Annotated in this window: 39 protein-coding genes (1 of these 39 cut by a window edge); 24 read left to right on the top strand and 15 right to left on the bottom strand. The window is 71.9% G+C overall.

Going from position 1 to position 42,313, the window contains the following annotated elements; translation table 11 throughout:
• The first annotated feature begins 109 nt into the window (after positions 1-109).
• The 7 genes from A6A06_RS40585 to A6A06_RS40555 all read left to right on the top strand — a co-directional run bounded on the left by A6A06_RS40585 (position 110) and on the right by A6A06_RS40555 (position 6,162).
• Complete coding sequence (locus tag A6A06_RS40585) at positions 110-763, top strand: HAD family hydrolase (RefSeq protein ID WP_073769229.1); 654 nt, start codon at positions 110-112, stop codon at positions 761-763.
• Between the two features lie 154 nt (positions 764-917).
• Positions 918-2,099: an acetoin utilization protein AcuC gene (locus tag A6A06_RS40580; RefSeq protein WP_073769227.1), complete on the top strand. Its 1,182-nt coding sequence runs from the start codon at positions 918-920 to the stop codon at positions 2,097-2,099.
• Between the two features lie 199 nt (positions 2,100-2,298).
• A complete protein-coding gene (locus tag A6A06_RS40575) occupies positions 2,299-3,144 on the top strand; it encodes a phosphatase (RefSeq protein WP_073769225.1) in 846 nt (281 codons plus the stop codon).
• A gap of 128 nt (positions 3,145-3,272) precedes the next feature.
• Positions 3,273-3,482, top strand: a complete 210-nt coding sequence (locus A6A06_RS40570) for a helix-turn-helix domain-containing protein (protein WP_014144137.1) — start codon at positions 3,273-3,275, stop codon at positions 3,480-3,482.
• Between the two features lie 119 nt (positions 3,483-3,601).
• Positions 3,602-3,700: a 30S ribosomal protein bS22 gene (locus A6A06_RS40565; protein ID WP_003948845.1), complete on the top strand. Its 99-nt coding sequence runs from the start codon at positions 3,602-3,604 to the stop codon at positions 3,698-3,700.
• 393 nt (positions 3,701-4,093) lie between these two features.
• Complete coding sequence (locus A6A06_RS40560; protein ID WP_073769223.1) at positions 4,094-5,143, top strand: NAD-dependent epimerase/dehydratase family protein; 1,050 nt, start codon at positions 4,094-4,096, stop codon at positions 5,141-5,143.
• A gap of 14 nt (positions 5,144-5,157) precedes the next feature.
• Positions 5,158-6,162 carry a lysophospholipid acyltransferase family protein gene (locus A6A06_RS40555; RefSeq protein ID WP_073769221.1) on the top strand — a complete coding sequence of 335 codons (1,005 nt, stop codon included), beginning with the start codon at positions 5,158-5,160 and terminating at the stop codon, positions 6,160-6,162.
• A 107-nt stretch (positions 6,163-6,269) separates the two neighbouring features.
• On the opposite strand, the gene A6A06_RS40550 is transcribed toward A6A06_RS40555, so the two are convergent.
• The 4 genes from A6A06_RS40550 to A6A06_RS40535 all read right to left on the bottom strand — a co-directional run bounded on the left by A6A06_RS40550 (position 6,270) and on the right by A6A06_RS40535 (position 10,765).
• The gene (locus A6A06_RS40550) at positions 6,270-7,493 is read right to left on the bottom strand and encodes a DUF5667 domain-containing protein (protein ID WP_073769219.1); all 1,224 of its coding nucleotides are present in this window, start codon (positions 7,491-7,493) and stop codon (positions 6,270-6,272) included.
• Positions 7,494-7,979: 486 nt separating this feature from the next.
• Positions 7,980-8,762 (bottom strand): ECF subfamily RNA polymerase sigma factor, BldN family, encoded by a 783-nt coding sequence (locus A6A06_RS40545; protein WP_073769217.1) that lies wholly within the window; start codon positions 8,760-8,762, stop codon positions 7,980-7,982.
• 494 nt (positions 8,763-9,256) lie between these two features.
• A complete protein-coding gene (locus tag A6A06_RS40540; RefSeq protein ID WP_073769215.1) occupies positions 9,257-10,159 on the bottom strand; it encodes an HAD family hydrolase in 903 nt (300 codons plus the stop codon).
• Positions 10,160-10,486: 327 nt separating this feature from the next.
• Positions 10,487-10,765: a glutaredoxin family protein gene (locus A6A06_RS40535; protein WP_073769213.1), complete on the bottom strand. Its 279-nt coding sequence runs from the start codon at positions 10,763-10,765 to the stop codon at positions 10,487-10,489.
• Positions 10,766-11,110: 345 nt separating this feature from the next.
• Between A6A06_RS40535 and A6A06_RS40530 the strand changes: the two genes are divergently transcribed.
• The 10 genes from A6A06_RS40530 to A6A06_RS40485 all read left to right on the top strand — a co-directional run bounded on the left by A6A06_RS40530 (position 11,111) and on the right by A6A06_RS40485 (position 21,595).
• The gene (locus tag A6A06_RS40530; RefSeq protein WP_073769211.1) at positions 11,111-11,953 is read left to right on the top strand and encodes a redox-sensing transcriptional repressor Rex; all 843 of its coding nucleotides are present in this window, start codon (positions 11,111-11,113) and stop codon (positions 11,951-11,953) included.
• Positions 11,950-13,389 (top strand): glutamyl-tRNA reductase, encoded by a 1,440-nt coding sequence (locus tag A6A06_RS40525; protein WP_073769209.1) that lies wholly within the window; start codon positions 11,950-11,952, stop codon positions 13,387-13,389. Before A6A06_RS40530 ends, A6A06_RS40525 begins: the two co-directional genes overlap by 4 nt.
• Positions 13,386-14,363: a hydroxymethylbilane synthase gene (hemC, locus tag A6A06_RS40520; protein WP_073769207.1), complete on the top strand. Its 978-nt coding sequence runs from the start codon at positions 13,386-13,388 to the stop codon at positions 14,361-14,363. Before A6A06_RS40525 ends, hemC begins: the two co-directional genes overlap by 4 nt.
• Positions 14,360-16,009: a uroporphyrinogen-III synthase gene (locus A6A06_RS40515; RefSeq protein WP_073769205.1), complete on the top strand. Its 1,650-nt coding sequence runs from the start codon at positions 14,360-14,362 to the stop codon at positions 16,007-16,009. Before hemC ends, A6A06_RS40515 begins: the two co-directional genes overlap by 4 nt.
• Positions 16,006-17,001: a porphobilinogen synthase gene (gene hemB / locus A6A06_RS40510; RefSeq protein WP_073769203.1), complete on the top strand. Its 996-nt coding sequence runs from the start codon at positions 16,006-16,008 to the stop codon at positions 16,999-17,001. The genes A6A06_RS40515 and hemB overlap by 4 nt, the downstream gene beginning before the upstream one ends.
• 101 nt (positions 17,002-17,102) lie before the next feature.
• Positions 17,103-18,047 carry a hypothetical protein gene (locus A6A06_RS40505; RefSeq protein WP_199931444.1) on the top strand — a complete coding sequence of 315 codons (945 nt, stop codon included), beginning with the start codon at positions 17,103-17,105 and terminating at the stop codon, positions 18,045-18,047.
• Between the two features lie 262 nt (positions 18,048-18,309).
• Complete coding sequence (locus A6A06_RS40500) at positions 18,310-19,122, top strand: serine protease (RefSeq protein WP_073769201.1); 813 nt, start codon at positions 18,310-18,312, stop codon at positions 19,120-19,122.
• A gap of 289 nt (positions 19,123-19,411) precedes the next feature.
• Positions 19,412-20,227, top strand: coding sequence for a S1 family peptidase (locus A6A06_RS40495; protein WP_073769199.1), 816 nt, complete (start codon positions 19,412-19,414; stop codon positions 20,225-20,227).
• Between the two features lie 226 nt (positions 20,228-20,453).
• Positions 20,454-21,059, top strand: coding sequence for a helix-turn-helix domain-containing protein (locus A6A06_RS40490; protein WP_073769197.1), 606 nt, complete (start codon positions 20,454-20,456; stop codon positions 21,057-21,059).
• Positions 21,056-21,595 (top strand): GNAT family N-acetyltransferase, encoded by a 540-nt coding sequence (locus tag A6A06_RS40485; protein ID WP_079194683.1) that lies wholly within the window; start codon positions 21,056-21,058, stop codon positions 21,593-21,595. The genes A6A06_RS40490 and A6A06_RS40485 overlap by 4 nt, the downstream gene beginning before the upstream one ends.
• Before the next feature lie 25 nt (positions 21,596-21,620).
• On the opposite strand, the gene bla is transcribed toward A6A06_RS40485, so the two are convergent.
• Complete coding sequence (gene bla / locus A6A06_RS40480) at positions 21,621-22,628, bottom strand: class A beta-lactamase (protein WP_079194682.1); 1,008 nt, start codon at positions 22,626-22,628, stop codon at positions 21,621-21,623.
• 97 nt (positions 22,629-22,725) lie between these two features.
• Positions 22,726-23,475 carry a DUF4232 domain-containing protein gene (locus A6A06_RS40475; RefSeq protein ID WP_073769195.1) on the bottom strand — a complete coding sequence of 250 codons (750 nt, stop codon included), beginning with the start codon at positions 23,473-23,475 and terminating at the stop codon, positions 22,726-22,728.
• A 325-nt stretch (positions 23,476-23,800) separates the two neighbouring features.
• On the opposite strand from A6A06_RS40475, the gene A6A06_RS40470 reads away from it, so the two are divergent.
• Positions 23,801-25,228, top strand: coding sequence for a helix-turn-helix domain-containing protein (locus A6A06_RS40470; RefSeq protein WP_073769193.1), 1,428 nt, complete (start codon positions 23,801-23,803; stop codon positions 25,226-25,228).
• Between the two features lie 92 nt (positions 25,229-25,320).
• Here A6A06_RS40470 and argS read toward each other — a convergent pair whose 3' ends face one another.
• Positions 25,321-27,102, bottom strand: a complete 1,782-nt coding sequence (argS, locus tag A6A06_RS40465; protein WP_073769191.1) for an arginine--tRNA ligase — start codon at positions 27,100-27,102, stop codon at positions 25,321-25,323.
• A 155-nt stretch (positions 27,103-27,257) separates the two neighbouring features.
• Between argS and lysS the strand changes: the two genes are divergently transcribed.
• From lysS to A6A06_RS40445, 4 genes are all read left to right on the top strand, one after another.
• On the top strand, positions 27,258-28,982 hold the full coding sequence (gene lysS / locus A6A06_RS40460; protein WP_073769189.1) for a lysine--tRNA ligase: 1,725 nt from the start codon (positions 27,258-27,260) through the stop codon (positions 28,980-28,982).
• 184 nt (positions 28,983-29,166) lie between these two features.
• A complete protein-coding gene (locus A6A06_RS40455) occupies positions 29,167-29,379 on the top strand; it encodes a hypothetical protein (RefSeq protein WP_073769187.1) in 213 nt (70 codons plus the stop codon).
• 111 nt (positions 29,380-29,490) lie between these two features.
• The gene (locus tag A6A06_RS40450) at positions 29,491-30,252 is read left to right on the top strand and encodes an HAD family hydrolase (RefSeq protein WP_079194681.1); all 762 of its coding nucleotides are present in this window, start codon (positions 29,491-29,493) and stop codon (positions 30,250-30,252) included.
• Positions 30,249-32,597, top strand: a complete 2,349-nt coding sequence (locus A6A06_RS40445) for a glycoside hydrolase family 65 protein (RefSeq protein WP_073769185.1) — start codon at positions 30,249-30,251, stop codon at positions 32,595-32,597. Before A6A06_RS40450 ends, A6A06_RS40445 begins: the two co-directional genes overlap by 4 nt.
• 42 nt (positions 32,598-32,639) lie before the next feature.
• Here the strand turns inward: A6A06_RS40445 and A6A06_RS40440 are convergent, their stop codons facing one another.
• From A6A06_RS40440 to A6A06_RS40430, 3 genes are all read right to left on the bottom strand, one after another.
• The gene (locus A6A06_RS40440) at positions 32,640-34,103 is read right to left on the bottom strand and encodes a DUF2637 domain-containing protein (RefSeq protein ID WP_073769183.1); all 1,464 of its coding nucleotides are present in this window, start codon (positions 34,101-34,103) and stop codon (positions 32,640-32,642) included.
• A 108-nt stretch (positions 34,104-34,211) separates the two neighbouring features.
• On the bottom strand, positions 34,212-34,934 hold the full coding sequence (locus tag A6A06_RS40435) for a DUF3558 family protein (protein WP_073769181.1): 723 nt from the start codon (positions 34,932-34,934) through the stop codon (positions 34,212-34,214).
• 200 nt (positions 34,935-35,134) lie between these two features.
• Complete coding sequence (locus A6A06_RS40430; RefSeq protein ID WP_073769179.1) at positions 35,135-36,055, bottom strand: hypothetical protein; 921 nt, start codon at positions 36,053-36,055, stop codon at positions 35,135-35,137.
• Positions 36,056-36,216: 161 nt separating this feature from the next.
• Here A6A06_RS40430 and A6A06_RS40425 point away from each other — a divergent pair, with 161 nt between their 5' ends.
• A complete protein-coding gene (locus tag A6A06_RS40425) occupies positions 36,217-37,410 on the top strand; it encodes an RtcB family protein (RefSeq protein ID WP_073769177.1) in 1,194 nt (397 codons plus the stop codon).
• 71 nt (positions 37,411-37,481) lie between these two features.
• Here A6A06_RS40425 and A6A06_RS40420 read toward each other — a convergent pair whose 3' ends face one another.
• From A6A06_RS40420 to A6A06_RS40405, 4 genes are all read right to left on the bottom strand, one after another.
• The gene (locus A6A06_RS40420) at positions 37,482-37,898 is read right to left on the bottom strand and encodes an RNHCP domain-containing protein (RefSeq protein ID WP_073769175.1); all 417 of its coding nucleotides are present in this window, start codon (positions 37,896-37,898) and stop codon (positions 37,482-37,484) included.
• An 18-nt stretch (positions 37,899-37,916) separates the two neighbouring features.
• The gene (locus A6A06_RS40415) at positions 37,917-38,300 is read right to left on the bottom strand and encodes an RNHCP domain-containing protein (RefSeq protein ID WP_073769173.1); all 384 of its coding nucleotides are present in this window, start codon (positions 38,298-38,300) and stop codon (positions 37,917-37,919) included.
• Between the two features lie 371 nt (positions 38,301-38,671).
• Positions 38,672-39,454: an SDR family NAD(P)-dependent oxidoreductase gene (locus A6A06_RS40410; protein WP_073769171.1), complete on the bottom strand. Its 783-nt coding sequence runs from the start codon at positions 39,452-39,454 to the stop codon at positions 38,672-38,674.
• A gap of 61 nt (positions 39,455-39,515) precedes the next feature.
• Positions 39,516-39,851: a YnfA family protein gene (locus tag A6A06_RS40405; RefSeq protein WP_073769169.1), complete on the bottom strand. Its 336-nt coding sequence runs from the start codon at positions 39,849-39,851 to the stop codon at positions 39,516-39,518.
• Between the two features lie 136 nt (positions 39,852-39,987).
• Here A6A06_RS40405 and A6A06_RS40400 point away from each other — a divergent pair, with 136 nt between their 5' ends.
• Entirely contained in the window at positions 39,988-40,716 is a 729-nt protein-coding gene (locus tag A6A06_RS40400) for an AAA family ATPase (RefSeq protein WP_073769167.1), read from the top strand.
• A gap of 607 nt (positions 40,717-41,323) precedes the next feature.
• On the opposite strand, the gene A6A06_RS40395 is transcribed toward A6A06_RS40400, so the two are convergent.
• On the bottom strand, positions 41,324-42,313 hold the 3' portion of the coding sequence (locus A6A06_RS40395) for an FAD-dependent monooxygenase (protein ID WP_079194680.1). The gene runs 777 nt beyond the window's last position; only the last 990 of its 1,767 coding nucleotides appear in the window; the start codon falls outside the window, past its right edge — the gene reads right to left on this strand; it ends in the stop codon at positions 41,324-41,326.

The following is a 42,313-nucleotide window of genomic DNA, read 5'->3' as shown; positions in this document are numbered from 1 at the left end:
GGACCGGAGCTTTTTTGCGTTTCCTGGCACTTCTGATCCGAGAAAACCGCAAGTATCGGCGCGCGACGCGTTTTTCGGTCCTACCGGGCATGGCGTTTACGCTCGAAGGATGCGTTATGACCTCATCATCTTCGACAACGACGGTGTGCTCGTCGACAGCGAGCCGATTTCCAACACCATCCTTGCCGGTTATCTCACCGAACTCGGCCATCCCACCTCGTACGAGGAATCCCTGCGCGACTACATGGGTGCCGCGGTGCACCGGGTGCACGACCTCGTGAAGGAGCGGACCGGGCAGCTTCTCCCCGAGGACTTCGAGAGCACGCTGCACGCGCGCGTCTTCGAAGCCTTCGAGCGGGAGCTGGAGCCGGTCGCCGGCGTGGACGAGGTGCTGGGAAAGCTGACGGCGGACGGCACTCCGTACTGCGTGGCCTCCTCCGGCAGCCATGAGCGGATCCGCGTCGGACACCGCAGGACCGGCCTCGACGAGTGGTTCGAGGAAGAGTGGATCTTCAGCTCGCAGGACGTCGGCCAGGGCAAGCCGGCCCCTGACCTGTTCCTGCACGCGGCCCGCGAGATGGGCGTGGCGCCCGAGCGCTGCGCGGTGATCGAGGACAGCCCCCTCGGCGTCCAGGCCGCGGCCGCCGCCGGCATGGACGTGTACGGCTTCACCGCCATGACCCCCGCGGAGAAGCTGACCGCGGCCGCCGAGGTCACCGGCCTCTTCGCACGCATGCAGGACCTCCCGACGCTGCTGGCGTAGCTCCGAGGCCGCCGGCATGGCCCCGACGCCTCCGGCACGGCTCCGACGCAGCTCGCGTGGTTGCGTGGCTCCGGCACGCACAGCCGCTGCCCAGGCCGTATCCCGGCCGTACGCCCCACTCTTAGCCCTGGGCCCGACCGATACGGTGACGGGCATGAGCGGCCGTGCACAGCTGATGTGGGACGAGGCAGTTACGGGCTACGACTTCGGGCCCGGCCATCCGATGGACCCGGTCCGGCTCGCGCTGACCATGCGGTTGGTGGAGGCGTACGGACTCGACCGGGGGCCCGATGCGGTGGAAGTGGTGGCCGCGAAGGCCGCCGGTGTCTCCACGCTGCGTCTCGTGCACCGCGAGGACTACATCGACGCCGTACGGAAGGCATCGGCCGACCCGAAGGCGGCCGACACCGCCTACGGGATCGGCACCGAGGACGACCCCGCGTTCGCCGGGATGCACGAGGCGTCGGCGCTGATCGCGGGCCAGTCGGTGGGCGCCGCCGAGTCGGTGTGGCGCGGCCGGGCGCTGCACGCGGTGAACTTCACGGGCGGCCTCCACCATGCGATGCCGGGCGGCGCGGCCGGTTTCTGCATCTACAACGACGCGGCGCTGGCCGTTGCGCGGCTGCTGGAGCTGGGGGCCGAGCGGGTCGCGTACGTGGATGTGGACGTCCACCACGGCGACGGCGTGCAGGCCGCCTTCTGGGACGACCCGCGGGTCCTGACGATCTCCCTGCACGAGCACCCCCGGACGCTCTTCCCGCGGTCCGGATGGCCGGAGGAGACCGGCGGGCACGGTGCCGAGGGCAGCGCGGTGAACGTGGCGCTGCCGGCCGGCACCGGCGACGAGGGGTGGCTGCGGGCCTTCCACGCGGTGGTGCCGGAGCTGCTGGCCGCGTTCCGGCCCGACGTCCTGGTCACGCAGCACGGGGCCGACACCCACTTCGAGGACCCGCTCGCGCACCTGGCGGTGAGCCTGGACGCACAGCGGGCGGTGGCGGCGGCCTGCCACGACCTGGCCCACGAGACGGCCGACGGCCGGTGGGTCGCGCTGGGAGGCGGCGGCTACGCGGTGGTGGATGTCGTACCGCGCACCTGGACCCACCTGGTGGCCATCGCGGCGGGGCGCCCGATCGAGCCCACGTCCCCGGTGCCGGAGGAGTGGCGGCACGAGGTGTACAGCCGTACGCGGCAGGGCGGGCCGCACCGGATGACGGACGGGCGCGGGACGGGCTGGCGCGACTTCGTCGGCGACGGGTACGACCCGGCGGACCGCCTGGACCAGGCGGTGCTGGCGACGCGGCGGGCGGTGTTCCCCGCACACGGCCTGCTGCCGTAAGGCCCAAGGCCTGGCCGCGTACCGGACACATCCCGGAACTCCCGACCCCGTCCCTCCGAACCCCCGCCCCCGCCCCCGTCCCTCGGAACCCCCGCCCCCCTTACCACCGCACTGGCGCCACTTCGGGTCAATACGCCCGGATGTGTGACTACCGGGTGGTTCGGGCACAGGACGAGGGTCCGGGCGCCAGCATGGGCCTGTGTGGGGCACCGGGGCGGGTACGGACGCGGCGACGGACGCCGAGGCGCTGAGGGCGTATGTGGTCAGGGCCCGGCTCGCGGGGACGATCGCGACCTCCAGGGAGAAGAGCCTGACGCGCTACCGGCTCTTCGCGGCCGGTGACCCGCGCGTACTGATCGGTCTTGAGCCCGAACGTGACTGGTCTGTGAGTGAAGTGCTTCGGGTGATGGCTGAGCAGTGTGGAGTTTCGGCCGATCCCGGGCACACTTCCGGCCCAGATGTGATTGATCCCGACCGTACGCTCAGGGGGCTCAACGCTTTCGCGGACCGGCTCGGCGCGGCGGCCGCCCGGCACGCTCCGGTACTGATCGGAACGGGGCATCCGCACCGGCTGCTCGGCTTCTACGGCGGCCTGGCAGACGCCCTGTCGGCGGCGGGGTGCCCCCTTCTCACCCCGGCGTATGGCCGCTGTGTCGACATAGCGACCCGATTCGGGGTACGCACGTACAACCTTGACTACGTACGGGGAGTCGCGCTGATGCGCGAACCGGGCGTGCGGCGCACCGCCGGTGAGCCGGGCGTGCACACCCACTCCCCCCTCCCGGTTCGTACCGCCCTCGACGCCGCGGCAGACGCCGGCGGACCGCTTCCCGAGCTGGTGATCGGTGACCACGGATGGGTCTGCGGAGCAGGTCAGCTGGGCTTTGAGGCCATCGGACTGGCGGATACGGACGATCCCGCGCTGTTCGTCGGGCAGGCGGAGGGGCGGGTGTCCGCCGTAGTTCCGCTTGATGACGCTGTGCGGTCTGATTACTACCGACCGCTTACTCGCTATGTACTCAATCGAGCGTGTCTGTCACAGTAGGCGGCCGATCGCTGCTCCTCTTCCCCACTCGCATCACCCGCCCCTAACCTGGGGAGTGAGCGCACAGCGACGGGGAGTCACCGGAGGGGAAGCCGGTGCCCGTCATGTGCGGAAGGTTCAGGTGTGTCATGGCTGCAGACCAAAGGCCTCTCAATGAGGTCGTGTTCCTGACCGTGGCGGAAGTCGCCACGGTGATGCGAGTGTCGAAGATGACCGTGTACCGCTTGGTGCACAGCGGTCATCTGCCCGCGATCCGAGTGGGGAGGTCGTTCCGGGTCCCGGAGCAAGCGGTTCACGACTACCTCCGTGAGTCCTATGTGGGGGTGGAATCGGCCTGAGGGGCTCAAGGTGACCCTCGGATTACGCCGTAGGCTCGACGCCGGGTAGGCTGGCCCGATGTAGGTAGTGTGGGCTCGGACGCCCCGCACCGAGTGATACGAAGTGAGCGAGGGTAGTCGTGGGCTCTGTTATCAAGAAGCGGCGCAAGCGGATGGCCAAGAAGAAGCACCGCAAGCTGCTCAAGCGCACCCGTGTTCAGCGTCGCAACAAGAAGTAAGCAACGCTGATCGCGATTCCGCAGCCTCTCACCGCAGTACGCGGTGGGGGGCTGCGGTGCGTTTCGGGACGGCTTCTTCCGCGGCGGTCCCGGATTACCGGGCGGCGCACGTCGGCGGCCGCTCCGTGGATACCCGGATGCGGATACCCGGATGGCGTCATCGGGCGGGACGGTGTTCCGGCCCCGGCAAAGTTCCCGGAAAGCGCGGGCCGCGCGAGTGCCCAGGCTCCGGGGGCCGCGGAAAAGTCGGCCGACGGCGCAGGCAAAGCTCGGGCCAAGGCTTGAAATGTAGCTCAGAGCATCCCGCGGTCATCACAGCGCAACAACGACCCGATAGCGTGGCCGCACAGCTCGGCTCACGCGAGGACAAAGGGCGGGAAGGAAGGGCTGATCTTGGGAAAGGTCGTGCTCGTCACTGGAGTCGCACGGCAACTGGGGGGCCGGTTCGTACGACGCATTCAGCGCGACCCCGACGTCGGCCGGGTGATCGGAGTCGATGCCGTAGCGCCCGAGCACCAATTGGGCGGGGCCGATTTCCTCAAGGCCGACATCAGACATCCGGCCATTGCCAAAGTGCTGGCCGAGACCCGTGTGGACACTGTGGTTCACATGGACATCAACGGCACGCCGCTGGGCGGCCGCGGCAGCCGGGCGGCGGTCAAGGAGACCAATGTCATCGGCACCATGCAGCTGCTCGGTGCCTGCCAGAAGGCGCCGAACGTCAAACGGCTGGTGGTGAAGTCGAGCACCAGTGTGTACGGATCCGCGCCCCGCGACCCGGCCGTCTTCACCGAGACCACACCGCCGAAGTCGCTGCCCAGCGGAGGCTTCGCCAAGGACGCGGTCGAGGTCGAGGGGTACGTACGCGGCTTCGCCCGGCGTCGGCCCGACGTGGCGGTGTGCGTGCTGCGCTTCGCCAACATCCTCGGCGCGTGCGCCGACTCGCCGCTCGCCGAGTACTTCTCGATGCCGGTACTGCCGACGGTCCTGGGCTATGACCCCCGGCTGCAGTTCGTCCACGAGGACGACGCGATCGAGGCGCTGTGCCTGGCCGCCGGAAAGCCGCGGCGCGGCACGCTCAACAGCGGCACGTTCAACATCGCGGGGGACGGCGCGCTGCTGCTCTCCCAGTGCTCCCGGCGGCTGGGCCGGCCCACGCTGCCGCTGTTCCTGCCGACCGTCACCTGGGCCGGGTCCGCGCTGCGCTCGCTCGGCATCACCGACTTCTCGCCGGAGCAGATCCGGATGCTCACGCACGGCCGGGTCGTCCAGACGGCGCAGATGCGCGAGACACTGGGGTTTCACCCGAAATACACGACGGCGGAGTCCTTCGCGGAGTTCGCCCGCAGCCGTGGCCCCGGGCTGCTGCCGCCCGCGGTCCTCGCCCGTACCGTCGACCGGCTCGCCGCCGTGCTGCCCGCACGCAGCGGCCCGACCCAGTGAGGAGTTCACCCACGATGGCGGACGCCAAGGTCATTCCCTTCGGCGAGGAGCCCCGGTCGCGCAGAAAGGCCAAGCGGCCGGGCCGCGGAGGCCGCCGTACGTCGCTGGCGCCCGTACCGGAGCCGCGGGGGGAGGCCGGGCAGGAGCAGGCGGCGGGAGCGCTGCAGGGGGCGCCGGGGGCCTCCCTGGAGCAGCGGGTCGCCGGGGGCCTGCGTTTTCTCCGCCGACGGCTGACCGGTGAGTACGAGGTCGACGACTTCGGCTACGACGAGGAGCTGACCGACCAGGTCCTGATGTCGCTGCTGCGGCCCTTCTACGAGAAGTACTTCCGGGTCGAGGTCAAGGGCATCGAGAACATCCCGGCCGACGGCGGCGCGCTGATCGTCGCCAACCACTCCGGGACGCTGCCCCTGGACGGGCTGATGCTCCAGGTCGCGGTGCACGACCACCATCCCGCCGGGCGGCATCTGCGGCTGCTCGCGGCCGACCTGGTCTTCGTGCTGCCGGTGATCAACGAGCTGGCGCGCAAGGCCGGGCACACGCTCGCCTGCGCCGAGGACGCGCAGCGGCTGCTGGAGCGCGGCGAGGTCGTCGGGGTGATGCCGGAGGGCTTCAAGGGCATCGGCAAGCCCTTCTCGGACCGCTACAAGCTCCAGCGGTTCGGGCGCGGCGGGTTCGTCTCCACCGCGCTGCGGGCCGGGGCGCCGATCGTGCCGTGCTCGATCGTGGGCGCCGAGGAGATCTATCCGAAGATCGGGGACGCCAAGACCCTGGCGCGGCTGCTGGGCTTCCCGTACTTCCCGCTGACGCCGACCTTCCCGTGGTTCGGGCCGCTGGGCCTGGTGCCGCTGCCGACGAAGTGGACGATCCAGTTCGGGGAGCCGATCCCGACGGACGGCTACCCGGCGGAGGCGGCGGACGACCCGATGCTGATGTTCAACCTGACGGACCAGGTGCGGGAGACGATCCAGCACACTCTGTACAAGCTGCTGGTGCAGCGGCGTTCCGTGTTCTTCTGAGGGGCCCGGTGAGCTGCTGAGGCCGACCGGGCGGGCCGGTGACGGCCGGTGTGGGCACGCGCGACGCCCCGGCGCCGCGTGGGCGGCACCGGGGCGTCGGGGGCGGGTCAGCCCAGCGGGTTCTTGCCGTCGAGGCCGATGTCGGGCAGCAGGCCGGGGAGCAGGGGCGGGATCGTGACGTCCGGCTCGTGCGGTGTCTCCTTGCCCGGTCCCTTGCCGTCCGGAGCCGGGGTGCTGGTGTCGGCGGGCGGGTCGAGCAGGCCGCCCGTGCTGCCGCCGAGCAGGCCCTCGTCCTCGTGGGACGGGGACGAGGCCGGCGGATGGTGCTGCGGAGCGTGCGAGCCGTCGGCCTCACCGGACGCGGAAGCGCTCTTCCCGGACGGTGCCGGGTGGTCCGTACGGCCCTGGGTGGAGCCCGGTGCGGGCGCTTCGGGGGCGCTCTCGCGGTGGTTGCCGCCGCTCGGGTTCCTGGGCAGCAGGGAGCGCAGCGGGCCGACCTCTTCGTCTATGGCGTCGAAGACCGAGCTGACCTCGTCGCGGACGTCCGTCAGCTGGGCCGGCAGGCGGTCGCGCAGCCGGGTCCAGCTGTCGCGGTGCGACTTGGTGAACGAGTTGAGCGTCTGGATGGGGCCGAGGGAGCCGTCGCGCTCGTACTCCTCGTGGAGGAGGCGGTGGCCTTCTCCGGCGTCCTGCTTGACGCCGGAGAGCGCCTTGCGGATCTCGTTGAGCGACTCGTGGTCGAGGGCGCCGGAACGGCCGCGCTCCATGAGGCGGTGGGCTTCGAACATGCGTGTGGACGCCTGGTCGAGGAAGAGGCGGCCGCGATCGGACTCGCCGTCCGCCATGCCCAGCTTCAGATCCTCCATGCCGCGCTTGAGGCCGTACAGCGAGTCGCCGGGCAGGGCGTCGGAGCTGGCGGCGGCGACGCCGCTGAAGGCCCCGGCCGCGACGCCCACCGTCAGGCCGCCCGCCGCGAGTCCCTTGGACAGCCGCGACCTGGGGCGCAGCCGTCCCAGCGACTTCGTGGCGCGGTGCGCGCCGCGGGTCCCGCGCTGCTGGGGCACCCGCGAGTCGCCGGTCGCGCCGCCTTCGGCGAAGGCCGCCTCCATCGCCGCGATGAGCTGGGCCCGGTGGACGGTCCTGACCTCGGGGTCCAACTCCGGCTTGGGGAGTTCTCCGAGGCTGTCGGCGACCGCCAACAGCCTTGTTTCTCCGCACGCTTGCGCCGGTGTCCCGACCTCGTCCTCGGCCGCCGCGCCCGGAAGGACCTGATCCTCCAGGGCCTGGGCGAAGGCGTTGGCCCGCCGGTGCACCGATACGTTCGCGATCACGGGCGGCACCTCCTCTCGTCATCCCGCTCGACTCCCCGGACTGGCTTGACTATCCAGACGGGCCGGAAGGTTGCACGCCCTGCTCGCATCCACTCGATCGAGTGAGAGGGTGCGGGCATGGCGTGACCGCAGGGAGCCTGCGTTTTGCTCAACGAGCGCCGCGGCACTTGGGTTACGCACTCACGATGATCTGACCGAACGGTCACGAACGATCACTCGCAGTCAGAAGGAGTGGTGACCGGCGCCGGGCGTGTCAGCGGCCGCGGGGCGCCGTACGGGGTGGCGTACGGCGACGGCGTGAGCGTCAACATCGGCCCGGGAGATTCAGGCGATCGGGGCGGTGGTCCAAGCGTTAGTCCTGGCGGTGGGCCGGAACGGGCGGTCCGGGGCGTGGAGGCAGGCAGAAGCGCAGTGGGCACGGGGACGCGGGCGGGGAACGGGGCGCGGCAGGCGGCACGGACCGCGGTCCGTGCCCCGTGGCGGCGGTCAGCGGGCGTCGTCCGGGAGCAGCCGCGCCAGGGTGCGGACGGCCCGGTACTGGAGCGTCTTGATCGCGCCCTCGTTCTTCCCCATGACGCGCGCGGTCTCCGCGACCGACAGGCCCTGGAGGAAGCGCAGCGTCACACACTCCTGCTGCTGCGGGTTGAGCTTGCGGACCGCTTCCAGCAGCGCCGCGTTGGACAGGGACTCCAGGACGGAGTCCTCGGGGCTGCGTTCGACCTCGTTGGCGTCGAGCATCTCACCGGTGGTGACCTCCAGGCGGAAGCGCGACGACTTGAAGTGGTCGGCGACCAGGTTGCGGGCGATCGTGACCAGCCAGGCGCCGAAGTCGCGGCCCTGCCAGGTGAAGGTGCCGATCCGGCGCAGGGCGCGCAGGAAGGTCTCGCTGGTCAGGTCCTCGGCCGTGGCCCGGCCGCCCACCCGGTAGTAGATGTAGCGGTAGACCGTGTCGGCGTACTGGTCGTAGAGCCGGCCGAACGCGTCCGCCTCGCCTGCCTGGGCGCGCTCGACGAGGTCCATCATGCGGCGGCTGTCGCTGTCGGCGGGGCGCCGGGCGGCGGGCGTGCCCGCGCCGCGGCGGGTTCTGCCGCCGGTCTTGCCGACTGTGGTGGTGCTTCCGTCGGCCAGGGCGTAGCAGGGACCGGCGGGGGTGGCTGTGGCGAATGCGGGGACGGCGATCGCGGTGGGGACAAAACTGCGCAGGTGGTCGACGAGCGTCGTACGCAGCGTAGCCAGGCCCGAGGCGTCAACCCCGACGTGTGGGTACACGGGACTCCCAGAGGCAGAGCTTCCATCACGTGCAGTGCGGAACCGTTCACCCGTCGTAGGGACGCGTGGGTACCGGTTTGCGTCTGAGGAGAATAACGCTTCGTACAGGCAGCGCTACACCCAGTTGCTCAAATCATCGATTACTTCTGGTCCGTTACGGGTTCATGCCCGATCAAGTATCGATTCCTGAGCAGATATTGATCAGAAAGGAACGTGATCTGCCTGGTTGCGGGCCGTGTTGTGGCGGACCCCCGGCAACGGGACTGCGGGGGGAAGGGCGGGGGTATGCCACAGGGATTGGCCGGGCCGGTATCCGGAGAAGCGACGGACACCGGCTGTGAGTGACCGCCGGGCGTGGCGGCGGCCGGCCGGGCCGGGTGCACGCCAAGCGACATCACTCCGCCACGACGACGGGACAGCTGCCCACCGCCGGACAGGCGGCGCAGGGCGCCCGCCCTCACCAGGCCGACGCCTCCGTCGCTAGAAGAACCGCTTCAGCGCCGCCGCCGCTGAAGCGCCACGGCCGCCGCCGCACCCCCCGCGAGAGCCCCCACCCCGGCCGCCGCCGGGATGCCGATCTTGACCGCCTTGCGGCCGGTCCGGTAATCGCGCAGCCGCCACCCCTGCTCACGGGCGTGCTTGCGCAGCCGCCCGTCGGGGTTGACCGCATACGGGTGCCCGACCAGCGACAACATCGGAATGTCGTTGGCGGAGTCGCTGTAGGCGGCGCAGCGCTCCAGGTCCAGGCCCTCCGCGGCGGCCAGGGCCCGTACCGCCTCGGCCTTGGCGGGGCCGTGCAGCGGCTCGCCGACCAGCTTGCCCGTGTAGACGCCGCCGACGGACTCGGCGACGGTGCCGAGCGCGCCGGTCAGGCCGAGCCGCCGGGCGATGATCGTCGCGGTCTCGACGGGAGCGGCGGTGACCAGCCAGACCTTCTGGCCCGCGTCCAGGTGGGCCTGGGCGAGGGCGCGGGTGCCGGGCCAGATCCGCTCGGCCATGTACTCGTCGTAGATCTCCTCGCCGATGGTCATCAGCTCGGAGACGCGGTGGCCCTGGACGATGGACAGCGCGCTGTTGCGGGCGTCCGCCATGTGCTCGGGGTTCTCCGAGCCGATGAAACGGAAGTAGATCTGCTGCCAGACGAAGCGGGCCAGGTCGCGCTTGTGGAAGAAGCGCCGCTTGTACAGGCCGCGTCCGAAGTGGAAGAGGGACGCGCCCTGCATGACGGTGTTGTCGAGGTCGAAGAACGCGGCGGCGTACGTGTCGCCGACGACCGGGAAGTCCGGCTCCTCGGCGCCCTCGTCCTGGGCGGCCGCTTCCTGCGCCTCGGCTTCCTGGGCCTCGGCCTCCAGTGAGGACTTGCGCGCGGCCTCGGCCGCCGCCTCGCCGGCGAGCACGCTGCGCGCGGTGGCGTGGCGCCTACGGCGGCTGAACCACCCCGTGGGGAGGAGCGCGCCGTAGGAGTTCCTACGGGGATGGCGGGCGGACGACGGGTGGGCCATGTAGCTAGCGTAGCCAGGTTGTTCGGTGCAGCCGGTTACGGGCGGATGTCCGACGGCCGCGGACCGGCCGACGGTTGCGTTACGGCCATCCCGGTGACGGCGCCGGACCGCCGCGGCGCGTGCCGCGGCGGGGGCGTACGCCGGGCGGTTCCGGTGCCGTACGGGACGGGGCGCGCGGTGCGTAGCCGGGCTCGTACCGTTGCGGGGCCGGGGATCGTACGGTCAGGCGCCCAGTGCCTTGCGCAGCCGCTGGGGGTCGACCCGCCAGAAATCGTGCTGCGCGCCGTCCACGAGGACGACCGGAATCTGTTCCCAGTACTTGCGGTAGAGCTCCTGGTCCTGGGTGATGTCCCGCTTCTCCCAGGAGGCGCCGGTCTCGGCGCACACTCTTTCGATCACTTCCTGTGCGACATCGCACAGATGGCAGCCGGGCTTGCCGATGAGTGTGACCGTGCTGTCGGCGGGGTTCTTGCGGGTGCTGCGGCTGAAGAGGGGGGCCATGCCGCAATTGTGCCCCTCGGCCGGGCGCTCGCCGCGTGGGGCGGAAAGTCGCCTGAGTCGACTACCATCGGTGGGCGATTTGTAGGTTTCCGGGGGGATAGCGGTAAGGAGTGAGCGCAGGTGCTGCCGTCGGCGCTCCCGTGTTACCGGTGCGAAACGTGTGAACGGTGTGCCGTGGGAGTTGGTTCCGCGAAGGGGCGTAAAAGCCGCGTGACCCCGGTCACTTTGGCCGGACAAAGCGGACACCATCTTTGTGCACGCGTTCACAAAGACATAGCCTGCTGTCGACGGGGCGGTCGGGAAATCTACGGCCGTCCACAGCCCCGCTCTACCCGCAGGAGCACCGTGGCAACTGGCCGAACTCACCGACCGGCGACCCGAAGCCGAGGGATTCCCGAGGCCACCGTCGCCCGGCTTCCGCTGTATCTGCGCGCGTTGACCGCGCTCTCCGAGCGCTCGGTCCCCACGGTCTCCTCCGAGGAACTCGCCGCCGCGGCGGGGGTCAATTCCGCCAAGCTGCGCAAGGACTTCTCCTACCTCGGTTCGTACGGCACCCGCGGGGTCGGCTACGACGTGGAGTACCTCGTCTACCAGATCTCCCGTGAGCTGGGCCTCACGCAGGACTGGCCCGTCGTGATCGTCGGTATCGGCAACCTCGGCGCCGCCCTGGCCAACTACGGCGGCTTCGCCTCCCGCGGGTTCCGCGTCGCCGCGCTCATAGACGCCGACCCGGCGATGGCCGGCAAGCCGGTGGCGGGCATCGCCGTCCAGCACACCGACGAGCTGGAAAAGATCATCAAGGACAACGGCGTCTCGATCGGCGTGATCGCGACCCCCGCGGGCGCCGCCCAGCAGGTCTGCGACCGCCTGGTGGCCGCCGGTGTCACCTCCATCCTGAACTTCGCGCCCACCGTGCTGACCGTCCCGGACGGCGTGGACGTGCGCAAGGTCGACCTGTCGATAGAGCTGCAGATCCTGGCCTTCCACGAGCAGCGCAAGGCGGGCGAGGACGCCGGGCAGGACGACGAGTCCGGTGACGCCCGTGCCGTCGCCGCGCGCGAGGCCCGCCGGGCCGTGCGCGAGGTGCGCGAGGCCGCGGGCAAGACCGGCCCGGACGCGGACGCCCCCGCCGGGCCGTCCGACCGCAAGGGACCCGACGGGGACGTACCCGCCGTGATGCCGGCATGAGCCTTTTGGTCGTCGGGCTCAGTCACCGCAGTGCCCCCGTGAGCGTCCTGGAGCACGCCGCCATCGCCCCCGAGGCGCGCGGCAAGCTGCTCCAGGACACGGTGTCGGCCGAGCCGGCCGTCGAGGCCGCGGTGCTCTCCACCTGCAACCGCATAGAGCTGTACGCGGACGTGGACAAGTTCCACGCCGGTGTCGCCGAGCTGTCCACGCTGCTGGCCCGGCACGGCGGCGCGGGCCTGGACGAGCTGACCCCTTACCTGTACGTGCACTACGAGGACCGGGCCGTCCACCACCTCTTCTCGGTGGCCTGCGGCCTCGACTCGATGGTCGTGGGCGAGGGCCAGATCCTCGGCCAGATCAAGGACGCGCTCGCGGTCGCGCAGGAGCAGCACACCGCGGGCCGTCTGCTGAACGACCTCTTCCAGCAGGCGCTGCGGGTCGGCAAGCGCGCCCACAGCGAGACCGGCATCGACAAGGCGGGCCAGTCGCTGGTCACCTTCGGCCTGGAGCAGCTGTCCGGCGGCACGGACGTCGCCGCGTGGGCCCGGGGCAAGCGCGCCCTGGTCATCGGCGCCGGTTCGATGTCGTCGCTGGCCGCCACCACGCTGGTACGGGCCGGGGTCGGCGAACTGGTCGTCGCGAACCGGACGGTGGAGCGCGCCGAGCGGCTGACGCAGATCCTGACCGAGCCGGGCTCGGCGGGCGCGCTGAACGGGCTGACCGCCCGCGCCGTCGCGATGCCCGCCGTGGAGTCCGAGCTGGCCCTCGCCGACGTCGTCGTCTCGTGTACGGGGGCGACCGGCCTGGTCCTGACGGGCGAGGCGGTCGCCGCCGCGGCCGAGACGCGCGGCGCCCGGACGGCGGCCGCCGACGGCCACACCGGCACCGCGGGCGGCACCGGCAGCGCCGTCGCCCCGGCGCCCGAGCTGGCGCTGCTCGACCTCGCCATGCCGCGGGACATCGACGCCGCCGCCCACCGGGCCGAGGGCGTGCGCCTCGTCGACATCGAGTCCCTCGCCGACGCGTCCGCGGACGCTCCGATGGCGGCCGACGTGGACCGGGTGCGCGGCATCGTCGCCGACGAGGTGGCCGCGTTCGGCGCGGCGCAGCGGGCGGCGCACATCACGCCGACGGTGGTCGCGCTGCGCACCATGGCCGCGGACGTCGTCGCGGGCGAGATCGCCCGGCTCGACGGCCGCCTCCCCGACCTTGACGACAAGCAGCGCGCGGAGATCACGCAGACCGTGCGCCGGGTCGTCGACAAACTCCTGCACGCGCCCACCGTGCGGGTCAAGCAGCTGGCCAGCGAACCCGGCGGCGCCGGTTACGCGGACGCGCTGCGCGAACTCTTCGACCTCGACCCCCAGACGGTTGCCGCCGTCAGCCGGGCCGACACGCGGGCCGACGGCTCGCACACAGCACGGGAGCGGGCATGACTGACAGCAATCCACGGGTCCTGCGGCTGGGGACGCGGCGCAGCAAGCTCGCCATGGCCCAGTCCGGGATGGTCGCCGAGGCGGTGCGCGAGCTGACGGGCCGACCCGTCGAGCTGGTGGAGATCACCACGTACGGCGACACCTCGCGCGAGCACCTGGCGCAGATAGGCGGCACCGGCGTGTTCGTCTCCGCGCTGCGCGACGCGCTGCTCGACGGGACGATCGACTTCGCCGTGCACTCGCTCAAGGACCTGCCGACCGCGCAGCCCGCCGAGCTGGCGCTGGCCGCCGTACCGGTGCGCGAGGACCCGCGCGACGTGCTGGTGGCCCGCGACGGCCTCCGGTTCGAGGAGCTGCCGGACGGTGCCCGCGTGGGTACGGGATCGCCGCGCCGCATGGCACAGCTGAACGCCTGGGCGCGTTCGCTGGGCCGGCGGGTGGAGGCCGTACCGATCCGCGGGAACATCGACACCCGTATCGGTTACGTCGAGAAGGGCGAACTGGACGCGGTCGTGCTGGCCGCGGCCGGACTGTCCCGGCTCGGCCGGATCGAGGAGGCGACGGAACACCTGTCGCCCGACATGATTTTGCCCGCCCCCGGTCAGGGGGCCCTGGCGGTGGAGTGCGCCGCGCACAACGCGCAGCTCGCCGCTCAGCTCGCCGAGCTCGACGACCCGTTCACCCGGGCCGCCGTGACCGCCGAGCGTTCCCTGCTCGCCGCCCTGGAGGCCGGCTGCTCCGCACCTGTGGGTGCGCTGGCCGACCTGCAGGCCGACGGGCAGGCTGTCACCGAAATGCGCCTGCGTGGCGTCGTCGGCACGACCGACGGCTCGATGCTGGTGCAGCTGTCCACCACCGGACACGTACCCGCCTCTCTCGGCGACGCGGCGACCCCCCTGAACATGGGGCGCGAACTCGCCGCCGAGATGCTCGCGAAGGGTGCGGCCGGTCTTATGGGGGAGCGAGCACTTTGAACCCCAACGCCCCGAATCACCCTGCCGCCGGTCAGGTCACCTTCATCGGTGCCGGTCCCGGAGACCCGGGCCTGCTGACGCTGCGTGCCGTCGAGGCACTGGCACGCGCCGACGTGCTGATCGCCGACCCGCAGGTGCTCGACGTCGTCCGCGGGCACGCGCGGCCGCATGTGGACACCCCGCAGCAGCCCACGGCTGACGAAGCGTCAACCACCGCTGGAGTACCCGCGCTTAGGGACACCACCAATCTTGTCATGTCGGCTGTGCGCACCGGCAAGCGGGTGGTGCGTGCGGTGTCCGGCGATCCCGGACTGGACGCGCACGTCGCCGAGGAGATGCTGGCGTGCGCCTCCGAGGGCGTCGTCTTCGAGGTCGTGCCGGGCATCGCCGCCGCGGTCGGCGTGCCCGCGTACGCCGGTGTGCCGCTGCGCGACGCGGACGGTACGGACGTGCGTTTCATCGACGCGCGGACCGCCGACGAGCGCTGCTGGACGGAGGTGGGCACCAGCGACGCGACCGCCGTCGTGTCCACGTCGCTGGACTCGGTGGCCGCCGCGGCCGGCGAGCTGGTCTCCGCGGGCCGCAAGCCCGATACGCCGATGACGGTCACCGTCGCCGGTACGACGACGCGCCAGCGCACCTGGAACGCGACGCTCGGCTCGGTCGCCCAGGTGCTGAAGGCCGCGAAGGTGCTGCCGTCGGCGGACGGCGGGCAGCCGGTCATAGCCGTGGTCGGTGAGCGCGGTGCCGCGGCCCGGCGCGACCAGCTCTCGTGGTTCGAGAACAAGCCGCTGTTCGGCTGGCGTGTCCTCGTGCCGCGGACCAAGGAGCAGGCCGCCTCGCTCTCCGACCAGCTCGTCGAGTACGGCGCGGTGCCGCACGAGGTGCCGACCATCGCCGTGGAGCCGCCGCGTACCCCGCAGCAGATGGAGCGCGCGGTCAAGGGCCTGGTCACCGGGCGCTACGAGTGGATCGCCTTCACCTCGGTCAACGCCGTCAAGGCGGTGCGGGAGAAGTTCGAGGAGTACGGGCTGGACGCCCGCGCGTTCGCCGGGATCAAGGTGGCCGCGGTGGGCGAGCAGACCGCCAAGGCGCTGATCGCCTTCGGTGTGAAGCCCGACCTCGTGCCGTCCGGCGAGCAGTCCGCCGCCGGGCTGCTGGAGGACTGGCCGCCGTACGACCCGGTCTTCGACCCGATCGACCGCGTCTTCCTGCCGCGCGCCGACATCGCCACCGAGACGCTGGTGGCGGGCCTGATCGAGCTGGGCTGGGAGGTCGACGACGTCACGGCCTACCGGACCGTACGGGCTTCGCCGCCGCCGCAGGAGACCCGCGAGGCGATCAAGGGCGGCGGTTTCGACGCCGTGCTGTTCACCTCGTCCTCCACGGTGCGCAACCTGGTCGGCATCGCCGGCAAGCCGCACAACGTGACCGTGATCGCCTGTATCGGCCCGGCCACTGCCAAGACCGCCGAGGAGCACGGGCTGCGCGTGGACGTCATGTCGCCCGAGCCCTCGGTGCACAAGCTGGCCGAAGCGCTCGCGGACTTCGGCGCGGCGCGGCGCGATGCCGCGCTGGAGGCCGGAGACCCGGTCACGCGCCCCAGCGAGCGCCGGCCCGGATCGCGTAGGAGGGCTCGCAGTTGAGCAGCAGTACGTACGGCAACTTCCCCGGCGCCCGGCCGCGTCGGCTGCGCACCACGCCGGCCATGCGCCGGATGGTCGCCGAACACCGCCTGCACCCGGCGGATCTGATCCTGCCCGCGTTCGTGCGGGAGGGGATCTCGGAGCCGGTGGCGATCGGCGCGATGCCGGGCGTCGTGCAGCACACCCGTGACACGCTGCGGAAGGCCGCCGTCGAGGCGGTCGAGGCGGGCGTCGCCGGGATCATGCTGTTCGGTGTGCCGGAGGACGCGAAGAAGGACGCGGCCGGCACGGCCGGTACGGATCCGGACGGCATCCTCCAGCAGGGCATCCGTGATGTGCGGGCCGAGGTCGGCGACGACCTGGTGATCATGTCGGACCTGTGCCTGGACGAGTACACCGACCACGGCCACTGCGGTGTCCTGGACGGCGAGGGCCGGGTGGACAACGACGCGACGCTGGAGCGGTACGCCGAGATGGCGCAGGTCCAGGCCGACGCGGGCGTCCACGTGGTGGGTCCGAGCGGCATGATGGACGGCCAGGTCGGCGTCATCCGTGACGCGCTGGACCAGACCGGCCACGAGGACGTGTCGATCCTGGCCTACACCGCGAAGTACGCCTCGGCCTTCTTCGGCCCGTTCCGCGAGGCGGTCGGCTCGTCGCTCAAGGGCGACCGGAAGACCTACCAGCAGGACTACGGAAACTCCCGCGAGTCGCTGCGCGAGCTGGCGCTCGACCTCCAGGAGGGCGCCGACATGGTGATGGTCAAGCCGGGCATGCCGTACCTGGACGTGCTGGCGAAGATCGCGCAGTCGGTGGACGTGCCGGTCGCCGCGTACCAGATCTCCGGTGAGTACGCGATGGTCGAGGCCGCCGCCGAGAAGGGCTGGATCGACCGCGACGCGGCGATCCTGGAGGCCCTGACCGGCTTCAAGCGCGCGGGCGCCGACATGATCCTGACCTACTGGGCCACGGAGGTCGCGCGCAAGCTCTAGTTCCCCATACGTACCTCTGCTGTTGCCACGTCGCACGGGTGTACCCAACTCCCACCAGGGGGAAGGAAAAAGCGACGTCACCACAGGGAGGGGAACAGACCATGCGCAAGCGCATACAGAGATGGCGGCGCTCCGTCGGGAGCGCCGCCGTCGTGCTGTGTACGGCGGCCGGGTTCGGCGGAGCGCTGGCCACGCCGGCCACGGCGGCGGGCGGACCGGCGCCCGTCACCTCGTACACGTACACGAGCGTGGCGGGGGACTACATCGGCCAGGGGCATGCCGGTACGTACCGGGAGCCGGCCGCGAAGCTCACCTTGAGCGGTGACGCCGGGCAGGTCCGTGTGCGGGTCACCACCGGCGACGAGTGGTGGGACGTCGAGATCGCCGCTCCCAAGGGCGAGCAGCTGCGCCCCGGTGTCTACCGCGGCGCCGAACGGGCCTCGTTCCGCACCGGCCGTTCGCCGGGGCTCGACGTCGGCGGCAACGGCCGCGGCTGCAACGAGTTGTACGGGCAGTTCACGGTCAACCAGATCGCCACGGACGCGGCCGGCAAGGTCACGCTCTTCGACGCCGCGTACACGCAGAAGTGCGAGTCGGAGACGGCCCAGCCGCTCAAGGGGACGGTCAAGTACCGCGCGCTGCCGCTGTCGTACGCGTACAAGAGCGAGGCGGGCGACTACGTCGGCCAGGGGAAGTCGGTGACGCACACCGGCGCCACCAGCCTCTTCCGTCTGACGGACAGCTACGCGGGCGGCGTCACGTTCGGGGTCGAGGGCAAGCGCGAGTACTGGACGGCGGAGTTCCGGCCGCCCGTGGGCGAGCGGCTGACCGCCGGGCGTACGTACCAGGTCACCGGCGCGAAGGGCGGCGCCACCCTGGAGGTCTACGGGAACGGGCGCTCCTGCGGGAATGCCACCGGTGAATTCACCGTGGACCGGCTGTACTTCACCGACGAGGGCAAGGTGACCGGCCTCGCCCTCCGCTACCGGCAGGTGTGCGGCGGCGGTACGGCCGGCATGTCGGGCACCGTGCACTACGCGGCCTGACCGGCCGGTGCGGGCCGCGTCCTCCCGGGGGTGCGGCCCGCGCTGCGGGCCCTCGCGTCCCACAGGTGGCGATTGGCCGGTTCTGTGGCTTGTGCCCCCTTCGTAGCGTCCACATAATCACAACGCTCTGCCGCGTCGTGGTGCCCCGTCCCCCACGCACTTCCCGTTCCGGCGGGCGCCCCCGATGTGTACTTGGCATGAACCGGTCAGCGCTGACCGGCGGTGACCGAAGGAGCACGACTCCCCCTGGAGAGGACGTCCGTTGATCCGTCACGCGAACTTCCTGAAGAGATCCGTAGCCCTCGGAGCAGTGGCTCTGGCGGCCCTGTCGCTCCAGCCCGGCGCGGCGAGCGCGGCCGGCGAGCCCACGCCGTCGAGCGGCACGCCCGGCACGAAGATCGTCGGCGGCGTGCCCGCCGCGCAGGGCGAATTCCCGTTCATGGTCCGGCTGTCCATGGGCTGCGGCGGCGCGCTCTACCGCCAGGACATCGTGCTCACCGCCGCGCACTGCGTGGACGGCAGCGGCAACAACACCTCCATCACCGCCACGGCCGGTGTCGTGGATCTCCAGAGCTCCAGTGCGGTCAAGGTCAAGTCCACCAAGGTGCTCCAGGCCCCCGGCTACAACGGCTCGGGCAAGGACTGGGCACTGATCAAACTCGCGGCGCCGATCAACCAGCCCACCCTGCGCACCACCACGGACGGCCGCTACGACCAGGGCGACTTCGTCGTGGCGGGCTGGGGCGCCACCAGGGAGGGCGGCGGCCAGCAGCGCTATCTGCGCAAGGCGACGGTGCCGTTCGTCGACACGGCGACCTGCCGGCAGGCGTACGGGAACGCGCACATCCCCGCCGAGGAGATCTGCGCCGGGATCATGCGGACCGGCGGGGTCGACACCTGCCAGGGCGACTCCGGCGGCCCGATGTTCCGCAAGGACGACGCCGGTGCGTGGATCCAGGTCGGCATCACCAGCTGGGGCGAGGGCTGCGCGCGGCCGGGCAAGCCGGGCGTCTACACGCGGGTGAGCGCCTTCTCGCAGGCCATCGCCAAGGCGGCGGACCAGCTGCGCCGCTGACGCGGGACGGGCGGGTGCCCGTGGCGTACCGGCCCGAACCGGTCCCTTCGCCGCCCACCCGCCCGTACCGAACCCCAATTGGTCCGAACCACCCAGATGCCGATACATCGCCGTACTCGGGAAGTGGCCGGTTTCAGAACCTTGTGCATCTTTGGGGCGCGTCCACATAATCACAACGCTCCAGTTTCACCACGCACTTCCGGCGCAGTACTTCGCGCCCGGTCGTGCCGTGGTGTGCCGCGCGGCAACGGCTGGAGACCGATGTGCCTCCGACGCGAGAGGAAAGTCCTTGAAGCGCTCCGCGAGATGTATCAAGAGATCCGTAGCCCTCGGTGCCGCCGTGGCGGCGGCGTTCGCCCTCCAGTCGGCAGGCGGCGCCAGCGCCGCCCCGGCCCCGACGCCGCCCCCCGGCCAGCAGATCATCGGCGGACCGCCCGCCGCGCAGGGCGAGTTCCCGTTCATGGTGCGGCTGTCCATGGGCTGCGGCGGCTCCCTCATCCGGGAGGACGTCGTCCTCACCGCCGCGCACTGCGTGGACGCCAGCGGACCCGACACGTCCATCACCGTCACCGCGGGCGCCGTGGACCTCCAGAACCCCAAGGCGGTCAAGGTGAAGTCCGCCGAGGTCGCCCAGGCCCCCGGCTACAACGGCAAGGGCAAGGACTGGGCGCTGATCAAGCTGGCCACGCCGATCAAGAACCAGGAGACGCTGCATCTCGCCGAGGACGACACGTTCGACCGCGGCACCTTCACGATCGCCGGGTGGGGCGCCAGCCGGGAGGGCGGCGCGCAGCAGCGCTACCTGCGCAAGGCCAAGGTCCCGTTCGTGAACATGACCGCCTGCAAGCAGGCGTACGGGGACCTGCTGACGCCGGGCGAGGAGCTCTGCGCCGGGTTCGTGGCGGAGGGCGGCGTCGACACCTGCCAGGGTGACTCCGGCGGCCCGATGTTCCGCCGTGACGGGGACGGCGACTGGGTCCAGGTCGGCATCACCAGCTGGGGCGAGGGCTGCGCGCGGCCCGGCAAGCCCGGCGTCTACACGAAGGTGAGCGCCTTCTCCGCGCAGATCGAGAAGGCCGCGGGCAAGCTGACGGCGTCGAGCTGAGCGCAGCGGTCCGCTCGCAGCGGTCAGCTCGCGGCGAGCCGACCCCGGCGATCCGCCGACGACCGGCTGACCGCGACGAGTTGAGCACCGGGACCTGATCGCGACGAGTCGAGCGCAGCGATCTTCCGGGTTGAACGGACGCGCCCCGGGCCACACCACCGGCCCGGGGCGCCGCCGTGCGTCTGCCTCTTCCGCTGCGTCCCATATCCGGGATATCTTCCCGGATATGGGAACCGAGAAGCCGGCCGGCCGCGGCCCGGATGACGTATGCGTCGATCCGATGGAGACCCGACTCGCCGCCCGGCTGGCGGAGTTGCGTACGGGGCAGGGCTGGTCACTCGACGACCTGGCCCGGCGTACGGACGTGAGCCGCTCGACCCTCTCCCGCCTGGAACGGGCCGAGATCAGCCCCACCGCGGCGCTGCTGTCGCGGCTGTGCGCGGCGTACGAGCGGCCCATGTCCCGGCTGCTGGCCGAGGTGGAGTCGCAACCTCCCCGACTCGTCCGCTCCGACGAGCAGTCCGTCTGGCGCGACGACGCCTCCGGCTTCACCCGCCGCTCGGTCTCCCCTCCCCACCCCGGCCTCCAGGGCGAAGTGGTCGAAGGCACCCTGCAACCCGGTGCCGACATCACCTACGACAGCCCGCCGCCCGTACCCGGCCTGGAACAGCACATCTGGCTGCTCGACGGCCGGTTGCACATCACCACGAGCGGCACGGCGTACTCCCTCGCCCCGGGGGACTGCCTGCGCTTCCGCCTCTGGGGCCCCACCCGCTTCCACTGCCCCGGCCCTGCCGCCGCCCGCTACGCCCTCCTGGTGGTCCTGCCATGAGCTGTGCCACCACCTTCACCATCACCCGCCTCTTCGCCGCCGCCTTCGACGGCAGCGTCCCGGGCCTGGCCGCGCTCCTCGCCGACACCGTCGCCGACGGTTCCTCCCTCGGCTTCGTCGCGCCCTTCGATCAGGAAGCCGCGGCGGCGTGGTGGCGCACTCAGCGCCCCGCGGTGGCCGACGGCTCCCTCGGCATCTGGGTGGCCGAGGGCCCCGGAGGCATCACCGGCACCATCAGCCTCGCCCACTCGCAGAAATCGAACGGCCGCCACCGCGCGGAGATCGTGAAACTCCTCGTCCACCGGTCCACCCGCGGCCAGGGCCTCGGCCGCGCCCTCCTCACCACGGCCGAACAGTCCGCCGCCCGCTCCGGCTTCCGCCTCCTGCTCCTCGACACGGAAACCGCCAGCCCGGCGGAGCGCCTGTACCGCCGCAGCGGCTGGACGCCGTACGGCACGGTTCCGGCCTATGCGACGGATCCGGAAGGGACGCTGAGGGACTGCACGTTCTTCTACAAGGAGGTGGGAGGCGCGTAGGTCCGGGCCGACGCGGAGGGGCGGCTCAGGCCGGGCCGCCGACTGCTTCGGCCATGAGGGTGGCGGTTTTGATGATCAGTGGGATGTCGCCAGGGGCGCCGGGGAGTGCCGGCTTGTGGGTGAAGGCGGCGAGGGCGATCGGGGTGCCGTCGGGCGTCCAGGCGACGGCCACGTCGTTGCTCGTCCCGTACGCGCTGCCGCTGCCGGACTTGTCCGCCACCGTCCAGTCCTTCGGCAGCCCCGCGCGGAAACGTTCCACGCTGGTGGTGCTGCGCACCAGCCAGTCGGTCAGAAGGGCGCGGTCCGGGCCGTTCAGGGCGTCGCCGAGGACCAGCCGGCGGTAGGTGCGGGCGATGGCGTACGGGGAGGTGGTGTCCGTACGGCGGCCGGGCTCGGCCGAGTTCAGCTCCGGCTCCCAGCGGTCCAGGCGGGTCACCGGGTCGCCGAGGGAACGGCAGAAACGGGTGACGGCGGGCGGGCCGCCCAGCTCGCGCAGGAGGAGGTTGGTGGCGCAGTTGTCGCTGTAGCGGATCGAGGCGTCGCACAGGGCCCGTACGGTCATGCCGTCGGCGACGTGCTGCGACGTGACGGGCGTGTGGCCGGACTTCCGCACGTCGGCCTCGGTGTAGTGGATGACGCGGGACAACTGGGTGCCGTCGTGGTCGAGGTCGCGCAGGACGGCCCCGACGGCGAGCGTCTTGAAGACCGAGCAGATCGGGAACAGCTCGTGGGCGCGGTGGAGCAGGGACGCGCCGGTGGCGAGGTTGAGGGCGAAGACGCCGATCCTGGCCCGGTGTTCCCGCTCCAGCTCGTGGAGGCGGCGGGTGGCCGCGGAGGGCGCGGAGTGGCCTGCGGAAGGGGCGGCGGTGCCGGCCGTGGCCGCGCTCGCCGTCGTGGAGCCGAGGGCGAGCGCGGCGCCGAGGCCGAGACCGGCGCCGAGCAGGGACCGCCGGGTGAGCGGGGACTGCTGATGGAGCAGGTTCCGCTGGTGGAGGAGGGGCTGTTGGTCGAGCTGTGGCGTGGGCTTGCGCATGGTGTGTCCTTTCCCCAGTCCCCCGGTTGGATGTTGCTGGTGGGGACGTTGGGGTCAGGGGGAGTGGTTGCGCAAGCGCGCGGGAGGGGGAGGAGCCCTAGAGGGCGTCGTCCAGTTCGCTCTGCCAGTACGTGACCTGGGCGGAGTCGTCGATGTACGTGCCCTTCGGCAGCGCGGGCCGGGCCGGGCGTTCGGCGTAGCTGCCGTCGCGGTTCGCGAAGTACAGCTCCAGGCTGCGCACCGTCCTGCCCCCACTGGCCTCCCCGGTGGCGTCCGACGTGCGTACGGCCGCGTACGCGGACTGGCCCGGCTCGACGGACACCACGGACTGCGGCTTGCTGCTCTCCATGACCGGGGTGGCGGCCTGGGCATCGCCGAAGTTGAGCGCCGGGTAGTGGTAGGCGTCGCAGCGGGTCGAGCCGGTGTTGGTGACGGTGAGGAGCAGGTGGTTGATGGGGCGGCTGAGCTTGGAGACGGTCACCTTGGTGTTGGCCGCGGTGCAGGTGGTGGACTTCCCGCCCGGCGCGCTGCCGTGCTTGCCGCCGGAGCCGGTCCTGGCCGGGGCCGCGTGCGAGCCCTGGCCGCCGCCCTGCGAGCCCCCGCCCTGCGAGCCCCCGCCCGCAGGGGACTTCGCCGACGGGCCCGTACCGCCCGAGTCGCCGGGGGCTTCCGCCGGAGCGGAACCGGCCGTGGTCTCCGGACCGGCCGAGGCCGCGGGCCGGTCGGTACCGGCCGCCTTCTTGCCGTCCGCGCCGTCGCCGCACGCGGTCAGCGAGAAGGCGGCGGCGACGGCCGCGGCGGAGGCGGCGATACGGGCGGTACGAGTGGTGAAGAGACGCGAACGCATGGGTGGCACTTCCCGTGAGGTCGTGGAAGGAACGGTTGGTCAGATGCTGTGCAGTACCGCGGCGATGACGGCGACACAGACGGCGAGTACGCCCAGTGCCGCGAGATCGGCCGGGTCGAGAGGACAGCGGAATCGGGTCCGCACGGCTGCTCCCCGGTAAGGCCCCGGTCGGGGCGTCGTCGGTGGTCACAGCCTGTGCGACGGTCCGTCCCGGCCACAACGGCCGCCTGTACATCCGGGACGGTGGAACGATTGCGCGTACCCTGACCTGGGGGAATGGGGGTTCCCTGGAACGCGGTTCTGGGACGGGGCACGAGGGGGAACGGTGAGCACGGCTTCCGGCACGGATGGTTTCGCGGCACTGCTGCGTACGGTGAAGACCAGGTCAGGGCTGAGTTACGGCGCCTTGGCCAAACGCCTGCACATGAGTACGTCCACGCTGCACCGCTACTGCAACGGCGACGCGGTGCCCACCGAATACGCACCCGTGGAGCGGCTGGCGCGGGTATGCGGAGCGAAGCCTGAGGAACTGGTCGAGCTGCACCGCCGGTGGATCCTGGCGGACGCGGCGCGGGGACGGCGGGGGACGGAGCGGGAAACCAAGCCGGAGGGGGAAGCCAAGCCGGAAGGGGACGCCGGGCCGGAGGGGGACGTCGAGCCGGAGGCAGCGGCCCAGCGGGAAGGCGACGCCCAGTTGGAGGCAGACGCCAAGCCGGACGAAGCCACGCCGCCCCCCGCCCCTGCCCCCGAAGCCGTACCGGCCCCGGCATCGGTACCAGCCCCGTCCCCGGCGTCCCGCCCCGCCCGCGCGAAGCTCCGGCTCGCCATCGCGGGCGCTGTCGTGCTCGCGCTGGGCGTGCCCATCGGCGTCGTCACCGCCATGACGTCCTCGGACGCGGACCGGACGAACTCCGCGGATGCACGGGGCTCCGGCCGGTCCGCCGATGCCGGGCGCGGCCCGGTCCCGGACGGCGCGGCCTCCGGTACGCCCTCGCCTTCCGCTTCCGCCACCCCCGAAGCGACCGGCAAGCCGAAGCGGGGCGGCGCGTCGGCCACCGCGAGCCCGGCCGGCGGTGCCGCGGCGTCCAACGAGGGAAAGGGTGAGGCGGGCGGCAGCAGCGGACAGAGCAGCGGCACCCCGCTGACCGTCGATGTTCGTACGAACAACTGGGACGACCCGTGCGACCGCTGGTACATGCTCGACAAGCCGCCCACCGAGGTCCCGCCGCCGCCCCCCGGACCGGACGCGCGTGGCTGGGCGAACGCGCTGGGCGGGGTGCCCGGCGGGCATCTCAGGGTGTCGCTGGCGGTGCAGGGGACCGGTGACACGGCTGTCGTCCTGCACTCGCTGACCGTACGGACCGCCACGCGCACGGCGTCGGTGACGGGTTCGGCGTACTCCATGGGGAACGGCTGCGGTGGCGGGCTGACCCCGGCCTCGTTCGATGTCGGGCTGGACGCGGCGCAGCCGCTGATGCGGCCGGTGGCCGGCGAGCAGGGCGACCGGAAGATCCCGGCGACCGACTTCCCGTTCAAGGTCTCGGCGTCCGACCCGCAGGCGCTGTACGTGGACGCGCACGCGGAGGCGAACGACGTCAGCTGGTACCTGGAACTGGAGTGGAGCAGCGGCGGACGGCGTGGCACGCTGCGCCTCGACGACCACGGTAAGCCGTTCCGTACCAGTGCGATGAAGGGCCGCCCGGCGTACGGCTACCGGTACGACCTGAACACCTGGCAGCCCACCGAAGACTGAACGCGCGGGCAACGGGACGCGCGGGCAACGCCAAGGCCCCGCCGGCGCGGTGAGCTCCGGCGGGGCCTTCCCGCGTAGGTGTCAGCCGGGCGTCAGAGCCGCTCGGGCGTCCGGATGCCCAGCAGCGCCATGCCGCGGTGCAGCGTGCGCGCCGTCAGGTCGCACAGGAACAGGCGGTTCTCGACCTGCTGGGCGCCGCCCTCGGCCTTCAGGACCGGGCACTGGTCGTAGAAAGTCGTGTAGAGGGAGGCGAGCTGGTACAGGTACGCGGCCAGCTTGTGGGGCTCGTAGCCGGCCGCGGCCTCTTCCAGGACCTCGGCGAACTGGTCCAGGTGCAGGCCCAGCGCGCGCTCGGCGGGAGCCAGCGCCAGCTCCGGGTGGGCCGTGGGCGCGGCGGAGTCACCGGCCTTGCGCAGGATGGACTGGATACGGGCGTACGCGTACTGGAGGTAGACGCTGGTGTCGCCGTTGAGCGAGACCATCTGGTCCAGGTCGAACTTGTAGTCGCGGGACGCCGAGGTGGACAGGTCCGCGTACTTCACGGCGCCGATGCCGACCTGGGTGCCGTTCTCGACGATCTCCGCCTCGGTCAGGCCGATCTTCTCGCTCTTCTCGCGGACCACGGCGGTCGCCCGCTCCACCGCCTCGTCGAGCAGGTCCACCAGCCGCACCGTCTCGCCCTCACGGGTCTTGAACGGCTTGCCGTCCTTGCCGAGGACGGTGCCGAAGGCGAGCTGTACGGGCTCGACGTCGTCGCCGAGCCAGCCGGCCCGGCGGGCGGTCTCGAAGACCATCTTGAAGTGCAGCGACTGGCGGGCGTCGACCACGTACAGCAGGGTCGAGGCGCCGAGGTTGCCGACCCGGTCGCGGATGGCGGACAGGTCGGTGGCCGCGTAGCCGTAGCCGCCGTTGGACTTCTTGACGATCAGCGGGGTCGGGTTGCCGTCGGGGCCCTTGACGTCGTCGAAGAAGACGCAGAGCGCGCCGTCGGAGCGGACCGCGACGCCGGACTCCTCCAGCAGCCGGCAGGTCTCCTCCAGCATGGCGTTGTAGCCGGACTCGCCGACCACGTCCGCGTCCCGGATCTCCATGTCCAGCTTGGTGAAGACCGAGTAGAAGTAGACCTTCGACTCGTCGACGAAGCGCTGCCACAGGGCGAGCGTCTCCTCGTCGCCGGCCTGGAGGTCGACGACGCGGCGCCGGGCGCGCTCCTTGAACTCCTCGTCGGAGTCGAAGAGCGCGCGGGACGCCTTGTAGAGGCGGTTCAGGTTCGACATGGCCTCTTCGCCGGAGATCTCGGCGGAGGCGTCGTCGCTCCGGTGGTCCAGCTCGTGCGGGTGCTCGATCAGGTACTGGATGAGCATGCCGAACTGGGTGCCCCAGTCGCCGATGTGGTGGCGGCGGACCACCTTCTCGCCGGTGAACTCCAGGATCTCGACCATCGCGGCGCCGATCACGGCGGAGCGCAGGTGGCCGACGTGCATCTCCTTGGCGACGTTCGGCTGCGCGTAGTCGATGACGGTGGTGCCGGGGTTCTCGGCGTACGGGACGCCCAGGCGGTCGTCGGCGGCGCGGGCGGCCAGCGTACGGACGATCGCCTCGTCGCTGACCGTGATGTTCAGGAAGCCGGGTCCGGAGACCTCGATCTCCTTGATCACGTCACCGGCGGCGAGCTGCCCGACGACCTGGGAGGCCAGCTCGCGGGGGTTGCCCTTGAGCTTCTTGGCGAGCGCCAGCATGCCGTTGGCCTGGAAGTCGGCCCGGTCGCTTCGTCGCAGCAGCGGGTCCGCGGCGCCGGCCTCCGGCAGGGCTGCCGAGAGGGCGTCCGCGACGCGCTGGTTGACCGTAGCTGCGAGGGAAGGGACCGAGGTCATGGAGTGAAGGCCGTTCCGTTGGTGTGGAAAGGGTTTGCCGACGAGTATCCCATGGCGCTTCCATCGGTTTTCCACAGGGAAAAATCCGCCGCGGCCGCGTCTGGGAGAATGGGGCCGTCAGGCTTGTCGAGTGGTGAGAAGAGGAAGGGCCGATCGTGGCTCAGCAGAGCACCGAGACCGACTGGGTCTCCAGGTTCGCGGACGAGGTCGTTGCCGAGGCGGAGCGCCGCGCCCCCGGCAAACCGATCGTCTGCGCCTCGGGCCTCAGCCCTTCCGGCCCGATCCACCTCGGCAATCTCCGTGAGGTCATGACGCCGCACCTGGTCGCGGACGAGATCCGCCGCCGGGGCCACGAGGTCCGCCACCTGATCTCCTGGGACGACTACGACCGGTACCGCAAGGTCCCGGCCGGTGTCGCGGGCGTCGACGAGTCGTGGGCCGAGCACATCGGCAAGCCGCTGACCTCCGTCCCGGCCCCGGCCGGCTCCGCCTACCCGAACTGGGCCGAGCACTTCAAGGCCGCCATGGTCGAGGCGCTCGCCGAGCTGGGCGTGGAGTACGACGGCATCAGCCAGACCGAGCAGTACACCACCGGTGTCTACCGCGAGCAGATCCTGCACGCGATGAAGCACCGCGCGCAGATCGACGCGATTCTTGGCCAGTACCGCACCAAGAAGGCCCCCGCGAAGAAGTCGCAGAAGCCCGTCGACGAGGCCGAGCTGGAGGCCGCCGAGGGCTCCGGTGCGGCCGCCGAGGACGACGGCAGCAGCGGCTCGGCGGGCTATTTCCCGTACAAGCCGTACTGCGGGCAGTGCGAGAAGGACCTGACGACCGTCTCTTCCTACGTGGAGGAGACGACCGAGCTGACGTACACCTGCTCGGCCTGCGGTTTCGGCGAGACGGTCCGGCTCGGCGAGTTCAACCGGGGCAAGCTGGTCTGGAAGGTCGACTGGCCGATGCGCTGGGCGTACGAGGGCGTGATCTTCGAGCCGTCGGGTGTGGACCACTCCTCGCCGGGCTCGTCGTTCGTCGTCGGCGGCCAGATCGTGCGCGAGATCTTCGACGGCGCGCAGCCCATCGGTCCGATGTACGCCTTCGTCGGCATCAGCGGCATGGCCAAGATGTCGTCCTCCAAGGGCGGCGTGCCGACTCCGGGCGACGCGCTGAAGATCATGGAGGCGCCGCTGCTGCGCTGGCTGTACGCGCGCCGCAAGCCCAACCAGGCCTTCAAGATCGCCTTCGACCAGGAGATCCAGCGGCTCTACGACGAGTGGGACAAGCTGGAGTCCAAGGTCGCCGACGGCTCGGTGCTGCCCGCCGACGCCGCCGCGCACTCCCGCGCGGTGCGCACCGCCGCCGAGGAGCTGCCCCGTACCCCGCGCCCGCTGCCGTACCGCACGCTGGCCTCGGTCGTGGACATCACCGGCGGGCACGACGAGCAGACGCTGCGCATCCTCGGCGAGCTGGACCCGGCCGCCCCGGTCACGGACCTCGACGAGACCCGGCCCCGGCTGGACAAGGCCGAGTACTGGATCAACACCCAGGTCCCGGCCGAGCAGCGCACCATCGTGCGCGACGAGCCGGACACCGCGCTGCTCGGCTCGCTCGACGAGCAGGGCCGCGAGTCGCTGCGGCTGCTGCTGGACGGGCTGGACGACCACTGGTCGCTGGACGGGCTGACCACGCTCGTCTACGGCGTACCGAAGATCCAGGCCGGGCTGACGCCGGACGCCAAGCCGACGCCGGAGCTGAAGGTGGCGCAGCGCTCGTTCTTCGCGCTGCTCTACAACCTGCTCGTCGGCCGTGACACCGGGCCGCGCCTGCCCACGCTGCTGCTCGCGGTCGGCGCCGACCGGGTGCGCAAGCTGCTCGGTGCGTGAGGACCGGCGCGGACCGGTGCGTGAGGGACCGGCGCGGACCGGTGTGTGAGTGACCGGCGCGTGAGGACCGGCGCGGTGCGCGTGCGGGGATGAGGCCCCGACCGCGCCACTGCGACTTTCGAACGACGACGGGTTCGGCCCCGGGGACGACGATCCCCGGGGCCGCTCGCATGAAGGTGGACCCATGCGAGGAATCATCGGAATCATCGTCCTGATCCAGGGAGCCCTGGGCGCCCTCGGCCGGACCTTCACCGAAGGTACGGGCTGGGGCATCCTGCCGCACTGGTACGACCTGCCGACGCTCGCGTACGTCGGTATGGCCGCGGCCGGTCTGCTCCTCGTCGTGTGGGAGGAGGCCGACAAGAAGCGCAAGAAGCGCGTGACCCCGGGCGCCTGACCGCCCGCCGCACCCCGCCGCCCCCTCCCGCACCTGCCCGCCCGGCGGCGTTCCGGGCGGGAAATGACCGGAACAGACATACGTCGAACACCGGGCGGGGACTCGTCTCCCATGACGGATTCGCTGACCTCCCTCGGCCTGCCGGACCGGGTCCGGGCCTGCCTGTTCGACCTCGACGGGGTCCTGACCAAGACGGCCGTCGTGCACACGGCCGCCTGGAAGGAGACCTTCGACGACTTCCTGCGCCACCGGGACGGCCCGGGGTTCACCCCCTTCGACCCGGTCACCGACTACGACGAGTACGTGGACGGCCGCCCGCGCGCCGACGGCGTCCGCACCTTCCTCGCCTCGCGCGGCATCGACCTGCCGGAGGGCGGCCCCGACGACCCGCCCGGCCGCGAGACCGTGCACGGGCTGGGCAACCGCAAGAACGGCCTGCTGCTGAAGAAGCTCCGCGAGCGGGGCGCCGAGGCGTACGAGGGCTCCCGCCGCTATGTGCAGGCCGTACGCGACCGGGGCCTGGCCACCGCCGTCGTCTCCTCCAGCGCCAACTGCCGCGAGGTGCTGGAGTCCGTGGACATGGCGGGCCTCTTCGACGTACGGATCGACGGGAACGTGGCCGCCGAGCGGAAACTGCCGGGCAAACCACACCCCGACACCTTCCTGGAAGCCGCCAGGGAACTGGACGTCACCGCCGCGCAGGCGGCCGTCTACGAGGACGCCCTCGCCGGTATGGACGCCGGGCGGGCCGGCGATTTCGGGTACGTCGTCGGCGTCGACCGGGTCGGCCAGGCCGACGCGCTGCGGCGGCACGGCGCCGACGTCGTCGTCACGGACCTCGCCGAGCTGCTGAAGGAGGACGGCCAGGCATGATCACCCACTCCTCGTACGCCTGCGACCCCTGGGTGCTGCGCGAGACCGACCTCAACCTGGACGTGCTGCCGCAGAGCGAGTCGGTCTTCGCGCTGTCCAACGGGCACATCGGCTGGCGCGGCAACCTCGACGAGGGCGAGCCGCACGGCCTGCCCGGCACCTACCTCAACGGCGTCCACGAACTGCGCCCGCTGCCGTACGCCGAGGCCGGCTACGGCTATCCGGAGTCCGGCCAGACCGTCATCAACGTCACCAACGGCAAGCTCATCCGGCTGCTCGTCAACGACGAACCGTTCGACCTGCGCTACGGGCGGCTGCGCTGCCACGAACGGGTGCTGGACCTGCGCGCCGGGCTGCTGCGCCGTACCTGCGAGTGGACCTCGCCGGCCGGCTGCACCGTACGGGTGACCTCCACCCGCCTGGTCTCCTTCTCCCAGCGGGCCGTCGCCGCCGTCTCCTACGAGGTCGAGCCCCTGGACTCCGAGGTCCGCGTCGTGGTGCAGTCCGAACTCGTCACCAACGAGCAGCTGCCCGAGTCCGGCGGCGACCCGCGGGTCTCCGCGGCGCTGCACAACCCGCTGGAGCCGGAGGAGCACTTCGCCTCCGACGCGCGGCTGCGGCTCATCCACCGCACGCGCCGCAGCGGACTGCGGGTGGCCGCCGCAGCCGACCACATCGTCGACGGCCCCGAAGGCGCCACCCGTACCGACAGCGAGAGCGGCGACGACGTCGCCCGCTTCACCGTCACCTCGCTGCTGGAGCAGGGGCAGCGGCTGCGCCTGGAGAAGACGGTGTCGTACGGCTGGTCCAGCGCGCGTTCGCTGCCCGCCCTGCGCGATCAGGTGGACGCGGCGCTCGCCGGGGCCCGCAGCACCGGCTGGCAGGGGCTCGTCGACCAGCAGCGCGCGTACCTCGATGACTTCTGGGACCGCGCGGACGTCGAGGTCGACGGCGACGCGGAGATCCAGCAGGCCGTCCGCTTCGCCCTCTTCCACGTGCTCCAGGCGGGGGCCCGCGCCGAGCAGCGCGCGATCCCCGCCAAGGGCCTGACCGGCTCCGGCTACGACGGACACACCTTCTGGGACAGCGAGACCTTCGTCCTGCCCATGCTCACGTACACCTCGCCCGACGCCGTCGCCGAAGCCCTGCGCTGGCGGCAGAAGACGATGGGCGCCGCCTGCGAGCGGGCGGCCCAGCTCGGCTTCCGCGGGGCGGCGTTCCCGTGGCGGACCATCGAAGGGTCGGAGTGCTCGGCGTACTGGCCGGCCGGCACCGCCGCCTTCCACGTCAACGCCGACATCGCCGACGCGGTCGTCCGCTACGTGTGCGCCACCGGCGACGAGGAGTTCGAGCGGGAGACGGCCGTACCGATCCTGGTGGAGACCGCCCGGCTGTGGCACTCGCTGGGCCAGCACGACCACCACGGTACGTTCCACATCGACGGCGTCACCGGCCCCGACGAGTACAGCGCCGTCGCGGACGACAACGTCTACACCAACCTCATGGCCCAGGCGAACCTGCGGGCCGCCGCCGACGTGGCCGAACGCCACCCGCGGGAGGCCGAGGCGCTCGGCGTCGACGACGAGGAGAGCGCGTCCTGGCGGGACGCGGCGGAGGCGGTGGCCGTACCGTACAACCGCACCCTGCGGGTCCACGAGCAGTCCGCGGGCTTCACCAGCCACCAGACCTGGGACTTCTCCGGCACGCGCACCGACCAGTACCCGCTGATGCTGCACTTCCCCTACTTCGACCTGTACCGCAAACAGGTCGTCAAGCAGGCCGACCTGGTCCTCGCCCTGTACAAGCGCGGCGACTGCTTCGACGCGGACCACAAGGCGCGCAACTTCGCCTACTACGAGCCGCTGACCGTACGCGACTCCTCCCTCTCCGCCTGCGTCCAGGCCGTCGTGGCCGCCGAGGTCGGCCATCTGCGGCTCGCCTACGACTACTTGGGCGAAGCGGCGCTGATGGACCTCCAGGACCTGGAGAACAACACCCGCGACGGCCTGCACACCGCCTCACTCGCCGGCACGTGGATCGCCCTCGTCGCCGGGTTCGGCGGCATGCGCCATTCGGGACAGGGCCTGACGTTCGCACCGCGCCTCCCCGAGAAGATCAGCCGCCTGGCGTTCTCGGTCCAGGTGCTGGGACGGCGGCTGCGGGTGGAGATCACCGCCAGGACGGCGACGTACAGCATGGTCGAAGGGTCCCCGCTCGAAATACAGCACTACGACGAACCCCTCACCGTCTCCGGCAAGAGCCCCCAGGAGCGCCCCATCCCCGAACTGGCCACCCGCCCGGAACCCACCCAGCCACCGGGACGGCGCCCACTGAGGAGGCACTGAGCACGGGCCCGGCCACGGCTATGGCTACAGCTATGGCCACGGCTACGGGATGTGCTCGGCGGTCTCCATCTCCTCCCGCAGCCGGTGCCGGAAATCGCGTACGAACGCCCGCAGATAGCCCTCGCTGAGGGGGCCGCCCTCACGGCCGGTGACGCCGTACACGTCCAGCAGGTAGCGGCCGAACTGCCGGGAGTCGGGGAAGCCGTTCTTCTCGGCGACATACGTGCGGAAGGCCGCGTAGTAGGCCTCGTCGCGCGGGATGTCGTCGGGAAGTCCGGCGGGTTCGGGGGTTTCTGGGACGTCGGAGGTTTCGGGGGTTTCTGGGGCTTCGGGGGCCTTGGGGGCTTCGGCTGCGGGGGCGGCGGGCGGCTCCGGCGCGGCGGGCGGTTCCGGTGCGGGGCGCGGTTCCGGTGCGGGGCGCGGTTCCGGTGCGGCGTACGGCTCCGGTGCGGGGCGCGGTTCCGGGATGGGCAGCGGGCCGGCCGTACCGCCGAGCGGCCGGGTGCGGCCGGGGCCAACGGGCACGGTCAACCGCGGGTCGTGCTGCGGATGTTCAGCCGCCTCCGCGTCGTCGGATGCCGGGGCGGGGGCAGGAGCGGCGTCCGGAGCCGGACCCGGAGCAGGGGCGACATCCGGGACAGGAGCCGGAGCAGGAGCGGCGTCCGGGGCAGAGACAGGCGCAGGCGCAGGTGCCGGGGCGATGCTCGGCGCAACTGTCGGCGGGCGGTCGAGCACGGGCGCTTCCGGACCGGCTCCGGCGGGCGCTTCCGGACCGGCTCCGGCGGGCGCTTCCCGTACGGGCGTACCGGCCTCGATCCCCGCAGCCGCGAGCCCCGCCGCGCCCGTCTCCGCGAGCGGCACCCCGTACCGCGCCAGCCGCAGCGGCATCAGCGCCTCGACGGGCGCCCGCCGCCGCCAGGCCCGCCCGTACCGGGCCCGCAGCCGCGTCCGGTAGACCAGCCGGTCCCGCTCCAGCTGGATCACTTCGTCGTACGACCGCAGCTCCCACAGCTTCATCCGGCGCCAGAGCCGGAACGTGGAGGGGAACGCCAGCAGCCAGCGGGCGAGGCGGACGCCCTCCATGTGCTTGTCGGCGGTGAGGTCGGCGAGCCGGCCGACGGCGTGCCGGGCGGCCTCGACGGCGACCACGAAGAGCACCGGGATCACCGCGTGCATCCCGACGCCGAGCGGGTCGGGCCAGGCCGCGGCGCCGTTGAAGGCGATGGTGGCGGCGGTCAGCAGCCAGGCGGTCTGGCGCAGCAGGGGGAACGGGATGCGGGTCCACGTCAGCAGCAGGTCCAGTGCGAGCAGGACCACGATCCCGGCGTCGATGCCGAGGGGGAAGACGGCGGAGAAGGCGCCGAAGCCCTTGCGTTCGGCGAGGTCGCGTACGGCGGTGTAGGAGCCGGCGAAGCCGATGGCCGCGATCAGGGCGGCGCCGGTGGCGACCACTCCGATCAGGATGCGGTGGGTACGGCTCCAGCGCGTCGCGTGTGTCGCGGGCACCCGCGATCCCTCCCCGGCCTCGGCTGACGGCGGCGCCGTCCGGCGCCGTGTGGCGCGCTCAGCCTGGCACACCCGTCAAGCGGGGGCCGGGGAGGTCCGTGGCAGCGGCTACTGGTTGGCCTTGCCGACCGCGGCGACGGCTTCCTTGGAGGCGGTTTCGGCGGCCTTGAGCAGGTCGCTCGGGTCGGGGGCGTCGGCGCCGGCCAGGCCCGCGCCGTTGTAGTTGACGGTGACCACGACGTTCGCGGTGCGGGCGATCACCGTCTGGTTCTTGAAGTCGTTGTCGTCCTTCTGGAGGTCGTACGTGATCCAGGAGGACTCGTCGCCGTTGCCGTCGACCGCGCCGGTCTTCGGGTTCTTGGCGCCCTGGGTGGCCTTCGCCGCGTCGACCTGCTTCTTGTAGAAGTCGGTGGCGCGCTTCTCGCCGGTGCCCAGGGTGGGGTCGGAGTCGTAGCGCTGGAAGCCGACGTCCAGCCAGCGGTACTGGGTGCCGTCCACGCCCTGGGAGTCGGAGCTGTTCCAGGCGCAGTAGCCGCGGGCCATGGCGTCGGAGGACTTGCCCTGCTCGCCGGCCTCGTTCTTGGCCTTCGGCACCAGCTTCTTGATCGTGTCCTTGGACACGGCCTGGCAGGGGTTGGGCAGCTTCTTCATCTTGGCGGGCGCGACGCTGGGGGAGGGGCTGGCGCTCTTGCTGGGGGTGGCGGTCTTCGATGCGCCGCCCGCGTCCTTCTTCTTGCCGGAGTCGTCGTCGGAGGAGCAGCCGGCGACGAGCATCACCGGTACGGCTGCGCAGGCGAGGAGGCTGGCGAGTCGCTTGGCTGAACGGTGCATGGTTCCTTCGCTGTTCGTCGTCGTTCGGCGCGTCGCAGGGACGCCGTCGGGTGCCGTCCGCGGTCCGGGTGCGGTCCGCGTGCGGTACGTCCTTCGGGGGCGCGCGGCGACGCTGCCGCGCGCGGGGCTCGGGGGCACACGGTACGCGGCGGAGGGCGGCCGGAGGGCGATTCGTGACGTTACTCGCCGGACAAACCAGGCTATTCGTTGAAGCGGTCGGCCAGTTCCTGGGCCAGTGCCTGCGCCTTGTCCTGGAGGTCCTTGCTGTCGGGCATGGTCGTCTTGTCGGCCGACCACTGGTCGTAGCCGATGGTCACGATGACGTTCGAGGAGCGGAAGACGATGGTGACGTCACGGTGCACGCCGCTGTCGGCGGTGATCAGTTTGTCGTTGAGGAACGCGGCGTCGCCGAGGCCGTCCAGGACGCGCGGGGCGATGGCGGCGCCGGGCGAGTCGCTCGCGCCCTTGCCCGACGGGGAGGACGGGGAGGGCGGGGGCGTGGAGGGGGCGAGGGACGCCTTGCCGCCGTCGGTGCCCTTTCCGGTCTCCTGGCTGCCGTCGGTCCCTTGGCCGCCGCCGGTCTCCTGGCCGCCGCCGGTCTCCGTCCCGGGCTGCCCGTCCTTGCCGGTGGACGGGGTGGGGGTGGGGGTCGTACTGCCGCCGGGGGGCAGCTCGGCGGCGAGCTCCTTCTTCCCGTAGACGCTCTGCGCCTTGTCGTCGTCGCTGACCGCGGGGTCGTAGGAGACGACCCGCTCGAAGTCGAGGGTGAGGTGGCGGGTGCCGTCGGGGGCCTCGCGCTTCCAGCGGCAGCCGACGCGGCGGTCCGTGTCGTACGTGATGTCGGCGCTGCCCGCGTAGACCTTCTCGGCGTCCTGCGGGCTCTCCGCGCCGCCGGGCGGGAGCAGCCGGCGCAGGATGCCCTTGCCGGGCAGGCCGCAGGGCTCGGGGAGCGTCTTGTACTTGCCGGGCTCGGCGGACGTGCTCGTGGCGGCCGAGCCGCCGCTCTTGGTGTCGTCGGCGCCGCCGCCGGATGCGGAGCTGCCGGTGCAGGCGGTGAGCGTGGCGGCCAGCGCTGCCGCGGTCGCCAGCGCGGTACCCGGTACGAACGCCCTTCGCTGCACCGTTCCCGGCTCCTTCCGTAGGAAATCTGGTTGCCGCGGCCAGGCGGCGGATGGACACAATGTCTACCGCACGTTCTGCCGCATACGCCGGTCCCCTGTCCTTGATCAGACTCCTTGTCCGGCTTTTGCTATTTATTGTTTTTCGGGGGAATGGGGAAATTATGTCGTACACCGAAGTGCCCGGAGCGAAGGTTCCGATCCGGATGTGGGCGGACCCGTCCACGGTCGAGGGCGTGGCCATGCAGCAGCTGCGCAACGTGGCCACCCTGCCATGGATCAAGGGCCTGGCCGTGATGCCGGACGTGCATTACGGCAAGGGTGCGACGGTCGGATCGGTGATCGCCATGCACGGCGCGGTCTGCCCGGCGGCCGTCGGCGTCGACATCGGGTGCGGGATGAGCGCCGTCCGGACCTCGCTCACCGCCGACGACCTGCCCGGCGACCTGTCCCGCCTCCGCTCCAAGATCGAGGAGGCCATCCCGGTCGGCCGGGCCATGCACGACGACCCGGTGGACCCGCGCCGCCTGCACGGCCTGGCGACGAGCGGCTGGAGCGACTTCTGGGCCCGCTTCGGCGGGGTGGCGGAAGCGGTCAGGTTCCGCGAGGACCGGGCCGTCAAGCAGATGGGGTCGCTCGGCGGCGGCAACCACTTCATCGAGTTCTGCCTCGACGAGTCCGGCTCGGTGTGGCTGATGCTGCACTCCGGCTCCCGCAACATCGGCAAGGAACTGGCCGACTTCCACATCGGCCAGGCGCAGCAGCTGCCGCACAACCAGGGGCTGGTCGACCGCGACCTCGCCGTCTTCATCGCGGACACCCCGCAGATGGCGGCGTACCGCAACGACCTCTTCTGGGCGCAGGAGTACGCCAAGCACAACCGCGCGATCATGATGGCCCTCTTCCAGGACGTCGTCCGCAAGGAGTTCCAGAAGGCGAAGCCGACGTTCGAGCCGGTGATCTCCTGCCACCACAACTACGTGGCGGAGGAGCGGTACGACGGCCTGGACCTGCTCGTGACGCGCAAGGGCGCGATCCGCGCCGGGAGCGGCGACTACGGCATCATCCCCGGCTCGATGGGCACCGGCTCGTACATCGTCAAGGGCCTCGGAAACCCGGCGTCCTTCAACTCCGCGTCGCACGGCGCCGGCCGGAAGATGAGCCGCAACGCGGCGAAGAAGCGTTTCTCGACGCGGGACCTGGAGGAGCAGACGCGGGGCGTGGAGTGCCGCAAGGACTCCGGCGTCGTGGACGAGATCCCGGGCGCGTACAAGCCGATCGAGAAGGTCATCGACCAGCAGCGGGACCTGGTGGAGGTCGTGGCCAAGCTCAAGCAGGTGGTGTGCGTGAAGGGCTGAGCGCGGCCACCCGGGGCCGCGCGCCCTGGGCCGGGGCCCGGACCGGTTTTCCGGTCCGGGCCCCGGCTTTTTCACAGGGTGATCAGCGCCCGTACGGGCATCCCGGTGTCGGCCAGGGGCCGGACGGCCAGGCGTATCAGGGCCAGGGCGTTGTCGTCGCCCGCGGTGCGGTTGGTGCTCAGCTCGTCGCAGGCCAGGCACTGGTGGATCAGCAGCCACTCCCCGTCCTGCCGGGTGGTCAGGCACAGGGCTTGCATCCGGCCGCCGCAGGCCGCGGACCGGTCGCCCGGGATCCTGCGGTCCACGTGGCGGCTGGCCAGGCAGTGCGGGCAGTGGTTGCGGTGGGCGGTGCCCGGTGCGGCCAGCGGGACCTCCAGGCGGCATCCGACGCAGCGGAACGTGTCGCCGGACGCGCCGCCCGGCCCGTGGAGGACGTCCTTGGGCCGCTGGGCGCGGCGCTGCTGTCCCGGGGTACGGCGTCGTGGCATGGTCTCGTCACTCCCCGCTCACAGGTCGCCGAACGCTTCGAGCGGGAACGGCGGCTGGGCCAGCGGCCGGACCGCCATCCGCATCAGGATCAGCTGGTTGTCGTCCGGGGAGACCGGACTGGACGTCAGCTCGTCGCAGCGGGTGCACCGGTGGATGACCATCCAGTCGCCGGTGCGCAGCACCGCGATGGCGATCGGCGACATCCGGGACCGGCAGGTGGACGGGCCGCCCTCGACCGCGTCCCGTACGTGCCGGGAGTGCAGGCAGCTGGGGCAGTGGTTGCGGCGGTTGCCGGCCGGGTCGAGGGTGGTGACGGTCAGTCCGCACCGGACGCAGGTGAAGGTGTCGGTGCGCGGGAGCGGGTTCGGACGGTGGAAACGGTCGGGGCTGTCGGACAGCACTCGGGGACTCCTTGCCGGAAAACGTGGGAAGTGGCAGCGGGAGCAGGCCGAGCGGGCCTCGGTCGTGCGGGCAGCGGGCGGCACCGCGCGAAGGCGGGTGCGGCCGGGCCGGCGTGGCGGACGGCGGCCGGAGACGGCGAAGGTCAGCGGCGGGGTTCGTCCGCGCGGTGGTGAGGCGCGCTCAGCGCCGGCCGGGGCATAGACACTGCTTTCCGGGGCGGGGCCCGAGAGAGGGACACGTGCGAAGTCGGGCACGTGCGACGGCGCGCGGGTGCGCCGACTCCGGAAACGGTACGGGCGGGGGCGGCCGCCGCGCCAACGGTTTTCCGCGGCGGCCGCGCGGCCCGTCGGGGAGCGCGCTGCGTACGGCTTCAGGAGGCCCGGTGCACCTTGGAGTTGGACGCCTGGGCGCGGGGGCGGACGACCAGGAGGTCGACGTTGACGTGGGCGGGGCGGGTGACGGCCCAGCCGACGGTGTCGGCGACGTCGTCGGCGGTGAGGGGCTCGGCCACGCCCGCGTAGACCTTGGCGGCCTTGGCGGCGTCGCCGCGGAAGCGGGTGGTGGCGAACTCGTCGGTCTTGACCATGCCGGGGGCGATCTCGATGACCCGGACGGGCTCGCCGCACAGTTCCAGCCGGAGCGTCTCGGCGATGACGTGCGCGCCGTGCTTGGCGGCGACGTAGCCGCCGCCGCCCTCGTAGGTGCCGTGGCCCGCGGTCGAGGAGACGACCACGACCGTGCCGTCCCCCGAGGCGGTCAGGGCGGGCAGCAGGGCCTGGGTGACGTTGAGCACGCCGAGGACGTTGACCTCGTACATCGTGCGCCAGTCGGCCGGGTCGCCGGTGGCGACGGGGTCGGCGCCGAGGGCTCCGCCGGCGTTGTTGACCAGCACGTCCACCGAGTCGTGGCGCTCCCGGAGGCGGGCGGCGAAGGCGTCCACCGCGGTGCGGTCGGTGACGTCGAGCCGGTGGGCCTCGGCGCCGGGCAGCTCGGCGGCCAGCGCCTCGATGCGGTCCTCGCGCCGGGCGGCGAGGACGAGGCGGTAGCCCTCGGCGGCCAGCCGGCGGGCGGTCGCGGCACCGATGCCGCTGCTGGCTCCGGTGACGACGGCGGTACGGGTACGGGCGGCGGGCGCGTCGGGTACGGCGGTCATGCGGTGGCTCCTCGGGCGCTGCGGGCGACGGTCGTGGTGCCTACGCAGGATATGCGCGCGGTCAGCGGCCCCTGGGCGCGTACATGATCACAGCCATGCCGGCCAGGCAGATCAGCGCGCCGGCCACGTCCCAGCGGTCCGGCCGGTAGCCGTCCGCGACCATGCCCCAGGCCAGCGAGCCCGCGACGAAGACTCCGCCGTACGCGGCGAGGATGCGGCCGAAGTCGGCGTCCGGCTGGAGGGTGGCGACGAAGCCGTACACGCCGAGGGCCAGGACGCCCGCGCCGATCCAGGCCCAGCCGCGGTGTTCGCGCACGCCCTGCCAGACGAGCCAGGCTCCGCCGATCTCGAAGAGGGCGGCGAGGGCGAAGAGGGCGATGGAACGGGCGATCAGCATGTGCCCAGCGTAAGGAGGGGGAGCGGTGGGGTTCTGGTGGCTCGGAGGGGCGAGCGGGGGGCCTGGGGCGGACTGGAGGGGGCACCGGCGGCCGGTGTGCGGGGCGGTTGTCAGTGGCGTGTGAGAGCTTCGAGACATGCTCATCGAACGCGCGTACGTGGATCGCTCCGAGGAAGCGTGGGCGGAGACCGGGGACAGCTGGCCCTGGACGGTCCCGTGCGTCCGGCGGTTGGCTGCGGACGGGCTGAAATTCGGCGCGCCGGTCACCTTTCTCGTGGGGGAGAACGGCTCCGGCAAATCGACGCTGGCCGAAGCCCTGGCGGAGGGCTTCGGGCTCGATTCGTACGGCGGCTCGGCAGGTTACAAGTACGCCAGTTCGCGCGCGCCGTCCGAGCTGGGCGCGGCCATCCGCTTCGACGCGACGACGGCGGGCCGCCGGATGGTCCGCGGGCCGCGTACGCGCAGGCGGGGCTTCTTCCTGCGCGCCGAGACCGCGTGGGACGCGCTGGGCCGCGAGCGGCTGTCGGGGGCGCCGGAGGAGATGAGCCACGGCGAGGGGTTCCTGATGGCGTTCCGCGAGAAGTTCCGGCAGCCGGGGCTGTACGTGCTCGACGAGCCCGAGGCCGCGCTGTCGTTCTCCTCCTGCCTGGAACTCCTCGGCGTGCTGCACGAGTTGGGCCGCAGCGGCGCCCAGATCGTCTGCGCCACGCACTCCCCGCTGCTCACGGCCCTGCCCGGCGCGGAGATAGTCGAGGTCGGTGAGCACGGCATGCGCTCGGTGGAGTGGGACGAACTGGCCCTCGTCGACCACTGGCGCCGCTATCTCACCGACCCGCGGGCGTATCTGCGGCACATCATCGGCTGAGGCGGGAGGGGGTGGAGGGCGCTTCCGGTGTGACCGGTGCGCCCGGTAGGCCCGGTGCGGCGGGATGCCGCCGGGCGCGGCCCGCGGTGTCTGTCCGGAAGCGGGGATTGACGGGAAAGGGAAAAGTGTTGACGGGCACCGCTACGTGAAGGGCGAACCACTGGCCAAAAACCGTACGGTGCGTCACATCCCCAGGCCGGGCCCCTTGTCAGGCGCCAGGAGCGTCCCTAGATTCCCCTTTTACCGGGGGGCACGACGCTGATCGGCGGGTGGCGGACAGAGCGGGAAAGCGCGGCTTTCCGTTGATCGGCGGACAACTGGTGACCACCTCGAATTCCTTGCGGTGCACCCGGATGCGGACGTGGACGCACCCGGCCCGCCCCGCGTCTTCGGGGACCGGTTTCACCTTCCAGCGCGACCGCGGACTTCGGTGGCGGGCGGCACGATCCGGGCAGCTGCGGGATCCGGGACGGCCGCCAGGCCCGGCGAGCGTCCGTCCGCCCGGCCCGGGGACGGCCGGGCGTACAGGACGGCGCGGACCCGTCCCCCGTTCATGGCCGGGGGACGGGTCCGCGCGGGCCGCACCGGATGCGGCACGGCGTGGCGGTCAGGACCGGGCAGCGGTGCGGGCCGCGGTCAGGACCGCGCCGGTCCAGTGGACGAGTGCGCCGCGCAGGGACTCGGCGCGTACGGCCGGGTCGCTCGCGTCGGTGGCCCAGGCGATGTAGCCGTCCGGGCGCACGAGGAGCGCGGTGCGCCGCGCGCTGTCCCAGGTGGCCCGGACGAGCCGGGGACCGACGGCGGCCCCGGCGTCCGGGGCTGGCCCGGCGCCCGGAACGCCCGCGGCTTCCGACGAGACGGCCCCGGCGTACGGAACGGTTCCGGCGTCCGGAACGATCTCGGCGTCCGGAACGGCCCCGGCGCCCGAGGCGGGCTCCGCCCCCACGAAATCCGCACCCGACAGTTCCCCGCCCCCCGGCAGTACCTCGCCCCCCGGCAATACCTCGCCCCCTGGCAGTTCCCCGCCCCCCGGCAGCGTCTCGCCCACCGGGGTGACCAGCACGAACGCCCCGCCCCGCAGCGCCTCGTGCAGCCGGGTGCCGCCCGCCAGCCGGAGGTCGGGGGCCCGTTTGCCCGCGAGCGGGTGGGCGCCGCGCCCGGCCGGGTACGCGATGCCCACGCCGCTGATCTTCGACAGCGCCAGGTCCGCCAGCGGCGGTGTCACGTTCAGCAGCCGGGCGCCCGCGGCGCGCAGCGCCCGCGCCGGTGCGCTGCGCAGCTGTGCCGCCCGGATGAGCGTGCCGCTGCTGCGCAGCACCATCCTGCCCACCGGGTGGCGCTCGTCGTGGTAGCTGTCCAGCAGGCCGTCGGGTGCGTCGCCGCGCACCGCGGCGGCGAGCTTCCAGCTGAGGTTGGCCGCGTCCTGGAGGCCGGTGTTCATGCCCTGGCCGCCTGCGGGGGAGTGGACGTGCGCGGCGTCGCCGGCGAGGAAGGCGCGGCCGACGCGGTAGCGGGGCACCTGGCGTTCGTCGCTGTGGAAGCGGGAGGTCCACCGCACGTCGTGCATCCCGTAGTCGCTGCCGAAGGCGAGGCGCAG

The sequence above is a fragment of the Streptomyces sp. CB02923 genome, assembly GCF_001905005.1.
Classification (GTDB): domain Bacteria; phylum Actinomycetota; class Actinomycetes; order Streptomycetales; family Streptomycetaceae; genus Streptomyces.
Note: the sequence above shows the minus strand (reverse complement) of the source record. Positions and strands in the feature narration are given on the sequence as shown.

What these genes read in the sequence shown, in the direction of transcription:
- A6A06_RS40555 (WP_073769221.1), top strand. Translation starts at nt 5,158, where the DNA reads ATGGCGGACGCCAAGGTCATTCCCTTCGGCGAGGAGCCCCGGTCGCGC.
- A6A06_RS40585 (WP_073769229.1), top strand. Translation starts at nt 110, where the DNA reads ATGCGTTATGACCTCATCATCTTCGACAACGACGGTGTGCTCGTCGAC.
- argS (WP_073769191.1), bottom strand. Translation starts at nt 27,102, where the DNA reads ATGACCTCGGTCCCTTCCCTCGCAGCTACGGTCAACCAGCGCGTCGCG.
- A6A06_RS40535 (WP_073769213.1), bottom strand. Translation starts at nt 10,765, where the DNA reads ATGGCCCCCCTCTTCAGCCGCAGCACCCGCAAGAACCCCGCCGACAGC.
- A6A06_RS40570 (WP_014144137.1), top strand. Translation starts at nt 3,273, where the DNA reads ATGGCTGCAGACCAAAGGCCTCTCAATGAGGTCGTGTTCCTGACCGTG.
- A6A06_RS40405 (WP_073769169.1), bottom strand. Translation starts at nt 39,851, where the DNA reads ATGCTGATCGCCCGTTCCATCGCCCTCTTCGCCCTCGCCGCCCTCTTC.
- A6A06_RS40445 (WP_073769185.1), top strand. Translation starts at nt 30,249, where the DNA reads ATGATCACCCACTCCTCGTACGCCTGCGACCCCTGGGTGCTGCGCGAG.
- A6A06_RS40450 (WP_079194681.1), top strand. Translation starts at nt 29,491, where the DNA reads ATGACGGATTCGCTGACCTCCCTCGGCCTGCCGGACCGGGTCCGGGCC.
- bla (WP_079194682.1), bottom strand. Translation starts at nt 22,628, where the DNA reads ATGCGCAAGCCCACGCCACAGCTCGACCAACAGCCCCTCCTCCACCAG.
- hemC (WP_073769207.1), top strand. Translation starts at nt 13,386, where the DNA reads ATGACTGACAGCAATCCACGGGTCCTGCGGCTGGGGACGCGGCGCAGC.
- A6A06_RS40435 (WP_073769181.1), bottom strand. Translation starts at nt 34,934, where the DNA reads ATGCACCGTTCAGCCAAGCGACTCGCCAGCCTCCTCGCCTGCGCAGCC.
- A6A06_RS40420 (WP_073769175.1), bottom strand. Translation starts at nt 37,898, where the DNA reads ATGCCACGACGCCGTACCCCGGGACAGCAGCGCCGCGCCCAGCGGCCC.
- A6A06_RS40400 (WP_073769167.1), top strand. Translation starts at nt 39,988, where the DNA reads ATGCTCATCGAACGCGCGTACGTGGATCGCTCCGAGGAAGCGTGGGCG.
- A6A06_RS40410 (WP_073769171.1), bottom strand. Translation starts at nt 39,454, where the DNA reads ATGACCGCCGTACCCGACGCGCCCGCCGCCCGTACCCGTACCGCCGTC.
- A6A06_RS40490 (WP_073769197.1), top strand. Translation starts at nt 20,454, where the DNA reads ATGGGAACCGAGAAGCCGGCCGGCCGCGGCCCGGATGACGTATGCGTC.
- A6A06_RS40505 (WP_199931444.1), top strand. Translation starts at nt 17,103, where the DNA reads ATGCGCAAGCGCATACAGAGATGGCGGCGCTCCGTCGGGAGCGCCGCC.
- A6A06_RS40525 (WP_073769209.1), top strand. Translation starts at nt 11,950, where the DNA reads ATGAGCCTTTTGGTCGTCGGGCTCAGTCACCGCAGTGCCCCCGTGAGC.
- A6A06_RS40425 (WP_073769177.1), top strand. Translation starts at nt 36,217, where the DNA reads ATGTCGTACACCGAAGTGCCCGGAGCGAAGGTTCCGATCCGGATGTGG.
- A6A06_RS40475 (WP_073769195.1), bottom strand. Translation starts at nt 23,475, where the DNA reads ATGCGTTCGCGTCTCTTCACCACTCGTACCGCCCGTATCGCCGCCTCC.
- A6A06_RS40455 (WP_073769187.1), top strand. Translation starts at nt 29,167, where the DNA reads ATGCGAGGAATCATCGGAATCATCGTCCTGATCCAGGGAGCCCTGGGC.
- A6A06_RS40485 (WP_079194683.1), top strand. Translation starts at nt 21,056, where the DNA reads ATGAGCTGTGCCACCACCTTCACCATCACCCGCCTCTTCGCCGCCGCC.
- A6A06_RS40580 (WP_073769227.1), top strand. Translation starts at nt 918, where the DNA reads ATGAGCGGCCGTGCACAGCTGATGTGGGACGAGGCAGTTACGGGCTAC.